Origin of the sequence: Pseudomonas sp. SH10-3B, from assembly GCF_019891415.1 — a bacterium.
GTDB lineage: Bacteria > Pseudomonadota > Gammaproteobacteria > Pseudomonadales > Pseudomonadaceae > Aquipseudomonas.
The window spans coordinates 1-56984 of record NZ_JAFLXD010000036.1 but is presented as its reverse complement, the minus strand read 5'-3'; the positions used below and the strand labels follow the sequence as shown (position 1 = coordinate 56984).

The following is a 56984-nucleotide window of genomic DNA, read 5'->3' as shown; positions in this document are numbered from 1 at the left end:
CGAACAAACCGGTGTAGGTCGCCAGGTTGGAGCGCGGGGTGCGGCCGATGGGTTTCTGGTCCACCTGCACCAGACGACGGATATGTTCCAGCCCGGCACTGATGCGTCCGCCGCTGGTTTGCGGGGTGTCGTCTTCCAGGCTCGGTTCTTCGTCGTTTTCCAGCACCCGACCGAGGCCGCTGCCGACCAGCTCCAGCAGCGCCTGGCTGACCAGGCTGGACTTGCCCGAGCCGGAAATACCGGTAACCGCCGTAAAGCAGCCCAGCGGAAAATCCACGCCCAGGTCCTTGAGGTTATTGCGCGTAACACCTTCCAGGCTCAGCCAGCCGGTGGGTTCACGGCGCGCCTGATTCGCAGGGCGCTTTTCGGCAAACAGATATTCCCGGGTCTGCGACGCTGTAACGTCCGCGAGACCGGCAGGCGGCCCGCTGTACAGCACTTGCCCACCGTGCTCGCCAGCAGCCGGGCCCACATCGATCAGCCAGTCGGCGCGGCGCATGGTTTCCAGGTCATGTTCCACCACAAACAACGAATTGCCCGCCGCTTTCAAGCGTTCGAGCGCAGTGAACAACGCTTCGCCATCTGCCGGATGCAAGCCTGCCGAGGGTTCATCCAGCACATAGATCACGCCGAACAACTGCGAGCCCAATTGCGTAGCCAACCGCAGGCGCTGCAACTCCCCGGACGACAGGGTCGGCGTGCTGCGCTCCAGGGACAGATAGCCCAACCCCAATTCGATCAAGGTACTGACCCGCTCCAGCAGATCCGCGGCGATGCGCTGCGCCGCCAGGCGTTTTTCCACCGACAGCTTCATCTTGTCCTGCCCCGCCGCCACCGGCCGCAACAATGCGGCCAGTTGCGTCAATGACAGTTGCGACAACTCACCAATGTCCACTCCGGCAAACTTCACCGACAGCGCGGCCTTGGTCAACCGCTTGCCCTCGCACAACGGGCAGGCGCTGCCCTGCATGAACTGCGACACACGCTTTTTCATCAGCGCGCTTTGGGTGTGGGTGAAGGTGTGCAGGATGTAGCGCCGCGCACCGCTGAAGGTGCCCTGATAGCTAGGCTCCAATTTGCGCTTCAGCGCTTCGCGGGTCTGCTCGGGGGTGAAACCGGCATACACCGGCACGGTGGGGGTTTCTTCAGTGAACAGGATCCAGTCGCGCTGCTTTTTCGGCAGTTCGCGCCAGGGGATATCCACGTCATAGCCCAGGGTCACGAGGATGTCGCGCAGGTTCTGGCCCTGCCACGCCAGCGGCCAGGACGCCACCGCGCGCTGGCGAATGGTCAATGACGGATCGGGCACCATCAGCGCCTCGGTCACTTCATACACGCGCCCCAGGCCATGGCACTGCGGGCACGCGCCCTGGGGCAGGTTCGGCGAAAAGTCCTCGGCATACAGCATCGGCTGCCCCGCCGGGTAGCTGCCGGCGCGCGAGTACAGCATGCGGATCAGGCTCGACAAGGTGGTCACACTGCCCACCGACGAGCGCGCACTCGGCGTACCGCGCTGCTGTTGCAACGCCACGGCGGGTGGCAGGCCCTCGATGCTGTCCACATCGGGCACGCCCACCTGGTCGATCAGGCGTCGCGCATAGGGCGCCACCGATTCGAAATAGCGACGCTGGGCTTCGGCATACACCGTGGAAAACGCCAGGGACGACTTGCCTGAACCCGAGACACCGGTAAACACCACCAAAGCATCCCGGGGAATATCCACGTCGACGTTCTTCAGGTTGTGTTCGCGGGCGCCGCGCACCCGTACATAGCCAAGGTGCTGGGCAGTGATCGGGGGGATGGTGCGCTGTGAAGTCATGAACAACCTTGTCTGGCGGTGAGCACGCTGCGCAGCCGTTGCGTCAGGGCCTCGGGACTGTAGGGTTTGCTCAGCAGATGAATATCGGTGCTGAGCAGATGATTGCTGGAAAGAATGTCGCGGGTGTGCCCGGAGGTGAACAGCACCGCCACCGGCGGCGACTGAGCGCGGGCCCACTCGGCCAGGTCGGTACTTTTGATCCGGCCGGGCATCACTACATCGGTGAAGATCAGGTCGGGCCGCACCCCGCCCTGCAACGCTTGCATCGCGCGGTCGCCGTCCTCGGCGGTAAACACCGTGTAGCCGGCCTGCTCGAGCAGCTCCACCACGGTTACGCGCACGTCTTCATTGTCTTCAACCACCAGGATCGTCTCATCCGCACTGGTGTACAGGACCGGCTCAACGTGGCTCTCCTGGCTCTCTTCACCCAGGTCGCGAGGGAAATACATCTGCACCACGGTGCCCTTGCCCTCCTCGCTCCACACCTCCACGTGCCCGCCGCTTTGCCGGACGAAACCAAACACCATGCTCAAGCCAAGGCCGGTGCCGTGGCCGTTGCGCTTGGTGGTGAAAAACGGCTCGAACACCCGCGCCAGGATGGCCGGCGGCATGCCCACACCGATGTCCGTGACGGCCAGGCGCACGTACTCGCCCGGCTTGATGCTTTTGCCGATGCAATCCTTGGGATTGAGGATGATATTTTCGCCGGTGATGCGAATCACACCCTCGCCTTTCATGGCATCGCGGGCGTTGATCGCCAGGTTGAGCAACGCATTTTCCAGCTGGTTGCGGTCGACGTTGATGCACCAGGAATCCTGCGGCAGTTGCACGTCGATATGAATGGTTTCACCGAGTGCGCGCTGCAGCAGTTCGCCCAGCCCGGCATAGATGCGCTGCGGGTTATATACGGCCGGTGACAACGGTTGGCGACGGGCAAAAGCCAACAGTTGCGACGACAGTTTGGCGCCACGCTCCACCGCCGCGATGGCCGCCGTGACGCGCCGCTGTACCTGGGCATTCTCCGGTTCATGGCGGGCCAGCAAATGCAGGTTGCCGGCGATGACTTGCAGCAGGTTATTGAAGTCGTGGGCCACCCCACCGGTCAGGCCACCAATGGCTTCGAGCTTTTGCGACTGGCGCAATTGCTCTTCAGCGGCGGAACGTGCCTGGACTTCAGCGGCCACGCGTTGCTCCAGGTTATGGGTCAGTTCCTGGCGCAAGCGCTCGGAGTGCACATGGGCGGTGGTTTCCACCACAATCGCCAGCACACCGGCCGGCTGCTGGTCATCCCCGGCGACGGGGCTGTAGTAGAGATCCAGCCACACCGTTTCCGGCTGGCCGTTGCGCAGCAGCACCAGGTCTTTATTGTTGAACGATAGGGTGCCGCCGGCCAGGCAGGTGTCCACCACATGGCGGTTGAAGTCGGCCACTTCCGGCCAACCCAGCTCCACCGGCGTGCCCAGCAAATACGGATGGCGGCCACCGGCAAACACCGAATAGCTGTCGTTGTAGATCATGTACCCCGCGGGCCCCCAAAGCATCACCATGGGCACAGGGGACGCCAGCATCATCTGCACGGTACAGGCGAGGCTGGTGGACCAGCGGTCAAGCGGTCCCAGGTCGGTGGTTGACCAGTCAAATGCGCGAATTCGCTGGGCCATTTCGCCGGCCCAACCTTCACAGCCGTGGGGGTCGGATAAGAATTGCATCGTTCGGCTCTGCGCAGAGAAAGGACAGTCGCAATTTTTTGAGCGTATCAAGGGAAGATGGTTTCATTTTGTATAAATTAGGGGTTAATCACGCCAAACGCTACCGGCCTCAGTGAAAATCCCGGCTGCGCACCGTGATGCCTTCCAGCAGCGGCGTCAGGTCGGTCAGGCGCCCGGCGATCAGGTGCCGCACCTCGCCCACCGCCTCCCAGCGCCCGTCCACCTTGAGCAGGCGCGACCCCACCAGGGCCTGGCGCTGACGTTCGGCGAGGTCGCGCCAGACCACCACGTTGAGGTTACCGAACTCATCTTCGAGGGTGACAAAGGTCACGCCACTCGCGGTGCCCGGACGCTGCCGACCGGTGACCAACCCCGCGACACTGACATTACGCCCATGCTCCACCGCCATCAGCTCGCGGGAACTGCGGCAGCGCCGCTTGCGCAGCTCATCGCGCAGCAATGCCAGCGGATGCGGACCAAGGGTGGTGCCGAGCATCGCGTAGTCCGCGTGCAAGTCCTCGCCCACCGTGGGCGCAGGCAGCGCCACCACCGCCTCGTCAGGGCTGGGCAGGCCGGCGAACAGTCCAAGTTGCCTGTGCACCCCCGCCACATCCCAGCGCGCCTGGTGGCGGTTGCCGGCCAGGGCGCGCAGGGCACCGGCATCTGCCAGCAATGCCTGGGCACGCGCCTCCAGCCCGGCGCGTTCGTCCAGATCGGCAATATCGCTGAAGGCCCTGTGCTGACGTGCCGCTTCAATACGCCGCCCATCCTCTTCGCGAAACCCGGCGATCATGCGCAAGCCCATGCGAATCGCCGGTTGCTGGCCGTCGATGGGTTCCAGGCTGCAATCCCAGTCGCTGGCCTGCACATCCACCGGGCGGATCTGCAGGCGATGGCGCCGCGCATCCTGCAGGATCTGGTCCGGGCTGTAGAAACCCATGGGCCAGCTGTTGATCAGCGCACAGGCGAAGGCCGCCGGCTCATGGCATTTGAGCCAGCAACTGGCGTAGGTCAGCAAGGCAAAACTGGCGGCGTGGGACTCGGGGAAACCGTAGCTGCCAAAGCCCTTGATCTGCTCGAAGATCTGCGCGGCAAAGGCCTCGGTGTAGCCATTCTTCAGCATGCCGGTGCGCAGGCGTTCTTGATGCGGTTCGAGGCCACCGTGGCGTTTCCAGGCGGCCATGGAACGGCGCAACTGGTCGGCCTCGCCGGGGCTGTAGTCGGCGGCGACCATGGCGATCTGCATCACCTGTTCCTGGAACAGCGGGATGCCCAGGGTGCGTTTGAGCACCGTCTTCAGCTCCGGCGACGGATAGGTAGCAGGTTCCTCTTTGTTACGCCGGCGCAGATAGGGATGCACCATGCCACCCTGGATCGGCCCGGGGCGCACGATGGCCACCTCGATCACCAGGTCGTAGAATTTTTGCGGCCGCAATCTGGGCAACATCGACATCTGCGCCCGCGACTCGATCTGGAACACGCCAATGGTGTCGGCCTTACTGATCATCGCGTAGGTGGCCGGATCTTCCTTGGGGATCGTCGCTAGCGACAGGTCACGGCCACGATGGCGGCGCAGCAGATCGAAACAGCGGCGGATCGCGCTGAGCATGCCCAGGGCGAGGATATCCACCTTGAGCAGGCCCACGGCATCGAGGTCGTCCTTGTCCCACTGGATGATGGTGCGCTCGGCCATGGCGGCGTTTTCCACCGGCACCAGGGTGTCCAGCGGGTACTCGGAAATCACGAAGCCACCGGGGTGCTGGGACAGGTGCCGGGGAAAACCGATCAGTTGCTGGGTGAGTGTGAGCACGCGGCGCAGGATCGGGCTGTCGGGGTCGAAGCCGCCTTCGCGCAAGCGTTCCAGGGGCGGCGCATCGTCACTCCAGCGCCCGCAACATTCAGCCAGCGCGTTGATCTGGTCCGGCGGTAAGCCCAGGGCCTTGGCCACATCGCGCACCGCACCGGCCGCGTGGTAACTGCTGACCACCGCCGTCAGCGCCGCGCGGGTGCGGCCATAGCGTTGGAACACGTACTGCAGCACTTCTTCGCGGCGTTCGTGTTCGAAGTCGACGTCGATGTCCGGCGGCTCGTTGCGCTCCTTGGACAGGAAACGTTCGAACAGCGTGTTCATCAGGCTCGGGTTGATCTCGGTGATCCCCAGGGCAAAACACACCGCTGAGTTGGCCGCCGAGCCACGCCCCTGGCACAGGATCGAACGGCTGCGGGCGAAGCGCACGATGTCGTGCACGGTGAGAAAGTAGCTTTCGTAGCCCAGCTCGCTGATCAGTTCCAGCTCGTAATTGATCTGCTGCAAGGTCTTGGCATCGACCCCTTGCGGCCAGCGCTGGGCGATGCCTTCTTCGGTGACGGTGCGCAACCAGGATTTGGCGTCATGCCCCTCGGGCACCAATTCGCGCGGGTAGTGGTAGCGCAACTGGCTAAGGTCGAAGCTGCAACGCTGGGTGATGGCCAGGGTTTCGTCGAGCAGCGCTTGCGGGTACAGCGTGGCCAGGGCGTCGAGGCTGCGCAAATGCCGCTCGCCATTGGGGTGCAGGCGCGTGCCGGCTTCGGCTACCGGTACGTGATGACGGATCGCGGTCATGGTGTCTTGCAGGGCGCGGCGGCCGCGCGCATGCATATGCACATCGCCGCAGGCCACCGCCGGAATCTGCAGGCTGGCGGCCAGGTGCAGGCGTTGCTCCAGATGCCGCGCATCGTCCTGGCCGCAGTGCAGGTGCACCGCCAGCCACAGGCGTTCGGCGAAGGTACGGCGCAGCCACTGGATCGAGGCCTGGGTGTCGCTGTCTTCGGCAATCCATAGCGCCAGGAGGCCGTTGAGGGGTCGGTCGAAGTCTTCTTGCAGCAGGCGATAACGGCCCTTTTCAGCGCGGCGGCGGGCCAGGGTAATCAGACGGCACAGGTGCTGGTAGCCGCTGAGGTCCTGCACCAGCAGCACCAGTTTCGGGCCATTCTCGATGCGCACTTCGCTGCCGATAATCAGCGGCAAATCCACCGCCTTCGCGGCCTGCCAGGCCCGCACAATGCCGGACAACGTGCATTCATCGGTGATCGCCAGGGCGCTGTAGCCCTGGCGCTTGGCCCGCTCGAACAACTCCAGGGCGCTGGACGCACCGCGCTGGAAGCTGAAGTTGGACAGGCAGTGCAGCTCGGCGTAACTCATGGCCACCGCCGCCTGTAGGCGCGAGCTTGCTCGCGAAGCGCGTTAACGATGACGCGGGAGCCCTGGGTCATCGCGGTGCCCTTGCGTTTTTCGCGAGCAAGCTCGCTCCTACAGAGGCCGGTTGCAGCCTCATGCGAACCAGCCTTGCAGCCATAGCCCGTCGTTTTGCCCCACGCTGCGGTAGGCCCAGCCTTGCTGGCCGGCGCGGGTCTGGATCAGGTAGTAGTCGCGGCGAATATCGGCGCCGTCCCACCAGCCGGACTCGATGCGCTCCGGGCCCATGAGGATCTGCACGCCCTGCTCGGCCAGCAAGGTCGGTTCGTTCAGCAACCAACCGGGACGCTGGACCTTGTTCAAGGAGACGCACGGACTTTTATCCGCCGCCATTTGCCAGGCACATTCGGGGCGATGGTCGGCATGAAAGCGCAGGCCTTGCACCGCTTCATCCCCCAGGCGGGCACGCAGGCGTTCGCGCAGTTGCTCCCAGGGCAGGGTCTGTTGCGGGCGATCGTCGAACAGGTCCTGGCGTTGTGGCACGAACACCGGCAGGTCCTGGGCCACCAGGCGAAAGCCGCGCACCGGAGAACTGACCTGGACTTGCTCCAGGCGCCCACGGGCCAGTTCGAACAGCATCGCCGGTTCGCGCTCGGCACTGAGCAGGCCGACCGTGATTACGCTGTCCGGCGCCTGGGCATGTTCCAGGTGCAGGTCGAAGCGTTGCACGCCACTGTCGCGGCCGCAGAGGAAGGCCGAGAGGTCGGCGGTCAAACGGCGCAGGGGGAATAGCAACGCCTGGTGGGATTGCACATCGAAATTCAGCTCGATGCGCACATCGAACTGGTCCGGCGGCTGATAGAAGGCCAGGGCCAACGGCCGTTGCCCGCTCAACGCATCCAGGTGCTTGAGCAGGCCGGCGTCAAAGCGCCGCGCCAGGGTGTGCCGGGGCAACGCCTGCACCTGGGCCAGGGTGCGCAGGCCCATGCGCGATAACGCGGTGGCGGTCTGCGGGTCGAGACCGGTGCGGTCGATGGGCAGCGGCGCCAGGGCCTGACGCAACGCGTCATCATCGGCCACGGCCAAGCCATCGTAAAGATTGGCCAGCACCCGCGCCGCCGCCGGGTTGGGCGCAGCGACGATACGGTGACGAAAACCCAGCTCGGTGAGTTCCTCGCGCAAGCGTGCCTCGAACTGCGGCCAAGGTCCGAACAGGCCCAGGCTTGATTCAATCTCGAACAGCAACGCACGTGGGTAATACACACTGACCTGGGAACTGAAGCGGTAGGCCCAGGCAGCGAGAAACTGCTGCCAGCGTTCGATCTCCACAGGGTCGTACTCGGCGCTGGCAAATGTCTTGGCCAGGGCATGGGCCGCCGTCAGCGATTGACCGGGGCGCAAGCCCAATGCACGGGCGGCGTCATTGACGGTTTGCAGCACACGTCGCTGCGGGGTGCCGGCCAGCAATGCCAGGGGTTGATCCGGCTCGGGATGCACACGCTGCACCCCGTCCAGCGCCAATTGCGGGAAAACAATACAGACCCAGCGCATGGCAACCTCAGTGCCCCGCCAGTGCAATCGGCGCCGGATGAGCCAAGCCACCGCGGCACTTGAGCACCCGTACCTGCGCGGGTTTTGCCTCAACCGCCAAGCGTAAGGCGGCAGGCGATGGGTTGATCGCCTCACTCAAGGATCGCCAGGCAAACGCCAGGGTCTGGCCGGTTTCCGCCGCCACTTGCAAGCGCCGCAACGCCCGATCATCCGCCTTGCGCGGCCAGCACAGCACCGCGCCGCAACTGCCGGAGCGCAGGCACTGCTCCACTGCCCACAGCGCATCGCGGTCCTCGGCCTGGATCACCGAGAGCTGACGCAAATCCACCCCGGCGTTCTGCCAGGCGTGGGGATACGGCGTATAGGGCGGCGCCACCAGCACAATGCGCTCCCCCGCCGCCGACAACCGCGCCAGGGTCGGCAGCACCAGTTGCAGTTCGCCGATGCCTTCCTTGGCCATGAGGATTTCGCTCAAGGCCGACTCCGGCCAGCCACCCGTGGGCAACACCGCATCCAGCGCCGCCAGCCCCGTGGCGTGCACGCTGGCCGGGGGCGCGGCAGGCCGGCCTTTCCAGACGCGGCCGCCATTGAACAGCGTATCCAGCGCAACCACGGCGCCCATCAGCCTTGCCTCACCAGACCGCAGAACACCCCTTCGATGGCCAGGTCCTGGTCGGGGCCTACCACGATAGGTTCGTACGCGGGGTTGCGCGGCAGCAGGCGCACACGGTCGCCACTGCGTTCGAAACGCTTGATGGTGACTTCGCCGTCCAGGCGCGCCACCACAATCTGCCCGCTCAAGGCTTCGGCACTGCGGCGTACGCCCACCAGATCGCCGTCAAGGATGCCGTCTTCGATCATCGAATCGCCTTGCACCCGCAACAGGTAATCCGGGGTTTTCGCGAAAGTGGCAGGATCAAGTTGCAGGCGACTGTGCACTTCGGCATCCGCGCCGATAGGCCGGCCAGCCGCCACTCGGCCGAGCACCGGGACATCCAGCCACTCCGGGCGTACGGGCTGGTTGAGCAAACGAATACCACGCGCCTGGTTGGGGTTGACCTCGATGAAGCCGGCTTCGGTCAGCGCCACAACGTGTTTACGCGCGACGCTGCGGGACGCAAAGCCGAACGCCTCGGCGATCTCGGCGAGGCTGGGGGGTTGGCCTTGCTGCGCGATACGGTCGCGGATGAAGGTCAGGATGGCGGTGCGGCGGGGGGTCAGGGTTGTCATGGAGTACATTTGTACTCTTATAGGAAATTTCTTACAAGAACCGGTAGTCGGGGTTGGGTGTTATGCAGATTCAATGTGGGAGGGAGCTTGCCCCTCCCACATTGAACCGAGTACACCAGGCTCACAAACTCCGATCGGCCCAGAGGCCGCCAAGCTCAACCACCTCCCGCCATATGCTCCGCAATCCTGCCCCTCAACCACCGCTCCGCCGGGTCATTGTCATGCACCCCGCTCCACACCATCGACAACTCCGCCGCATCAATCGCAAACGGCGGGTCCTCTGCCCGTAGCGCCGTGCCCTCGGTCAACGCACATGCCGCATAATCCGGCACCGTCGCAATAATCTGCGTACCGGCCAGCAACGCCCGCAGCCCACTGAATTGCGGCACCGCCAGCACCACCCGCCGTGCACGGCCGATACGCGCCAGGTCCAGGTCGATGTTGCCGCTCAAGTCCCCGGAGAACGACACCATCGCATGGGGCCGCTCGCAGTACTCATCCAGGGTGAGCGGCGCCAACCCGTCATCACCGCGCAGTACCTTGCAGGGAATATCCCGCAGTTTCTTACGCTTGGCATTCGCCGGCAGTTCGGTGGTGTAGCTCACCCCCACCGAGATCTCGCCACTGGCCAGTAACGTGGACATCAGCAGGTAGTTGGCGCGGCGTACCACCACGATAATGCCGGGGGCTTCTTCGCGCAGTTGGCTGAGCAACGGCGGGAACAGGCCGAACTCGGCGTCGTCGGACAGGCCGATGCGGAACACCGCACAACTGGTGGAAGGGTCGAAGTCCTTGGCGCGGCTGACCGCGCCTGAAATGGTGTCCATGGCCGGTTGCAGTTCCTTGAGTATCGCCACGGCGCGCGGTGTGGGCTCCATGCCCCGGCCATTGCGCAGCAGCAACGGGTCGTCGAACAAATCTCGCAGCCGCCCCAGGGCCGCACTCACCGCCGGTTGGCCCATGAAGAGCTTTTCGGCAACCCGAGTCAGGTTCTTCTCGAACATCAGCGCTTCGAAAATCACCAACAGGTTCATGTCGACGCGGCGCAGGTCGTTGCGGTTCATGGCGGTATCCAAACGGTTAGCAGGCTGCCAGCTAAGCAGGCAAAACACTGTCTGGATTGCACGCCTGTGCTGTCTTTTTCGTGACCGCACCTGGCGAAATTAACAACGATTAACTCGCCAGCCAGACGGTCCGGCGCCAAAAATGAGCCGGTCTACACTGCATCCATTCACCGGGAACGCTCCCATCGACTGCGGATATTCGTCATGGCCCGACCTGCGTACTACTCTCCTCGCTTATCCGCTACCGGCGGCCTATGCCCACGGCGCGAGCGCATCGCCAAGCAATTGATCCTCGCCAACCTCGGCGAAAGCCTGGCGATTGCCGACCTGGCCCAAGCCTGCGCCCTGTCGCGCAGCCATTTCTCCCGCGCGTTCAAGTGCACCACCGGGCTGTCGCCCCAGGAATGGATACGCCAGCAACGCATCCAGCGGGCCAAGGAACTGATCACCGGATCCTCCTTGAGCCTCACGCAAATCAGCCTGGAGTGCGGGTTTTGCGACCAGGCGCATTTCTGCCATATGTTCACGCGCAGCGAGGGCGTCAACCCGATGACCTGGCGAAATCACCAACTGCGTCACAAGCCTCAAGAGATCGCCGCCTAGTGGTCTGCATGCGCCTGGAATATGCTGGCCGCTACTTTCCCCAGAACATGGCCACCCATGAGTGACCCACGCGACCAGGCCGTGCATTTCGGCCCCTACCGTATTCACCCGCACCAACGTCTGGTGCTGGAAGCCGGTCGCCCGTTGCGCTTGGGACGGCGGGCAGTGGATATCCTGCTGATCCTGCTGGAGCAGGCCGGCAATGTGGTGAGCAAGCAGGAACTGATCGCCCGGGTCTGGCCTAAAAGCGTGGTGGAAGACGGCAACCTGCGGGTGCATATGGCAGCGCTGCGCAAGGCCCTGGGCGATGGCCAGGCCGGGCAGCGCTATATCGTCACGGTGGCCCAGCGCGGCTACAGTTTTGTGGCACCACTGAGCATCGAGCCGATGAGCCTACCCACCGAAGGCGCGCCCCAACGCCCGAGCCACAACCTGCCGCTGCGACGCACGCGCATGCTCGGCCGCCAGGCCCTGATCGACAGTCTGGTGCAGCACCTGCCCGAGCAACGCTTTATCACCCTGACCGGCGCCGGCGGCATCGGCAAGACCACCGTCGCGTTGCGCGTGGCGGAATTGTTGATCGGGCATTACCCCGACGGGATTCGCCTGCTGGACCTGGCGCCTCTCAGCGCACCGTCGATGATCCTGCCCAACCTCGCCGCGCTGCTCGACCTCACCCACACCGAGCACGAGCCGCTGGCTGTGTTTGCACGCCGCCTGCAGGAGCGCCAGTTGCTGCTGGTGATCGACAACTGCGAGCACCTGCTGGACGACATCGCACTGATCAGCGAGACCCTGCTGCGCCACGCGCCCAAATTGCACATCCTCGCCACCAGCCGCGAGGCCTTGCGCGCCGAGGGCGAGTCGGTGCAACGCCTGGAGCCCCTGGCCTGCCCGCCCGCCACCGGCAACCGCGCCCAGGCCTTGGGCTATCCGGCCCTGCAACTGCTGATCGAGCGGGCCATGTCCCATCAGGACAGCTTCGAACTGAGCGACGCCGAACTGCCCCTGGCCATCGACATCTGCCAACGCCTGGACGGCATTCCCCTGGCAATCGAGTTGGTGGCCGCGCAGATCGAACGCTTCGGCCTGCCCGGCCTGCTGGTGCAAATGGAAGACAACTTCCGCCTGCTCACCCGTGGCCGACACAGCGCCCTGCCCCGCCATCAAACCCTGCGCGCCACCCTGGACTGGAGCTTCGAACTGCTCACCGGCTGCGAGCAAATCTGCCTGCGTCGCCTCGCGGTGTTCCGGGGTGGTTTCAGCCTGGCCAGTGCTGCGGCGGTGATCGCCGGGCAAGAGGTTGCGCCGGCCGAGGTGCTGGGTTCGATCACCCAACTGGTGGCGAAATCCTTGCTCAATGTGGAGGCCGGGGATGACGAGGTGGTCTATCGCCTGCTGGACATCACCCGCACCTATGCCCTGGAAAAACTCAGCGTCGCCAATGAACTCGACGCCACCCGTGAACGCCACGCCAACCGCTGCCTGGTGCTGATGAACCAGGCGCAGGACGATTGGGAGCAGACCGCCACCCAAGCCTGGATCGACCGCTATGCCCCGCTGCGCGAAGACATTCGTGCCGCCCTCGACTGGGGCCTGGGCGACCAGGGCGTCCACCTGCTGGGCATTCGTCTCACTGTCAGCGCCACGCCGCTGTGGCAGGAGTTGTCGCTGCTGCGCGAACACGGCCTGTACGTGGGCAAGGCCCTGACGCGGCTGGGGCAATCGAGTGCGCCGAGCCAGCGTTTGAACATGGCCTTGCAGTTGGCATTCGGCAGCTTTTCCTATCACGCCCAGGGCGGCACGCCGCAGACCATCGAAGCCTTTGCCTGTGCGCAGCGCCTGGCCGAAGCCGACAAGAACCTGGTCGGCCAACTGCGTGCGGTATCAGGACAAATGGCGGTCAGCCTGTGCGGCGGCAACTACCACGAGGCCTTGAAGCAAAGCCTGCATTTCGACCGATTGGGGCCTCAGGCCGAGCCGTTGCTGGCCCTCAGCGCCCAACGCCTGAGGGTGCTGGCGCAGCACTTCGCCGGCCACCAGACGCTGGCGCAGCAGAATGCCGAACAGGTGATCCAGAGCATGGCCCAGAGCGGCCATCTCAACCGATTTACCCACGGATTTGGCGTGCAGTACGACCAGAGCGTGGCCTCGTTGACCATCCTCGCACGCATCCTGTGGCTGCGCGGTTTTCCCGAACGTGCGTGGCGCACCGCAAGCCAGGCGCTGGAGTTGGCGTTGCAGATCAACCACGGCACGTCGATTTGCTACACCCTGGCCCTGGCGGGGGTGGTCATCGCCCATTACAACGGCGACAGCCTCGCAGCCCGCGACCAGTTGGACCTGCTGCTACAGCAGGCGCAAAAACATTCGGTGCAGTTGTTCCACACCTGGGCGCAATGCTACGAAGGCACGGCGCAGATCGCCGATAGGCAGGGGTTGGGGCTGGTCGAAGACATCCTGGTGACCTTCAACGCCCGTGCAGTGGATGAGGCCTTGTTCGAACGCGCCCGGAGCGGTGCCGCCGGCTGGTGCAGCCCGGAAATCCTGCGCGTGCGCGCCGAGGCCATGCCCGATGCCAACGGGGCTGAGGCGCTGCTGCTCGAAGCCCTGGGCCTGGCACACCAGCAAGGCGCGTTGGCCTGGGAGCTGCGCTGTGCGGACTCCTTGGCGCGGCTGTGGCAAAAACAGGGTCGTGTGCAGGCCGCCCGCGACCTGCTGGGTTCGGTCTACGCGCGATTTACCGAAGGCTTCGCCACCCACGACCTAGTCCGCGTACGCCGCCTGCTCGACGAGCTGCAGGACAAACGGCCGGCCTGAAAACGTCCCCAGGTAATGCCCATAGCCCTGCTGCAGACGCGCCACCTGCTGCGGGTTGCGCAGGAGTGCCAGGCCATAGCTGCGCACGCTGTTGAGCAGGCGATAGCGTGGATAACCCGGACCGGGTTCCACGCCCAGCAGCGAGGTGCCGACCAGGCGCCCGAGCAGGTACGACAAATCAGCGTGTTCCAGCTCGGTGCCGGCCACCAGCTTGCTCAGGGTGGGCAAGGTCACGGCCATCTTGAATAAGCTCAATTGCAGGAACAGCCAACGCTCCGGCAGGCTCAGGCGCTGGTATGTCCAGTCCAGGGCGGCGGTCAGGGATTGGTGGCGCTCCACCGCCGTGCGGCGGCCCCGGGTCAGTACCTGCAACCCACTGTGCAACTGCGCCTGTAAACCGCGTACGCCCAACGCGTCCACCTGGGCCGCCGCCAGTTCAAGGGCCAGGGGAATACCGTCGAGGCGCCGGCAGATGTCCCGCAACGGCGCCAGGTCCTGGTGGCGCAATACAAAGCCCTGTTGACCGGCACACGCCCGCGCGACGAACAGTTGCACGGCGGGGAACGCCATCGCCTGTTCAATACTGCCCACCGCCGACGGCGCCGGCACGGCCAGTGGGGGCACGCGCAGCACCCATTCGCCTGGGGCCTGCAACGCTTCGCGACTGCTGACCAGCACGCTGACCTGGGGCGCGTTTTCGCGCAGCGCCCGCAAAAGATGTCGACAGGCACCGAGCAGCAGGTCGGCGCCGTCGAGCACCAGCAGCAATTGCCGGGACACCAGTTGGCGGCACAACTCAGTGACACTGCCGCTGGGTTCCAGATGCAGGGCCGTGGCCAGGTGGCGCAGCATCAGCAGCGGTGTCTCCAGGGTGGCCAGGTCGACCCACCACACACCGTCGCGGTAGCGCGGCAACACGCGCTCGGCCAGCGCCAGGGCCAGGGTGCTCTTGCCCACGCCGGCGCAACCGGTGAGGGTTATCAGGTGCTTGCCGGACACCCGCCGCACCAGTACGCCCAGCAGCTCATCGCGACCGATCACCGGGCTGAGTCGGGTGGCGAGGTTATGCCGGGGCAGCACCGTGGCGGCCGCAACCTCCACAGGTGCAACAAAACAGTAACCGCGCTGGGGGTCATTGAGGATAAGGCGTTGCCCGTCGAGGGCACGGCGCAGTGCGGCGATGTGCACCCGCAGGTTGTTCTCTTCCACCACACTGCACGGCCAGACCCGCTCGATCAGGGTGGCCTTGCTGATAAATTGCCCTGGCGACTCCAACAGTACCGCCAGGATATCCAACGCCCGCCCGCCCAGCGACACCGGCCAACCCGCCTTGCTCACCAGTCGCTGCTGCCGGTGAAAGACATAGTCACCGAAACGCACCGTGCTATCCGCGTCAATCGCCAGAGGGATATTCATGTCTGCAATCGCGCTGGAACACCCGGTCTTGGGCTTCCGCGCATCCTTTTCCATGGGCTCGACGCTATCTTGCCAGCTACCCGTGACAGGACAATGCTGGCACGGGGAGCACGACGGACAATCGGGTGCGCGAGACGGACATCCTGTCGTTAACTGAACTGCTGTCGGTATTGGGTAGGGTTCAGGCCGAGTTTTTCACTGAATAGAAAGCGCATATGCCGCACGCTGCCGAAGCCTGCGTGGAACGCCACGGTCTTGAGCGGCAGGTCGGTGGTTTCCAGCAGTTGCCGGGCGCGGTCGATGCGCGCGCCTTGCAGGAAGGCCATGGGCGTCATCTGCACATCCTTGGCGAACAACCGGGCAAAGTGGCGTGCACTCATGCCCGCCAGCTCGGCCATGGACTCGATGCTGAAGGGCTGGTCCAGATGGGCGAGCACATGGTTCTGCACGCGGGTGATCGCGGTTTCCTGGGGTGCCACGGACGCGGTCATCGGACTGAACTGGGCCTGGCCGCCCTGGCGCTTCATCACCACCAGCAGCACCTTGGCCACATCCACCGCCACCTGCTTGCCATGGTCCTGGGCAACGATCGACAACGCCAGGTCGATACCGGCGGTGACCCCACCCGAGGTAATCAAGCGCCCGTCCTGCAGGTAGATGCGATCTGTCTCGACGATGGCCTTGGGGAAGGCCTTGATCAGCCGCTCGGTGTAGTGCCAGTGGGTGGTCACGCGGCGCTCGTCGAGCAGCCCGGCGTGGCCCAGCACAAAGGCTCCGGTGCAGATCGAACCGAAGCGTCGCGCCCGTGGCGCCGCCGCCTTGAGCCAGGGCAGCAGCGCCGGGTGGCATTCGTTATAGGCACCCGGGCCGCCGGGCACCAGCAGCAGGTCATAAGCCGCCTGGGCCTGGTCCAGCAGCAGGTCAGTCTGGACCAGCACCCCATTGGAAGCGCGCAACGGACCGGGTTCGGTACCCAGGGTGAGAATCTGGTAATGCTCCGCCGCCGGCAGGTAGCGGTTGGCAATGGAAAACACTTCGAGCGGCCCGGCCATGTCCAGCAGGAGGAAGTCCGGGAACAGCGCCATGGCCACGGTTTTCATACAGGAAGCATCCATCGAGGGGAAAGAAAGCGGCAGGCATTATGGCATGCCTTTAACTGTCAATCTGAGGGAGACAGTTATTCAGATTTCAGCTTCTTAATGAATATTTCAGTTACCAGTAACCTTCTTCTCAACGCAAGCGCTCTGCATCTCGCAGCCCGCGCTCACTTGAGGACACCACCATGCTGACCCTTCGCAAAGCTTCCGAACGCGGCGCCGCCAATCACGGTTGGTTGAAGTCGTTCCACACTTTCTCGTTCGCCAACTATTGGAACCCCGATGAACAGGGTTTTTCCGACCTGCTGGTGATCAACGACGACCGCGTCGCGGCCGGCAAAGGCTTCGGCCAGCACCCGCACCGCGACATGGAGATTTTCTCCTATGTGCTTGAAGGCGCCCTGGAACACAAGGACACCCTGGGCACCGGTTCGGTGATCCGCCCCGGCGATGTGCAACTGATGAGCGCCGGCAGCGGCGTGGCCCACAGCGAGTTCAACCACAGCCAACACCTGGGCGTGCACTTCCTGCAAATCTGGATCGTACCCGCCGTGGCCGGTGCCGAGCCGCGCTATCAACAGGAGCACTTCAGCGCGGCGCAGAAACAAGGGCGCCTGCAACTGATCATCTCGCCGGACGGCACCGACGGCTCCCTGACCGTGCGCCAGGACGCCAGGGTGTACGCCGGGCTGTTCAACGGCGACGAAGCCGCGACCCTCGACCTGCCGCCGGATCGCCACGTGTACATCCATGTGGCTCGGGGCAGCGTCGACATCAACGGCCAGCGCTTGCAGGAAGGCGACGGTGCCCGAGTGCGCGATGAGCGGCAGATTCGCCTGAGCCAGGGCCAGGATGCCGAGGTGCTGGTGTTCGACCTGCGCCCCCAGGAACGGCCACAGATGCCGTGACCGGCGCGGCGATGGCCCTTTCAAACGGGCCATCGCTGGCATCGATAGTCACCATCAGCGCAATGAAGTTCTCTTAAAAAATACAACGCGTAACATCAAACCCATACCAAGCAACACCCAACTAAAACACTCGGAGCACACCATCATGAAACGCCAAATCTTGCTTAGCCTCGCTTTCTCGGTACTCGCTGCAAACGCATTTGCCCACCCTGTTGTTGCTGAAGGCGGCGCGGATCGCCTGATCGAAAGTCGTGTTGCCGAAGGTGGCTCGGATCGCCTGCTGGAACGGCGTGTTGCCGAAGGTGGTGCTGATCGCTTGCAGCAACGCGGTATTGTTGAAGGTGGCGCTGACCGCCTGCAAGGCAACCGCGTTGCCGAAGATGGTGCCGACCGCCTGCAAGGCAACCGCGTTGCCGAAGGTGGCGCTGATCGCTTGCAGGAACGTGGCCTGGCCGAAGGCGGTGCTGACCGCTTGCAGCAACGCGGTCTGGTCGAAGGCGGTGCTGATCGCCTGCTGGACAACCACGCATAACCTGCCCTGCTTAAAGGGCACCCCAAACCGGCCTGATCAGCCGGTTTTTTTTCGCCTTCGATTAATGCAGGTCGCGATCTACCCACACCACGGCCTTGCCGATCTGTTGCCGCGCTTCGATGCGCTCATGCACCTGCTGCAGCGTTTCCAACGTGTAATGCCCTTCGATAGCCACGGTCAACGTGCCTTCAAGCATCGCCGCAAACACCGCGTTGGCGCGCCGTTGTACGGTCGCGCCGTCAGCCATATGGTCGGCCAGCCGAGGACGCGTCAAAAACAGCGAGCCCGCCTCCCCCAGTTCCATCGGGTCGAGGTCGGTCAGCGAACCCGAGACATTGCCATAGTTCACGATCAGGCCGCGCGTGCGGCAGGCGCGGAAGCTGTCACGCAGGGTGCTTTTGCCGAGCGAATCGAAGACCACATCCACCCCCTGCCCGCCCGTGGCCTCCAACACCCGCTCGGCAAATCGGCCGCCGTCATAGACCCAGGCCTGGTGAGCACCGCGTTCGTGGGCAATGGCACAGCGTTCAGCGGTGCTGCCGGTGGCGAACACCGTGGCGCCTGAGCGCCGGGCCATCTGCACCAACAACTGGCCGATGCTGCCGCACGCAGCGTGGACCAGGCAGGTGTTGCCGGTCTGCAACCTGGCGACATCCTCGATCAAGTAGTGGGCGGTACAGCCTTGAAACATCGCCGCAGCAGCCTGATCGAAGGCGATGGCACCGGGAATCTGCGCCACCCTGGCTGCGGGCACCAGGGCGTACTCGGCGAAGGCGCCCCAGGCGATGCACCACGCCACCCGATCGCCTACGGCCAAATGGCTGACGCCTGCGCCGACTCCCACCACGACGCCGGCGCCCTCCATACCCAAGGTGCAGGGCACACGCACCGGATAGGTCGACGACTGCGCATATTTGCCCTGGCGGGTATGGATATCCATGAAGTTGATCCCGGCGCACGCCACCTTGACCAGCACATGCCCGGCCAACAGCTGGGGTTTTGGGACGTCATGGCGCAATTGGGCGACTTCAGGGCCGCCGTAGGTTTGCAAGGTAATGGCTTTCATCGGGGACAACTCCGTGTGCACTGGGAAGCGGCCATGGTAAAAGGACACCCTCAGTAGGAAAATTCCCCAAACCCTCCCAGCCTCTGTGCGGAAATAACCCGATGTTCGATTGGCAGGATCTGTATTACTTCACGGTGTTGGCGCGTAGCCAGTCGTTGTCGGCGGCCGCCCGCGAGTTGCAGGTGGAGCACGCCACCGTCGGACGCCGCGTCGATGCCCTGGAAAAAGCCCTCGGCGTCAAGCTGGTGGACCGCCTGCCGCGCAGCCGCCCACTCACCGCGCAAGGCCTGGCATTGGCGGAGTTGGCGGCGGGCATGGACGAAATGGCGACGCAGGTGATGCGCCTGTCGCGGGTCGCGTCCATCGAAATGGCCGGCACGGTGCGGGTCAGTTGCCCGCCGTCCATCGCCCACTATTGCATCGCGCCCCATATAGCGCGCCTGCGCAGCCGATACCCGCAGTTGAACCTGGTGCTGATGCCGTCGACCGAACTGGCTGCGCTGGACAAAGGTGAAGCGGATATTGCCCTGCGCACGGTGCGTCCCGATGAGGAAGCCCTGGTGCGCAGGAAGGTCGGCGTGGTGCGTTTCGGGCTATATGGCCCGCCAACATTCCTGCAATTGCCGGCTGCGCAGTGGACTTTCATCGCCTACGACAGCAGCCGCGATCACCTGCCCCAGCAAGCCTGGATGCACCAACTGCGCGGCAGCCGTGAGATCGCGTTTGCCGCAAGCGACCTGGCCACCCAGCAAATGGCGGCCAGGGCCCAGGTGGGCGCGGTGGTCTTGCCGACCGTGGTGGGCGATCACGACCCGTTGCTGGTCAGGCTGCCCACGGCGGTCGAAGGCCCTTTACGTGATATTTGGCTTACGGTGTACCCCGACATGCGCCGCTCGCCGTCCGTGAAGGTGGTCATGGAGTTTTTGGTGGCGTGCATCGAGGCCGAGGTGCAGCTACGTCGTTGACGTCGAGCCGAGGCGGTGTCCGCCAACCTTGGGGTCGCCCTGCCGGCGTTTTTCCGGCCTGAGCAGGCAATGCTTAAACCTGCGCCGGTGAAAAAAAATCGTTGGAACTAAAATACTTATCGCACATTAAGAGTTTGCACTAGCATATGTCTAAGTCCGTACACCCCCCCGTGCACTATCCCCCTATTACCCGGCTGCGCTCGTAAAAGCCAAGTGGCGAATGTTAAAATTTGTCACGTTTTAGCCTAATCAATTCGATTAGTATCTAAACGCTAGCAGCGATTGAACTGACGGCCTTGCATGCCGGAAAAGGGAGTAGGTGATGCATTTTTCCAACGTCCTCGCTATTGCACGGACTCAATCGAAATCGGAGGACTTTCGGGCGCTTTTAGTTCGCACTGTAGCGAATAATTTAAAAGTCGATACACGTTGCTACGGGCAACTAATTGACACCCAGGAAAGTCACATGCATTACCGTGCCATCATCCTGGAAATTGATACACCCTCCGCCAGCAATCTAAGCCTGGACATAATAAGAAAGGCGCGAACTGAAAATCCCGACTGCACGATATTCGTCGTCGTCACCTTTGCCTCCACCCTGAGCAAAACAAAATACTACCTGGCCGGCGCCGATTACTGCATCAAGGTGATCGAAACTTCCCCGGAAAAAAAGTTGCACCTGTTTGATGCGTTCCTCAGCGAAAGTGCTCGTTTCAATCAGTGCGACCTGATACTCGACCAGGACCGCATGTGCCTGTATGGCGACGGCAAGAAGTTGGAAATTTCCTTCGTCGAAATGAAAGTACTGGAAGCGCTTATTCAGAACCGACTGCTCAGTCATAATGAGATCGCCAGTGTCATGGGACTTAATACCAAGTACTACGACTCCCGCGCACTGGAAAAATCCATCAGCCGTTTGCGCAGTAAAATCAAGGCGCACTACGGTGAAAACATCATCCAGAATATTCGCGGTTATGGTTACAAACTCAGCCGGGGTCTTATTTGCGCCAGCCATTTCCACCCTGCTCAGGAGGGGCCGAACCGTGAATAGCGAAAAAACGCCCTCTTTACAGCCCCCTCACTTCAAGATCATCAGGCAAGCCATCGTTGATCGCGGTCATGCCTGGTGGGGCAGTGAAATCAGCGTGGCGGGGGGCGTTAATCTCGAACAACTTGAAAGTGCCTGCACTGAGGCCTTGCGCCATATCCACCCACCGCGCAAAACGCTTAATGCACTCCACCCGGCGAAGAGTCATACGCTTCTGCGCATCGGGCAATCAGCCTTGATGAACGACGATATTCTCAGGGCGATCATTCAAGCCGCGCGGGCATTGGAATACCACAAACACCCCTTCACCCTGAGTCTCGACAACCCACTGGACGCCCTGCCCGGTCCGGTAGAACGCCGGGCGATGGTGCGCCAGTTGTATAAGTTGAAAGACCACAGCATCACATTGGCCTACAACAATTACAGACTCGATACAAAGCCGGCAGACCTGCTGATCGACCTTGAGCTCTACGACTACATAAAAATGCCGTTTCCGGATTCTGCCCTGCGGCTCAGCCTTAATACCCGTTCGGACCTGTTCGACCGGCTCTATGACCGCATGCTGGAGCTGATCAGTGTGAGCAAAGTGTGCTTTATCGCCGATCAGGTCGAATTTGCCGACAGCGCAATGCTGGCTAAAAACTTACCGTTCGAATACTTTCAGGGCGGTTATTACTCCCCCGCTGACTGCCTCTAACAACTGCATCTTCCTGATATGGGTGGACCTTATGAGCTCCTTCAAGAAACACGCCTTCGCTCCGACACTTGCATCTATCGCACTGCAGGACTTCACGCCCAACGCAGAGTTCTTCCATTACGATGTAAACGCGGCGGCCAAAACGGACCCCGCCGATACAAACCCGGCGTTTTCTCAACCACAGATCACCCCGCGCTTTAATGCCTACATCATTACCCACACCCTCAACTTGCCCTCACAACCGTTTAACGCCAAGTGGCAAGAATCTAGAATGCCAACCGCCAAGGACCCTGACAGCGCGCCGAATAACCACACACGCACCCAGGATATAAGCGCTGAACGAACGCCACCGCATCCACAGGATTTCTGGCTGCTCACCCAACATGACCGAACACTGGTCAAAGGTGGCCTGCGCATCTCATTGACCACCATTGAATCGGCATTGATTAAAAAGATGCTGCACCATGAAGAGCGTGTGGTCAGCAAAGAAGAGTTGATCCGTAATATAGGGCGTGAACCTGATTTATACCGCGGACTGGAAATGTGCCTGAGTCGCCTGCAGGAAAAATTCAAACGGGTCAACGACGGTGAACGTCTGTTTCGTGCAGTAAGAAACCGTGGTTATTGCCTGACGCAAAAAATTAAAAAGCCGCTAGAGCTTAGTCAGCCACGCCGTTAACAAAAATAAAAACAACCCAGACTTTTTAATTCACCCTGCCTATTAACAAACTCTTCTACCTGCCCTTTTATAACACCCCCTTCGCTAGCACGCTCCTGACCTTGTTATAACTCGTCAGCCACTGCCCCCTGCCGTTCATTACTATCAATGGGTACGCGCCTGCGCGTGCCTGTCGTTTATAACAGCTAACCCCTTAACGCCTGCCACCACGTGCGCGGTCATCACCGGGAGCAGAACTATGCTTACTAACACTAGACTGCATCGAAACCTGACCCCCAGGGGTTTAACGTTCTGGGGACAATGGACACTTGCATCGGGCTTGGTGGTTGCACTGTTATTTACGTTGGTTATCCTAAAGACCGGCCAACTGGAGTATTACTACCGCGTCTTGGCCGCCTTTACGATATTAGCCTCTCTCCCGGCGTATACATTGTGCGACGTCTACAGCAAGAAAGATGACTATGCCGTGGGCCTTGGACGTTTATTCATGGGCTGGCTGTTAACCATGGCTATATTATTTGCCGTGGGCATAGCGTGTAATGCCAGCGCCCTGTTTCCGCTGGAAACCTTATTACTCTGGGCGGCCGTCAGTTACCCGTTATTGGCACTGTGTTATATACCGCTGCACAGCCTGTCCCGGTATTACCATCGCCAACTTCACGAGCGCCACAAGTCGTTGATCGTAGGCACTGGCAAGCTTGCCGTGGACCTGGCCAGAACCCTCTCGCGGCAAAAACGCTCGCCCCTGGTGGGCCTGGTCGGCAGCCGTGCCGAGGCCGCAGAGGCTGCGCAAGCGCAGATACTCGGCGAGCTGCCGCAATTACCCCAATTGATCCGCCAACACGGCATCCGCCGGCTCTACATCACCCATTCATTGCAGGAAGCCACCCACATTGAGGCGTTGTACCTCAACCTGCTGGAGATCAGCGTGGATGTGATCTGGGTGCCCGACCTCAATAACATGCTGCTGCTCAACCATTGCGTGGCCGAGGTGGATGGGCTGCCAGCGATCTTCCTCAATGAAAGCCCGCTGACCAGCCGTCCCACTGCGGCACTGAGCAAATCGCTGCTGGACAAGAGCCTGGCGCTGCTGGCGATCATCGTGCTGAGCCCACTGCTGTTGCTGTTCGCGGTGCTGATCAAGCTCACCTCCCCTGGCCCGGTGATCTTCAAGCAAGACCGCCACGGCTGGAACGGTGAGGTGATCAAGGTGTGGAAATTCCGCTCCATGCGCGTGCATGACGACCATGAGGTACGCCAGGCCAGTCGCAACGATTCGCGCATTACCCCGGTGGGCCGGTTTATCCGGCGAACGTCCATCGATGAATTGCCGCAGTTGTTCAACGTGCTGCAAGGCCACATGGCACTGGTCGGCCCGCGCCCCCATGCGATTGCGCACAACGACTACTACTCGGGGAAAATCCGCGCCTACATGGCCCGCCACCGGATCAAACCCGGTATCACCGGCCTGGCCCAGGTCAATGGCTGCCGGGGCGAGACCGAGACCCTGGAGAAGATGCAACAGCGCGTCGACATCGACCTGCGCTACATCAACACCTGGTCGCTGTGGCTGGACATCAAGATCCTGTTGAAGACGCCGTTTACGCTGCTGTCCAAGGACATCTACTGATAGCCGGCAATCAATACAGTTCAAATGTGGGAGGGGCTGCGCGGCAGCCCCAAAACCAGGCCCAGAGGAGTGCCTGATACACCGCATTCGCCTTCGTCAGGGGCGCTTCGCACCCCAACGCGGGACAAGCCCGCTCGCCACAGAGGTTCCCGTTTGCTGCGCGACAGCGCTACGTCGAAGAGATAGTGGGATCTATTCGGTGATCTTGCCGATGTTCTTATAGAACAACTCACTGTCGCGCCCATCGGTCATCGAATGCAGTGAGTAGGCGCGGTTCAAGCGTGCGCCGCCATCGCGGGTCAGCGGTGCCCATACCAGGTTGGCGCGACGCATCGTCGACAGGCTCATCAACTCATCGAACGGAATGGACAGGTACAGGCCTTTGTCGAAGCTGCCCTCACCGTACTGTTCACTGGACACGGTGGTACGGGTGATCCACGCGCCAATCCGCACGCCATTGTTGAATTCCCGCGACAGGTCCAGGGTCGCGCCCCAGTCCCTGGCCAGGTAGCGGCCCACACTCAAGGCGCCCTGAATGTTGAACGGCAGATCGGTATAGCCGGTGATATGTCCGGTGACGGTGCGGTAATCGCGCAAGCTGAAATCCTGCTCGAAACCACGCTGACGCACGTAGTTCAGGTCGGCACCCAATGCCCAGCGTTGGCCCATCGGGCGGTACAGCACTTCACTGCCGACACCGGCATACATCGATTCCAGCAAGCCACCGTAGACCATCCCGTAGAGGTCCTGGTCCAACTGCACCGCATGGTTGAGCTGGAAGGTCGGCAGGGTCACATCGGACGTGGTCATGTAGCGGCGCAGGTCGGTCCGCACCCGTGGCAGACCACTGGGGGCATCGTAGGTAAAGCCGTCGTAATTATTCAGCAGGTTGACGCTGAGCAGGCCGCTCCACCAGGTATTGCGAGTGAATCGGTACTCGGCGTCGAGGTCGGCGGAGACCTGGTAGAGCAAGCCATCCGGCCCGCCGACGTTCTGCTTGTAGCCCAGCCCCACACCATAGGTGAAGGGTTTCGGTGGCTGGGTATACAGCACTGTCTGGCTGCGGTTGCTGGCGCGATTGACCTCGACCTGGCGATGCAGGTCCTGCAGGTCTTCACGCTGGTTGACCACCTCGCGAAAGGTCTCGCGCGGCACGCTGGTTTCTTCGATCGGCAGCGCATAACGCTCGCTCACCAGGGTGAACCAATCGATCTGGTCATTCACGCTGTTATCCAGAATCCGACTGGCGCGGCCCACCGCCTTGGCACTGTAGAAATAGCGCTGCTGTTCCCCGTACACCAACAACTCGGGCCCGCGCTGGGTAATGCGCTGTACGTTGTAGCCGGCATTGTCGTGCAGGCGCTGAGAGACGGCAGCCCAATCCACCTGGTCCATCGGCGTGGTCGGTGCCTTGGCAGGCAACTTGGGTGCCGGTGGGTCGTAGGTTTTTACCGGGGCTTTGCGGCTGACGAAATTGGTGTGCAGGGTAATACCGAACATGGCGGTGTTGCCACGTTCCCAGGCGGCACTCACATCGATCGCGTCGGCCAGCTTGTAGACCAGGCCCAGGTTGATGGGCGAGTCCTGGCGCTGGTTGTTGTCGCGGGGCTCGTTCTGATAGTCGTTGCCTTCGTATTCCAGCTTGAGGCTCAGCGGCGCCCAGGGTGTCTGATAGGCGATCCCCCCAAACAACGCGGGTCGGCCGCGAAAGTAGCCGTTGGAAAAACTGCCGGACCCTTCGGCGGTGGGTCGCTCGTTGAAACGATCATCCAAGGCGCCCAACGGATTGTCGAAATCACCGCGACTGCCCAGGTACCCCCAGGCGATGCCGGCACTGAAATCCACATCACCGTAACGCTTGTTGGCCACCAGGTACTCGCTGGAAAACAACCCGGTGCCACCCAGGTCCATGAATCCCAGCGCCACCTCGGGCAGCCAGTGGCTTTCCTGATACAGGCGCACTTTGGCGTCGACGGCCTTGTCCTTATAGCTCTGGCCGCCGCTGAACGACTCGGCACCGTAGGGGCGGTTGGTGATCGCGGTGTAGCGAAAGGTACCTTCCAGCCAGTCCAGGGGTTGCGCCGAAAAGCTGTAGCGGCTGTAGGGTTCGGTGCGGTTGGCATTCACGCTGAGCTCGCCGGCGGGCGCCATGCGTGCGGTGGGGGTTTGCAGCAGCCCGACGCCGCCAAAATCGCTTTGGGTGTAACGGGGATCGCCATGTGCGACGCCACAGGGCACCAGCAGCACGGCCGCAATACATAATTTCAAGGCGTGACCTCGGCCAGGGGTTGGGTGGCAAGAAACTCGGCCAGTTGCTGATTGAGCTCAGGGGTGGGCGGGTCCAGGTCGTCATTGCGGATCGGCACCAGCAACGTGCTGCCCGGTGCGGGCGGCATGCCGTCTTCGCGGTTCCATGGGGCAATGCCCAGGCGCGTGACGTGGCCATCGGGCTGGATCAGCCACAGGTAATCGCGGTCCGCTTCCGCCAGGGCCGGACAGGCGTGGAGGTAATCGAGGGGCCGCTGCATCGGCTGGAATGCCAACGTGCAGGCCACGGCGACGGCCCCCACGACGCGCACGCTGTGGGGTCTCGGCGGATAGACCAGGCGGTCGCCCTCACTGACCCGCAGGTTCGGCGCAAAGCCGACTTCCACGGCCACCGGGTCCAGCATCGCCCGTTGGCGGCCGGTCACCGGCAAGGCCTGCACCTGCTGATACAACTGCGCCGCAACCTGCGCGCGACCTTCATGCCCGGCCGCCAACGCCGCCTGCTGCAGGGTGTGCAGGTCAAACAGCACACCGGCCTTGAGCCGTGCCTGCTGCGCCAGCAAGGGTTGGCGCAGCCAGGCCGCACCGAGCCAATAGCCCTGGGCATCCGGTTGCGACGCGGTGATGACATCCAGCAAGCGAGCTTCGGGCGCCAGGGGGATCGACCCCGGATGGCGCACCTCGCCGCTGACTGTCATCGCGGCCTGAGACACACTGGCGCAACCGTACAACAGCAGCAGTGCACCGAGTCTTCGAACCATCATGGGGCGTCCTTGCGGGTCGGTTGCAGTTGGGTGATGGTCAGGGTCAGGTCGGGCGTCAGGTGCTGCTCGCTCTGCACGATAAAACCGTCGGAGGGGTCGACCCAGTACCGGTTACGCGCCTGAAAGCCGGCGGCCTCGATGTCTTCGTCCACCCGCAGCAAGGCGTAGGGTTTGTCGAGAATCTCGACGGTCTCCAGGCCCTGACGCGTCATGCGGCTGTTGACCGTAACGCCCAGGCGATAGCCGTCCACCAGGTCGATCTGGCGCGTGCTGCGATAACCATCCGGCACCCGGTGCAGCCCCTGCTGGAACGGCGACCGGCCCTGCCAGCGCGTGCCATCCAGGTCAGTGCCCAGGCCCACCGTACGCACCACCAGACCGTCGCGCAGCAGCAGCACCTGCTTGCCGGACGCCACCCAGAACTGCAGGTCATCACGCTGGCGGATCAGCGCCATGACCCCTTCGCCGGACACCGTGGTGACCTTGATCTGCGGGAACGGCACCGCATCCACCTGGGCCTGGCTCAACACCAGCGGCGCCGGCCCGCCCACGGCAGCCTTGAAGGTATCCAGCGAGGCCTGCATCAGCGGATTGCAGCCCGCCAACAGCCACGCCAACCCTGCGTACGTACCGATTTTCAGACTGTTCACGCAGGTACCACCCTATCGGCTGCTGGCTTCGCTCAGGTTGTTCTGGGTGGATGCGCCAATGCCGATGATCGACGCGGACGGCACCAGCTGGCTGATAAAACGGTTCCAGCGCGTGATATTCGCCGGGCCGACAAACACCACGTCCTGGGGCTGCACATCGAAGCGCGTGGCGAGGGCCATGGCCGAGGGGGAGCCGGCTTCGAGTTGGAACACTTTGGCCGGTTCCACGTCGATGTTCTGTGCGCCGCGAATCACGTAGATGGCATCGGCGTTGGAGGTGTTCTGGTTGACCCCGCCCACCGAACCCAGCACGTCGGAGAGGTTCATGCTGCGGGTCTTGAAACTCAGCGCGCGAGGTTGCATCACCTCGCCCATCACGTAGATGCGCTTGCGGTCGTTGTAGGCCAGGTACAGCTGGTCGCCGTCCTTCAGGTAAATGTCATTCAAGCGCGACTGCTCAAGGTTGAGCGTGTCGAGGTCCAGGGTGTAGCGCTTGCCGCCACGGGTGAGGGTGAGGTTCGACAGGTCGGCGTTGATCGGGTCGATACCAGCCGCGCCAAGGGCTTCGCTCACGTTCATGGCAATGGTGGTGATGGGCATCGGACCGGCCTTGATCACCGCGCCGCTGATCACCACTTTCTGGCTGGCAAAGCGCAACACGCTGACATCCACCTGGGGGCTGTCGATGTACTGGCGCAGCTTGTCGGTGATCTCGCTGCGCAGCGCTTCAATGCTGCGCCCCTTGGCAACCACCTCGCCCACATAGGGGTAAAACAGATTGCCCTCGGGGCTGACCAACCGACCGTTGGCATCGATCTGCTGTTGCGGGCCGGACGGCGCGGTGAGTTCAGGGTGATCCCATACCGTGATATACAACGCATCATTGGCGCCGATCAAATACGGCCCGGGTTTATAACTCAAGAGTTCCGCAGGAATGGAATAAGGCACGTGGCTTGCCGCGTCCATGGCCAATAACTTTGGTGTAATCGGAATTAAATCCACGCGACTGTTTTCAGCCCCGCCCTCTTCGGTCAGGGCGGCCGTGTCCATATATTGGCCCGGGGCAAACATGCAGCCTTGCAATAATGCAGCGGCCACGGCTGCAATAGAAAAAATACGCATCATAGTGCTAGGACACTCGCGATAGACGACAAGAAAAAAAGACCACTTGGGCGGGGAATCCAAGCAGTCTTAAAAGCGGAGGGTGTACGACTAGTTGCTGGTACCCGTGGTGCCGGTGGTGCCGGTAGTACCCGTGGTGGTGCCGCCATTGGAGCTGCCGCCGCTGTTTGAAACAGCGGCAACACCCGCAATCAGGGCAGCGCCGACCAACAACGTTTGCCCCACCGTAACGGTTCCGACCACTTCGGTATCAAGCCCCAACGGTAACTCGTCGGCCATCGCCGAAGTACTCAAGACACCGAGTACCAGAATAGCCAATGATTTTCTCATGTCAGACTCCTTATCATCAGTGAGCAGGCAAACCGATAGTGCCATTCAACTAAACAGCACACCAGACAGATATATTTAACCGGCTTAGTTGAAAATAACGTTTTTTCGGCAAGCCCCCGGTCTGCACTGCATTGCGCCCGGCGAAGTTATTTAAAACGTTATTAATTGTCGGAAAACATCAGGCCCTGCCGTACTTGTCTTCAAAGCGCACAATATCGTCCTCGCCCAGATAAGAGCCCGACTGCACCTCGATCAACTCCAGCGGGATCACCCCTGGATTTTCCAGGGCGTGCACCTGGCCGATGGGGATATAGGTCGACTGGTTTTCCGCCACCAGATAAGTCTGTTCGCCATTGGTCACCCGCGCCGTACCACTGACCACGATCCAGTGCTCGGCGCGGTGGTGATGCATCTGCACCGACAGCTTGGCCCCCGGTTTCACCGTGATGCGCTTGACCTGGTAACGCTGGCCGTTGTCCACCGAGTCGTACATGCCCCATGGCCGATACACTTCGCGGTGGTTGAGATGCTCATGGCGCCCGGCCTGCTTGAGCAGGTCGACGATGCCCTTGACCTGCTGCACCTGGTCCTTGTGGGCCACCAGCACCGCGTCCTTGGTCTCGACAATGATCAAGTCCTGCACCCCCACCGTGGCCACCAGCCGACTGTCGGCGTGGACGTAGGTGTCGCGGGTGTCCAGGCTCAGCCCATCGCCGCGGATCACATTGCCGCTGGAATCTTTTTCGCTGGCCTCCCACAACGCCGACCACGAGCCGATATCACTCCAGCCAGCCTGCAACGGCACCATCACCGCGTCGCTGGTGTTTTCCATCACCGCGTAGTCGATGGAATCGTCCGGGCACGCGGCAAAGGTCGCGGCATGCACGCGGGTGAAGGGTTGATCCTGGCTGCCTCCTTCCAGCGCCACGCGACACGCCTCAAGGATGGCCGGCTGGAAGCGTTCCAGTTCCTCCAGGTAACGGCTGGCGCGGAACATGAACATGCCGCTGTTCCAGTAATACGCACCGCTGGCCACATACGCCGCCGCGGTGGCGGCATCGGGCTTCTCGACGAAGCGCTTGACCCGATAACCGCCCTCGCCTACCCCCGCGCCCTGCTCGATATAACCGTAGCCGGTGTGGGCGCTGGTGGGGGTGATACCGAAGGTCACCAGTTTGCCGTCACGGGCAAGCGGCAGCGCCACTTCCAGGCTGGCATGAAACGCCGGGATGTCTTCGATCAAATGGTCCGCCGCCAGCACCAGCAGGATCGGGTCCTGGGCGTCAGCCACCGCCTTGCACGCCGCCAGCGCGATAGCCGGCGCCGTATTGCGCCCCACCGGTTCCAACAGGATGCTGGCCTGCTCCATGCCCAACTGGCGCAACTGCTCGGCCACCAGGAAGCGATGTTGTTCATTGCAGATCAACTGCGGCAGCGCAACGTTGGCGCCTTCCAGCCGCGTGATGGTCTGCTGCAGCATCGACAGGTGCGCGTCGGTCAAGCGCAGGAACTGCTTGGGGTTCAGTTGCCGCGACAGCGGCCACAGGCGCGACCCCGAACCGCCTGCCATGATCACGGGTAACAACATGAGAGCGTCCTCGGGAAAGAGAGTCAGAAATAGGCGCGAGCGTGTTCATGCACCCGCAGGCTGATGCGCAGTTCATCCTGGGGCCACCAGCGGTAATGCTGGTGTTGCTCCGTAGGCGGCTGCAGGGTCTGGCCTTCCGGCAGGTCCAGGCAATAGCTGAGCACCACGTAATGGGTGTCCGGCCCGGCCCCGGCGTTGGCAAACACGCTGTCGTCGTAGAAGTGCTCGAACACCCCCAGCAGCCGCGCCTCGGCGCGCTCAAAGGTATGCCCCAGTTCGTCGCGGGTGATGCGCCGGAAGGCGCTGTCGAGGCGTTCGTTTTTCTGGATACGCCCACCGGGCACGAACCAGAAGCCGTAGGCCGGCCGGTTGACGCGCAAGCCCAGCAAGGCCTCGCCACGGCTGTTTCTCACCACCAGATCGATCGCCACCAGCGGCGTCGACGCCACGACCGTATTGAAGGTCGGTAAATCAAGCCACATACCCATCAGACCTGTGCCAGAAAGCGTTGCAGAATGCGTTCCTTGTCGAGGAACTCCTTGGCGTAGTTCAACGCCACCTCATTGCGTGCGGGCAATGCCAGTGCCCGCTCGATCCCTGTGTTCAGCGCCGCGACGGACTCCGGTTCAGCCAACAGCGCAATGCCGGGGTGTTCCTCGCACAGGCGGCCGAGGGTAGTGCCGGGGTCGGCGGTGATGATGGCGTGGCCGCCCACCGCCAGGATATTGGTCAACTTGGAAGGCAGCACCGCGTCCGCCACCCCGCGCTTCTGGATCACCAGGTGCACGTCGGCCGAGGCCAGCAGCGCCGGCAAATCCTCGTAGGGCTGCAACGGCGCAAACAGCACATTGCGCAGGCCGTCGCGCTCTACACGCTCAAGCAAACGCGCCTTGCCGGTGCCCTGGCCGACGATCAGGAACACCAGCTCCGGGCGATCGGCATGGGCCTGGGCGGCGTCGAGGATCAGCTCCAAGCCCTGCTTCTCGCCGATATTGCCGGAGTACAACAACACCTTTTGGCCCGGCGCCACACCCAGGCGTTGCAGCAGTCCACGACTGCGGGGCACCTGGCGAAAGCGCGCGGTTTCCGACCAATTGGGAAAGAACAGCAGGCGCTTGCTGCTCACGCCCTTGCCCTTTGCTTTGTCGAGCATGCCGCTGGAAATCGTCGAGACCCGGTCAAAGCGCCGCAACAGCCAGCGTTCAAGCCCAAACGCCAGGCGACGCATAACGGAGCCGCCACCGATACCGAGGCCGAACATCGCATCCACTTCGTAGTCCTGGATATGCAGCACCGAACGCGCGCCACTGAGCTTGGCCAGCAACAACGCCTGGGGCGCACAAAACAGCGTGGGCACCACCAGGATCACCAGGTCCGGTTTCCAGCGCAGTTGCCCCAGCACCGCCAGACAGGAGCTGGCGGAAAAGCTCATCAGGTGCAGCAGCCGCGTGAGCGCGCGGGGCTGGCGTGGCACATACAGTGGGCAGCGAATCACCGTCACACCGTGGTCCTGCTCGGTGCGAAAGCGCCACGGCGAATAGCCCTCGCCCACCTGCCACTGCGGGTAATACGGCGGCGCCGTCACCACCCGCACCTCATGCCCCTGGCCCGCCAGCCAGCGTGCCTGTTCGCCGCTGTACTTGCCGATGCCGGTGAGCTCCGGGCTGTAGTTGATGCCGTACAGGAGGATCTTCATCACTGGCCCCGAGGCTGTTCGAGGGCGGCGAGGTAGGCGTTGTAGGCGTCGCGCAGGCCTTCCTCCAGCGGCACATAGGCTTCCCAGCCGAGGGCGTTGATTCGGCTCACATCCAGCAGCTTGCGCGGCGCGCCGTCGGGCTTGCTGGCGTCAAAGCGCAACTGCCCCTTGAAGCCGGTGACCCGTACCAGTGCCTGGGCCAGTTCGGCGATGGTGCAATCCACCCCGGTGCCGACGTTCAAGTGCGAACGCATCGGCTGGGTCTGCTCGCGGTAGCGTTCCTGGCTGAGTTCCATCACATGCACGCTGGCCGCCGCCATGTCATCCACATGCAGGAACTCGCGCCGCGGCGTGCCACTGCCCCAGATCACCACTTCCTCATCGCCGCGCTGGGTCGCCTCGTGGAAGCGCCGCAGCAAGGCGGCGATCACATGGCTGTTCTGCGGGTGGTAGTTGTCGCCCGGGCCGTACAGGTTGGTGGGCATCACGCTGCGGTAATCGCGGCCATGCTGGCGGTTGTAGCTTTCGCACAGCTTGATGCCGGCGATCTTGGCCACCGCGTAGGGTTCGTTAGTGGGCTCCAGCGCACCGTCGAGCAACACCGCTTCGATCATCGGTTGCGGTGCATGCACCGGGTAGATGCAGGACGAGCCGAGGAACAACAGTTTCTCCACGCCATGGCTATGGGCGGCGTGGATCACGTTGGCCTGGATCATCAGGTTCTGGTAGATGAAATCGGCCGGGTACGTCGCGTTGGCGTGAATCCCGCCAACCTTGGCGGCCGCCAGGTACACCTGGTCCACACGGTGCCTGGCGAAGTACGCCTGCACTGCCGCCGGGTCGAGCAGGTCCAGCTCATCACGGCCGGCCGTGAGCAACTGCGTGTAGCCCAAGGCCCACAGGCGCCGCACGATGGCCGAGCCGACCATGCCGCGATGACCGGCCACGAAGATTCGCGCATCAAAATCTCGTGCCATGTTCAGTTCTCCACGGCAATCGGTGCATCGTGACCATGGGAGCGCAACAAGGCGTGGCGCTGGGCGATTTTGAGGTCTTCGCGGACCATCTCGGCGCACATTTCCTGGGCGCTGATCTCCGGCACCCAGCCGAGCAGACGCTTGGCCTTGGACGGGTCGCCCAACAGCGTCTCGACTTCCGCCGGACGGAAGTAACGCGGGTCGACGCGCACAATCACATCGCCCACCAGGATCCCCGGCGCCAGGTCGCCATCAATCCGCTCGACCACCGCCACCTCCTCCACGCCCTTGCCGACAAAGCGCAAGTGCAGGCCCAGTTCCGCCGCCGACCAACGAATAAAGTCGCGCACCGAATACTGCACGCCGGTGGCGATGACAAAATCCTCGGGGCTCTCCTGTTGCAGCATCATCCACTGCATGCGCACGTAGTCCTTGGCGTGGCCCCAGTCGCGCAATGCATCCATGTTGCCCATGTACAGGCACTGCTCCAGGCCCAGGGCGATGTTGGTCAGGGCGCGGGTGATCTTGCGGGTCACGAAGGTTTCACCGCGACGCGGCGATTCGTGATTGAACAGGATGCCGTTGCACGCATACAGCCCATAGGCTTCGCGGAAGTTCACGGTGATCCAGTAGGCGTACAGCTTGGCCACCGCATAGGGCGAGCGCGGGTAGAACGGCGTGGTTTCCTTCTGCGGGGTTTCCTGCACCAGCCCGTACAGCTCGGAGGTCGAGGCCTGGTAGAAACGGGTCTTCTTTTCCAGGCCCAGCAGGCGGATCGCTTCAAGGATACGCAAGGTGCCGAGGGCATCCACATCGGCGGTGTATTCCGGCGAATCGAAGCTCACCGCCACATGGGATTGGGCGCCAAGGTTGTAGATTTCATCGGGCTGGATCTGCTGGATGATGCGCGTCAGGTTCGACGAATCCGCCAGGTCGCCATAGTGCAGGATCAGGTTTTTATGCAGGGCCTGGGGGTCCTGGTAAATATGATCGATGCGCTGGGTATTGAACGACGAAGAACGGCGCTTGAGGCCGTGCACGGTATAGCCTTTTTCCAGCAACAGTTCCGCCAGGTACGAGCCATCCTGACCGGTAATCCCGGTGATAAGCGCAACTTTGTTCATGTCTGTCTCCCAATTGATAGGCGAGCGAAGGCCGACACCCAAACTTGGGTGTTTGTTAAAAACGCTCAGTTACTTCGGTGTGGGCAGGTTCAAGTTATGTCCGGTCAACTTCGAGAGTTCCCGGACAATGGCTTCCTTATCGTTTAAGTGCGCAATCGCGGTTTCCAGTTCGAGCACTTTGGCGCCCACCAGAAAGCGGTACCAATAGCCCTGGAGCAGGTGATAGACCAGGCCACTGCGGCCATCGAGAAACCCCAGCTGGATGATGTAGCGCCACAGGAAATACGCGGTGGAACTGAGGGTGAACGGCACGCGGTTGTACACGCGGTTCTTGACCAGGCGCTTGGCCTTGGCCTGGAACGAACTCTGCCCGGCATGCAGTTCATCGCGTATCGCAAACAGCCCCAGCCGCGCGTTAAGCACTTCAATCGCTTCGCGGGTGGCGTACTGGTTGTGCTTGTGGGTGAAGAAGGTCAAGTCATGCAGGTTATGGTCGGCAAACCCGCCTTCGAGGGTGATGGTGCGGCCCTCGGCGACCGAGATGTGCTCGTCCATCCAACGGTCCTCCATGCGCCCCTGCCCGGTGCGCCACAGCCGCAGCATCTTCAGGGGGTAGCGGCCGCCATGGCGCACCCAGCGCCCCATGAAAATATGCTTGCGCTTGAAGTTGATGCCGGTGATGTCGCGGGCCAGGGTCGGCAGCCGGTTATTGATCGCCGCAGCGAGGTCGGCCTCGATGATTTCGTCGGCGTCCAGGCGCATCGTCCAGTTGCCGGTAATCGGCAGGTGATCCAGCGCCCACTGGAACTGCTTGGCCTGGTTGACGAAGGCGTGCTGCACCACCAACGCACCATGGCGCCGGGCGATGTCGCAGGTGTCGTCGGTGGAGAACGAATCGACCACCATCACCTCGTCGCTGAAGGCACGCACCGAATCGATGGCCCGGGCGATATGCAGGCTTTCGTTGTAGGTGAGGATGATCACGCTGACGGTTTCACGCTTCATATCAGCCACCGTGCAACTGCAGGACTTCGGTGGTGAGCCGGCGCGGTGAACGCGCGGCCCGGAAGTGGCTTTCCAGGGGCAGCCCCACGGCGATCATCATGATCAACCGCTCGCTGGCCGGGATGGCGCCGATGCCACGGATTTTCTTTTCCACCGAATTGAGGATCGCCAGGTTCAGCGGGCACGCGCCCAGGCCATTGGCGTGGCAGGCCAGCAGCAGGCCCATGGAAAACAACGCACCGTCGACGTAAAGCTGGTTGCGCTGCCCGGCGCCGCCCCAGGCGGTGACTTCGGACGTGACCACAAACAGGTTGTCCACCGACTGCGCAAACCCGCGCGAGCCGCCTTGCAGTTCCAGCAGTTGCGCGATCACTGCGCGGTCCTGATACACATGCACCCGCGACGACTGGCGGTTGCATTGCGAAGGTGACGACTGCGCCAATTCCACCAGGGACGTCAGCAGGCCACTGTCGATCTTGCCGGCCTGGAACATGCGGCAACTGGAACGCGATTGCAGGAACGCCTTGGCATCCAGCCCGCCGTTGCCCAGCCACGGCGCCGCACGTTTGATGCCGCCGCTGCCAGCGGTGCCGTCGCGCTTGAGGTGCTCCACATAGGCATCCAGGTAGAACACGAAATCGTCGCTGATGCCGAGGGTGCGGTGCAGATCGAGGTAGCCCTGGAACGCGCCGAGGGCCATCTCCACCGGCAGCGCCGAATACGTGCGGTCGTATTCGTTGAGCATGTGGATGATGCCGTTGATCTTGTCCTTGCCGAACAGCGGCTTGGGTTCCTTGAGGGACAGGCCCTTTTCCACCGTGTGGGTTTCGATGAGGATCTTGTAGAACAGCTTCTTGTTGCGGCTTTCCAGCGGCGAGTAGCCGTTGTGGCGAATAAACGTGAGCATGTCGCGAAAGAACTCGCTGACGAAATACATCAACTTCCATGCCTTATCCATCATGGGTTTCACCTGTTTCATAGTGCGATGTCTCTCGTTTTGAGGGGGCGGCACGGCGCACCGACGCAAATCATCCAGGCCGGCAGGCTGGCCGTGACCACCGAGCGCGCGCCGACCACGCAGCCCTCCTCCAACACACAACCGGGGTGGATAAACGCCTCGGCGGCGACCCACACGTGGTCCTTGATCACGATCTCGCGGGTCACCAAAGGCCGCAGCAGGCTGCGGGTGTCGTGGGTGCCGGTGCACAGGAAGCTGCGCTGGCTGATGGCGACCTTCGAACCCAGGGTGATCCTGGCCATGGCGTACACATCGACCCCATCGGCGATGGCGGTGTAGTCGCCGATCTCCAGGTTCCATGGCGCCCAGATGCTGCACGTGGGCGCGATGCGACAGCCCACGCCGACCTTGGCGCCAAAGCAGCGCAGCAACCAACTGCGCCACTCGTGCAGCATCCAGCGTGGCGTAGGGCGGAACAGCAGCTGGTAGACGATGCCCCACAACAGACGCCGCGCCTTGTTGCTGCGCGGCAACGTATCGACGTACTTGAGTTGCGCGAAATCGCTCATGGCCGCAGCGCCGCCAGTTGTTCCAACAGGTAGCGCTCGCCCACCTGTTGCAGGGCCTGGCGCCGGTCCCGCACTGCCACCCAGTCGATGGGCGCCGCGATCAAGGCCTGCACCTGGTCGGCATCGTCTGCGGGCAGGAAGCGTTGCGACAGCTCCAGCTTCTCCAGCAGGTTACGCACGCGGGCGTTCAGCGAGGCCTTGTTGCCCGGCAACCCCACGGCGATAAACGGCTTCTCGAAAATGATTGCGAACACCGTGGCATGGAAGGAGTTGGTCACCACGTAGGCGCTTTCCTTGAGCAACTTGAGCCAATCCTGCGGACCCACCTGCACGGTCTCGCCGATCTGCCGCCAGCGCCGGTGCGCGTTATAGGGCGAGACAATCGGTCCGGCCACATGCTGCGACAGCGCCTGGGCCACTTCGCGCACGCCCACGCCGGTGCGCAGCGCATAGCAGAACACATGGCCGGTGCGGGTCTGGGTGGACGTGGCGAGCAGCGCCGAATAATCGCGGTGCAACAGCGTCGGATCCGGCACGCACTGGGCGGCCAACCCCGAGACCTGGTGCACGATGCTCACCCCGCTCTCCTCGCGCACACTGATCGCCGACAGTTGCTTGAGCAGGCCCTCGGCTTCGGCGTGGTACTGCGGCTCCAGGTATTCCTTGCCGAAACTTGCGGCGTAGGAGATGCGCCGGATCGCCTTGTCGCAATCGAAGGCCAGGAAGTACGCCGGGTCGAGGCCGGTCTGGCCCGAGGGGTTCCAGATCTGGTCGCTGCCGGCCACCAGCAACTGCTGGCCGGCCACCGCCTGGTTGAGCTGGTCGGCATGGGCGTAGCGCGGCTCCTGGATATTCAGGAAACGCGCCTTGAACGCCTGGAACTGTCGCGACTGGGCATTCGGTCCCAGCACCTGGGCTTTCAACGCCAGGGCCTTGAGGTACAGGGCCTTGAGGTTGGCCTTGAGCTGGCTTGGGTTGAACAGCTGACGGATCTCGCTGCCATCCTCCACGTAGGCCGGGTGGTAGTTGATCAGGCTCACCTGCAAGCCCTGCTGCTGCAGCCAGCGCTGCAAGGCATAGGCTTGCAGCACTGCGCCGAAGTTTTCGCTGAAGTGGTACGTCAGTATCCCGGCCCTGATGGGGCTTGCAGGTGCGTTCATGATCCAGCCCGTTTCAGTAAGTAATTTGGGTAAACAGCCTGGCGTGCAGGCGCAACCTTGTTGAGCAGGCCGATGAACATCGACCACACCAGCAAGTAGCTGCCATCGAAGGTGGTGAAGAACTGGTAGCTGGTCTTGAACGAGAAAATCAGCAGAATCGCCACCACGGCCAGGGATACCGGACTGCGCGGCAAACCGCTGAACAACAGGCAAAACAGCGCCACCCCGACCACCCCCAGCTTGGCGGTCACGCCCCAGTAGCCGTTCTCGATATCGAACTTGGAGTTCTCGAACCAGCGCTCGTCATTGGTGGGCACGCCGGGGGTCAATTGCTTGGCCAGGCCATTGCCCAGGAACACCGTGGCGGGGTTGTCGAGAAACGACTCCTTGGCATGCGCGATCTCGAACGCGCGGGTCACGTCCTCGCCCTTCTCTTCGAACAAGTACGTGGCAAAGCGCGACACCGCCAAGGGGCTGGCATAGAAGGTCAGCGTGCCCAGCGCAGCGATGGCCACCACCAGCACTCCCAATGACTTGAGCTTGCGCTGGGTAATCGCCGACAACAGGATCATCACCGCCATCGCCGCAAGGATGGTCTTGGAACCGGCCGCCAGCAGCGTGACCGCGAGGATCAGCATCAAGCCGATCTTGCGCTGGCAACAGGCATAGAAAAACAGCAGCACCGCCGAGCTGGTGGGGAACAACATGATCCGCCCGACTTCGTCGCTGGACTTGGACGCGGCGTTGGTCAGGTCGATGCCCACGCCATACAGGCTGACCTGCAGCAACTGGCCAAGGGCGAAGATGTAGATGATGCGTTCGAGGATGCGCCGGTAGTTGACGCTGTGGGCCCGCGCGATTTTTTCCACATTGGCCAACACATAGCTGTACCCGGCCAACAGCAGCACAAAATAGAAAAACGGAATGCCGGAGCGCAGGAACTGGTACAGCGAGATCTTCGCCCCACTGCTCAGCAATACCTGCAACACGCTGGACGCCACCACCAACGCCAGCAATGGCAGCGCCCGGGTAAAACCACGCGCCGCGTACACCACGAACGGCAGCAGCAGCAACAGCGCCAACGGTTGCGAGAGGTTGTTGCTCAGCGCCAGGGGCAAGGCGAAGAACGTCAGCGGCAAGTAGAGGGTCAGGCGCGCCTGGGACAGCATCATGGGCCGACCTCCCCGCCACGGAGCACCCGCAGGTATACCAACACCACCAGTTCCGGCAGCGACAGCAACAGCGACGCGCCCAGCAGCGGATCAATACGCTCCTTGCATGCGAGCCACAGCAGCAGGGCCGCGACGCTGCTCAAGGCGTAGATCACCGAAGTGCGGGTGTGGCGGTTGGTGGAAATCAGCATCGCCGCGAGGATGAACCACGCCACATTCAAAATCGTATGGGAGCCGATCAGCGCCAATGACAGGCGATCGACCTGCACCAGGCCATGGCTCCACAGCAGGATAATCTGCGGCCCGGCCCAGATCCCGGCGGCATACACCAGCACGCACAGGCCCAGCACCAGGGAGCTGGCGCGCTGGGTAAACCGTCGCGCCTGTTCGAACTCGCCGCGCCCGGCCAGGCGCGAGATCTCCGGGGTCAGGGCGTTGCTGCAGGTAATACCCAACTGGATGATCAGGCGCATCAAGGTGCGCGCCATGGTGTAACCCACCACCACCGCCGGGCCGGCGATCTGGTTGAGCACTTGCAGGCCGCCTTGCAGGGTGATCGCTTGGGCCAGCGGGATCGCCGCGCTGCCCAGCGCCGGTTTCCAGATACCGCGAAACTCGGCCCAGGATGCCGATGCCAGCCCCAGCAACGGCCAGGGTGAAATACGCCGCACAAACAGGGTCACCAACACCAGGAACAGCACCTGGCTGACGAACATGCCCTGTGCCAATTGCAGTTCGGAGCCGCCGAGCAGCAGCACGACGATGGACAACACAATGTCCAGGGTCCTGCGGTTGGCCATGATGAAGACGCCGCCGACGGTTCTGTCGATGGTGCGAAACCAGGCGTCGATCGGCCCACCCAGCAAGCGCGTGCACAGGTAGCCGGACATGCACAGCACCACCAGGCTGGCCTGCTCTGGGGTCAGTGTCTTGAGCCCGAGCATTGATACCCAGTCGAGCCACTGGCCCAAGGTCAGGGCGAATACCAGCACCAGCGCAACTACCGCCAGGGTAAAGGCCAGCGCGGTCTGCACACTGCGCCGCGCCCCCGGCACATCGCCTTGGCTGGCGCGCAAGGTGGCGCTGGTGGCCGACGCCTGGGCCACCCCCAGGTCCAGCAGGCTGAGCATCGACGGGATACCGGTGAGCACCAGCCAATCGGCATAGCGCCCCGTGCCCCAGGCGTGCAGGAAGAACGGCACCAGCACCAGTTGCGCTGCCAGCGTCACCAATTGGGTGTAGCCATAGCTCAGCACGTTGAGGCGAAACCGTCGCGACAACGAACGCGGCATTTCAAGCACTTTGCTCATGGTCATCAGGCCTTGTCGGACTGATAGGCGTAGCTGTAGTAGCCGTAGTCGCCATAGCCGTAGCTGGCGGACCGGCGTTTTTCCACACCATTGAAGATCGCGCCCTTGAGCTCGATGCCGTTCTGATGGAAGCGGCGCAGGGTCAACTCGATTTCCTTCACCGAGTTCACCCCAAAACGCGTGACCATCAGGCTGGTGCCGGCCTGGCGCCCGATAATCGCGGCGTCGGTCACCGCCAGCAAGGGCGGCGTGTCGATGATCACCAGGTCATAGCGCTCGCTGACTTCGGCCAGCAACGCAGCAAAGTTGGGGTGCATCAACAGTTCCGACGGGTTGGGCGGGATCTGCCCACGGCCGATAAAGTCGAAGCGCTCCACAGCCGTCGGGTGAATCGCTTCCTGCAGATCACAGCGCTTGGCGAGCAGGTCGGACAACCCCGCCTCTACCGCCTTGCCAAGCGTCTTGTGCAAGTACCCCTTGCGCATGTCCGCATCGATCAGCAGCACGCGCTGGCCCGACTGCGCGACAATCGCCGCCAGGTTGGCCGAGACAAACGTCTTGCCCACCTCGGGACTCGGGCCGGTGATCATCAGGCGGTTGTTCTTGGCTTCGAGCATGGCGAAGTGCAGGCTGGTGCGCAGGCTGCGCATGGCTTCCATCACCAGGTCATGGGGGTGGTTGACCGCCAGCAGCGAAGGTACGCCTGAACGGCCCTTGGCGGCATTGGTTTCCTCGGCCTTTTGCAACAGGCTGAAGGGGATCGAGGCGTACACCGGCAAGCCGAGTTTCTCGATCTCATCCGGGCTTTCCAGGCCACGGTTGAGCAGGCTGCGCACCAGCACGATGCCCACCGAAAGCATGCCGCCGAGCAACATCGCCAGCAGCACCACGATGACTTTGCGCGGCTCCACTGGCTTGGCCAGGTTGACATCGGCAGTGTCGATCAAGCGCACGTTACCCACGGTGCCGGCGCGCATCACGTCCAGCTCCTGGGAGCGGTTGAGCAACTGGGTGTAGATCTCGGTGCCCACTTGCACGTCGCGGGTCAGGCTGAGCAATTCCTGCTGCGTGCTCGGCAAGCCTTCGACGCGCTTGGTCATCTGCGCCTGCTTGGCGTTGAGTTCCGCCAGCTTGGCGATCAAGGCACGATAAGCCGGGTGCTGGGGGGTGAACTTGCGGTCCATCTCGGCCTGTTGCAGCTTGAGTTCGGAGATCCCGGTATCCAGGGCCACCACTTGGTCGAGCACCGCCTTGGCTTCGAGGCTGATGTCGATGGATTTGCTGCGGGTCTGGAAGCGGTTCAAGGCGTTCTCGGCTTTCTCCAGGTCGCGACGTACCTGGGGCAACTGGTCATTGAGGAACGACAGGCTCTGCGCCGCCTCGGCCGAGGTGCGGTCGACGTTCTGCTTCACATACAGGTTGGAGATTTCATTCAGCGTACGCACCGCCAGGGCCGGGCGCGTGCTCTCCAGGGACAGGCTGATGATCCCCGACTCCTTGCCGCGCTCGATCACGGTGAGCAGGTCCTGGTAGTCGGCCACCGCGTCCAGGCGCGACTTGCGCACGATCTTGAAATGCGCGCCCGGATTGGCCCGCAGCTCCTTGACCAGCACCTCGACACCCTCGGCGGCAAACGGCACGCCGACGCGCCCCGCAGCGATCTCGACGCCGTCCTCATCAAATAATGTGTAGGCCTGGGCCTCGCCGGCCACCAGTACCAGCTTGGTTCCGAGCAATGCTGTGGGCAGGTTCAACGTACTCAGCGCCAGGGCCTCGCCACCCGCCGACCAGCGGCTGAAACCGAACAGCGGCGGTGCGATGTCGCCCTTGTGTTCAGGCGCATAACGCCGCGCGAGGAAGCCACCGATCAACGGAAAATGCTGCGGCGTGATAGTGATGTCCAACGCCAGGGTATCGACGGTCTTGCCAATGATGGTGCGCGACTTGATCAGCTCGATCTCGGTCACCGCCGGCGATTCCTTGCCCAGCAGGCTGCTGACGTCGGAGAAACCGAGCATGTCGTTCTTCTTCGGTTCCACCTGGATCAACGCATTCGCCTGGAACACCGGCGCCGACAGAATGGCGTAGGCCGCACCGATCAGCATGCAGGTGCCGGTGATCCCGGCGATCAGCCATTTGTGATCGATCAGGTTGCCGAGCATGCCGAGCACATCGATCTCGTCACGGTGAGGGCTTTCAGGGGAAGCGTTCTGGGGTGAATACATAAATCGCGTCTTCGTCCTTGCAATCGTTTAAAGAGGGAGCGTCAGCGCGCCAGGCGCTTGGCCCAGGCCTGTGCGGCCTGTTCGATCAAGGCATAGGCCTGCACAAAGGCCGGCTTGCCCTGGCGATAGGGGTCGGCGATCTCGCGATCGTGCTGCCACTTGCCCAACAGGAACACCTTGCCCCGCGCCTCGGGGGCGAGGTTGAGCACGCCGTCGATGTGCCGTTGTTCCATCACCAGGATCAGGTCGGCCTCACTCACGGCGCCGGCGTCAAGCTGCCGGGCCCTGTGCGCTTGGGGCACATGCCCGTGCTCCTCCAGCACCTGCCCGGCCAGGGGTTCCAGCGGATGATCACGCAAGGCCGCCAGGCCCGCCGAACTCACTTGGATCCCGGAAGGTGCAAGCGCGGCCCCCAGCAAGTGTTCCGCGGTGGGGCTGCGGCAGATGTTGCCGATGCACACGATCAATATCTTTTTGAACAAGGCAACCTCCCACGCACCGCACACTTATTCTTCGGCAAAAGGGATGACCTTATTGAATAACCCACAACTAACGACCGAGTAATTATGACCACAGCCGATAAACCGCGACCATCTATCGCCTAAGACAAAAAATAACATTCGGGTATTAACCGACTAAAAATAACATTCCGGTATTTTTCCACCCCCGCATAATAAAGTGCCGTTTGAATGCAGCAGATAGGGGACGGCCATGAACACTTCAAAGTTATTGGTAGAGCGTATTGGCCTATTTCCTTCTTCGGGAAATATTCATGTGGAAGTGCATAATTCAACCCATGTCGTCGAACGCATACAGGTGCTGTATGCCGACAACTCACTGGACAGCGACGCGTCCGGCGCCGGGTTTTCCATGGTCTTTGCCGACTGGCGCTTCAAGTTACAGGTCAGTGATGCGCTGTCGGTGTGCCTGTGCGTGGAAAGTCGCGGCGACAGCCAGTTCATGCAGGTCAAGACGGCCGAACTGCTGGCCAATATCTGCGGCACCGAGGAGCGGCCATGAGCCTGTGGGCGGGCTTGAGACGCGGCTATGCGCTGCGCCGGCTGACGGGGATATTCGAGGGGTTTGCCGAGCCGGTGCTGGGCGCGCAGTACCAGCGCAACACCCGGGCCATCGGCCGCTGGCTGGACCAGTTGCGAGGCAGCTCCCGCAAGCAGATCACCCATGCGCTGTTCCAACAGATGAAGCGCGCGCGGCGCCGTGGCAATGCGCGACGCTTCAACGCACAGACGACCTTGCTGGCGCTGATGGTGGAAAGCAATCTGGCCTTGGACCTGGTGACTTACTCGGCCTTTCTCTGCGCCGTTTCCAGTCGCCAGGCGGGCTCTTGATGGGCTTGGTCGGCGCCTGACAGGGCCACCGCAACGCGGTTGAGCAGCAACTCCGCGTTGTACTTGGGCAGCAGCGCACAGAGCAGCAAAAACACCAGCCCGCCGCCCATGAACCTGGGGGACAGCCTGATAGGCGCGGCGTCGATGCGCCACAGAAAGGCAATGGCGGCTGTCGCCCCCAGTACGGCACCGGCCAGGGCTTCATTCAGTGGATGTATGTAAGGCGCAACACAATAAGCACTGAACCCGAGACTTATCGTTAACCCCAGCAACGCCGCTGGCCAACGCCAGGCCAAGTTGAACTGGCGGGCCAACAAACTTATTGCCACTGTAACCATTAAACAGGTGTTCATGGCGTGGCCACTGATCACCGCAATATCCAGCGGCTGGGACGATAATCCCCAGCCTTTAAACAGCAACTTGCTGGCCGCCACCATCGAATAAGTAATACCCACCGTTAGTACCCAGGCCCGCAATGCGGACGGGCTGGAATACCTTAACCAGACAGCAATCATGAGTGCGGCCGGAATCATGACGGTAATGCCGCCATATTGCGCAAGTTCTGCCCGCATCACTGCTTAACCTTCGAGGTGCCGTTTTCGGCGCTCATCAGACCTCAGGCCCGAAAAAAACACAACGTTATCTCGCGTCAGCAACGCAGTCAAAATGCAATTTACTGATTACTTAACACGAACATGATTCTCTATTTTAATAATTAGGTTAGAACCAAACGGCATTTTACACCGGCTGTCGCGGCCCCTACCGTGGACGAGCATGACCGACCCCCTGCCCGGCGGAGGTACTCACCCCCTACTCGACAAGGACAGACCATGAGCATTGAATTCATCGGCTATATCGGCGGTCACCACGCTTCCGAGATCCACCCGCGCAGCGGCCCTACCCTGCAACCGGACTACGTGGAAACCGTGGCCCGCGCCCACGAAGAAGCCGGTTTTGACCGCGCGCTGGTGGCGTTCCATTCCAACAGCCCGGACAGCACGCTGATCGCCTCCCATGCCGCCAGCGTGACAAAAAAACTGCAGTTCCTGATCGCCCACCGTCCGGGCTTCGCCCAACCCACCCTGGCCGCCCGCCAGTTCGCCACCCTTGATGTGTTCAATGGCGGGCGCACCGCCGTGCACATCATCACCGGCGGCGACGACCGTGAACTGCGCGCCGATGGCAGCCATATCGGCAAGGACGAACGCTACGCGCGCACCGATGAATACCTGAGCGTGGTACGCCAGGAATGGACCAGCGATCAGCCCTTCGACTTTGCCGGCACCTACTACCAGGTCGAAGGCGCGCACTCCGCGGTGAAGTCGCCGCAGCAGCCGCATATCCCGCTGTACTTTGGCGGCTCTTCCAAGGCCGCGATTGAAGTGGCAGGCAAGCATGCCGATGTGTATGCGCTGTGGGGCGAAACCTATGAGCAGGTACGCGAGATCGTGACCCAGGTGCGCGCCGAGGCTGCCAAGCATGGGCGCACGATTCGCTTCAGCCTGTCGCTGCGACCGATCCTCGCCGCAACCGAAGAACAGGCGTGGGCGCGTGCCGACAGCATCCTGCAACAGGCCACCGAATTGGCAGAGAAGAATGGCTTTGTGCGGCGTGAACCGCCGAATGAAGGCTCGCGCCGGTTGCTGGCGGCGGCGGCGCAGGGCTCGCGGCTGGACAAGCGTCTGTGGACGGGGATTGCGGGGTTGCTGGGGGCGCAGGGGAACTCCACCTCGTTGGTGGGTACCGCCGAACAGGTGGCTGAGGCATTGCTCGATTATTACGACCTCGGCATCACCACCTTCCTGATCCGTGGGTTTGATCCGCTCAATGATGCGATCGACTATGGCAAGCGGTTGATCCCCCTCACCCGCCAGCTGATTGCTGAACGCGAGCAGGCCAAACAGGTCGCGTAAGCCAGAACACTAAAAAACCAATATGGGAGGGGCTTGCCCCTCCCACATTTTGATCTTCACCTGGCTAGAGATCAGTTCTTGTAGTCGGTATCAGTCCGCTCCAACTGCCGAATCAGCGCATTCCAATGCCGCGCCACCCCCGGTCCTTCGCCACTGGCGTGTGCCTTGGCCTGCTGCTCGACCTTTTCCACCACTTCGGCCGGTGGGAAGATCAGCTCCGCATTCCCCGCCGCCTGCGCCGCGACCTGGATATTGCACGCGCGCTCCAGCTGTTGCAGCTGCGCAAATGCATGTTCAACACTGACACCGGCAGTCAACAAGCCATGGTTGCGCAGGATCATCACGCTCTTGTCACCCAGGTCCGCGACCAGGCGCTCACGCTCGTCCAGGTCGAGGGCAATGCCTTCATAGCCGTGGTACGCCACACGCCCGGAAAAACCAATGGAATGCTGGGAGATCGGCAGCAGCCCGTCCTTTTGCGCCGACACCGCAATGCCGTCGCGGGTATGGGTGTGCAGCACTGCTTGCAGGTCATGGCGTGCGCCGTGGATCGCGCTGTGGATCACATAACCGGCGTAGTTGATGCCCAGGCCGGTAGGGTCGTCGACGATAGTGCCGTCGAGGTCGACCTTGACCAGGTTGGACGCGCTGATTTCATCAAACAACAGCCCGAAGGCGTTGATCAGAAAATGCTCCTCCGGCCCCGGTACACGGGCCGAGAAGTGGGTATAGATGTGATCGGTCCACTTGTACAAAGCGGCCAGGCGATAAGCGGCAGCCAGTTTGACGCGCACCTCCCACTCTTGCGGGGTAACGCGCTGGCGAACATTGCTGGTGAGATTGGTGATCGAGGTGACGCTGCTCATGGCAAAACTTCCTGGATGGCCTTAAGGACTTCCAGGCAAGCCTAGGGGATGGCCAAAAATAATAAAAATCACATTTTAATCTAAGCTAATTATTATTTTTTTTCATATAACCCTTACCAATAATTCAGGGCAAATGTGGTAGATCCCACGACCTCTTCGACGCAGCGCTGTCGCGCAGCAAACTGTGGCGAGCGGGCTTGCCAAAAGAATGCGGTCGCCTGAAATTGTTCAGGCAAGACTCAAGACTTCAGGGTGAAATTTTAACCCCCTAAAATCATTCAGTTATTTTAAGTTTGATAAGAGGGGCTTGCCCCCGATGGCCATGAGTATCTCCCGCAACGCTAACACCGATGCGAAGCGAGCCGCCCTTGATCTTGCTTTTGATCTTGATCTTGATCTTGATCTCAGGCGCCCCGTTAACCACGCTGGCCGGAATCCGACAGTGATTTGGGGGGTAAACCGGCAGGGATGCCGGTTTAGCCGCCCCGCGCCATGGATGGCGCGTGGCGGCGGCCCCCCAAATCACTGTCGGATTCCGGGCACACCGAGCCTAGGCGAGGTGCCGAGTGGTGGGGCAAGAGCCCTTTGCTTACTTTGGGGCTTTTCCAAAGTGAGCCGCCGTCAGGGCGGAACCCTAAGCCGCCGTTACCGCAGCAACGGATATGTACCCGGTCCAATCCAAAAAAATGGTCGGCCCAGAGGCCGTCATCGGGGGCAAGCCCCCTCCCACAGGGTTACGCGGCGTTGCGGACTTTATGCAGCGACGCCGCCACTCGCTTGCCAAACGCATCCACCGGCCCCTGCAGGTTGCCCAGGAAGTGCGGATAGATCAGCCACAAATCCATCACCGGCTTGAAATCCTTGAGCGGCATCACTGCCAGTTGCTCGCGGTGTGCACTGCGCTCCAGCAACGGCCGGGGCACCAGGCCCAAGCCCAGGCCGTCCGCCACCAGGCCCAGTTGCAGCTCGGTGCCGAAGGTCTCCAGGTTGACCCGCAGGGCCAGGCCCTGATCGGACAAGGTGCGCTGCAAGCCGGCACGGAAGCCGCAGCCGTCCGGGTTGAGGACCCAGCCGTTCTGGTACACATCGGCCAGCTTGCACGGTTTCTTCGGCAACTGGGCCTTGGCGCAGACCACCACCAGTTCCATCTTGCCGATGGACTCGCCGACGATGTTGTCCGGGAAGATCTTGCCTGCCGGGAACAGCGCCGCCGCCGCGTCCAGTTCGCCGCGTTCGATCTTGCCCACCAACTGGCTGCCCCAGCCGGTGGCGACCTGGGCACGCAAGTCAGGGTATTCGCTGCGCAGGTGCTTGAGCGCATCCAGCAGCACCACATCGCCGATGGTCTGCGGCACACCCAGGCGCAGCAGGCCGGTGGGCGGTGCGTCGGTGGCCACCAGCTCGCGCAGGGCATCCATCTCGCGCAGGATCAATCGGCACTGCTCATAGACGCGGGTGCCGATCAACGTCGGTTTGAGGGGTTTGGTGTTGCGGTCGAACAGCTCCACGCCCAGCGCCTGCTCGAAGTTCTGCACGCGGCGGGTAATGGCCGGCTGGGTCAATTGCAACGACTCGGCGGCATGGCTGATGGACTGGCAACGAATCACTTCGACAAAGGCATCGATATCGTCAATTTTCATTTGGGCCGCACATAGAGAACAGTCATTAAGATGTGTGTGAAGCATAGTTGCAGGAACGTGGCGTGAATAGCCCGTGCTGCAATCGATAACGTCTAACGCTATTCAGACCGGTTCTAAATTACCTTCAGCTATAAGCTAATCATTAAAAAATAGCATATTAACTATAAACATTATGCTTAGATAAACCCATCCCTGCGACCACACGATGGAAGTGCCATGACCCAGGCCCGACACCCCGCGAGACTCAGAGCCTTCATAGGCGCCCTGGCGGAATTGATCGACGGCAATCCACGCGAAGGCGACCTGTTGCACCGTGGCGGCAAGCTGCTGGCGCAACTGGTCAGCCATGACGACTGGCTCCCCGATGAATTTGCCCAACCCGATCCCGAGCGCTACCAGCAGTTCTTGCTGCATGCCGATTCGCGCCAGCGTTTCAGCATCGTCAGCTTTGTCTGGGGGCCGGGGCAAAGCACGCCGATCCACGACCATCGGGTCTGGGGTCTGATCGGCATGTTGCGCGGTGCAGAGTTTTCCCAAGGCTTCCAACGCGCGCCCGACGGCAGCCTGGTCGCCGAAGGCCAGCCGATTCAACTGGTGCCGGGCCAGGTCGAGGCGGTGTCGCCCAAGGTCGGCGACATCCATCAGGTGAGCAACGCCCACAGCGACCAGGTGTCGATCAGCATTCATGTGTACGGCGCCAATATCGGCGCGGTGCGCCGTGCGGTGTACCAGCCCGACGGCAGCGAGAAACTGTTTATCTCCGGTTATTCCAACGCCTTCCTCCCGAATATCTGGGACTTGTCCAAAGAAAAGAGCCCTGCCCTATGACCACCGTATCGACCCGTAGCTTCGCGCAGATTCGTCAGGCCCTGTTGGACCACGAAGAACTCGCCCTGGTGGACGTGCGCGAAGAAGCGCCGTTTGCCGAATCCCACCCGCTGTTCGCGGCGAATATCCCGCTGTCCAAGCTGGAACTGGAGGTGTATTCGCGCATTCCACGCCGCGATACCCAGGTCACCGTCTACGACAACGGTGAAGGCCTGGCCGCCCGTGCCGCCGAACGCCTGGTTGCGCTGGGCTACACCCAGGTCAGCCTGCTGGAAGGCGGCCTGGACGGTTGGCGCCGGGCCGGTGGCGAGCTGTTTATCGATGTGAACGTACCGAGCAAGGCCTTTGGCGAGCTGGTGGAGAGCGAGCGCCACACGCCGTCCCTCGCCGCTGAAGAAGTGCAGGCGCTGCTCGACAGCCAGGCCGATGTGGTAGTGCTCGACGCCCGCCGTTTCGACGAATATCAAACCATGAGCATCCCCACCGGCATCAGCGTGCCCGGTGCCGAGCTGGTGTTGCGCGCCCGGGAACTGGCGCCCGACCCGGCCACCCGCATCATCGTCAACTGCGCCGGGCGCACCCGCAGCATTATCGGCACCCAGTCGCTGATCAATGCCGGCGTGGCCAACCCGGTGTCTGCACTGCGCAACGGCACCATCGGCTGGACCCTGGCCGGGCAGAAACTTGCCCACGGTCAGTCGCGGCGCTTTGCTCCGACTTCGGAAGAACACCGTCAGATCGCTGCCGTCGATGCACGCCGCGTCGCCGACAAGGCCCGCGTCGGCCGCGCCACCCTCACCGACCTGCACGCCTGGCAGCAGGACACCACCCGCACCACCTACCTGTTCGATGTGCGCACCCCGGAAGAATTCGAAGCCGGCCACCTGCCCGGCGCGCGCTCCACCCCCGGCGGTCAACTGGTGCAGGAAACCGACCATGTCGCCAGCGTGCGCGGGGCCCGCCTGGTACTGGCGGATGACGATGGCGTGCGGGCGAACATGTCCGCGTCCTGGCTGGCCCAACTGGGCTGGGACGTGCATGTGCTGGATGACCTGCAGGCAGCACATTTCAGCGAAAAAGGCGCCTGGGTCGCGCCGGTCCCCGCGCCGCCCCAGGCCGAACTGATCAGCCCGCACACCCTCGCCGAATGGCTCACCCATGGCGACACCGTGGTGCTGGATTTCACCGCCAGCGCCAACTACGTGAAGCGCCACATCCCCGGCGCCTGGTGGGTGTTGCGCGCCCAACTGCCCCAGGCCCTGGCCAAGGTGCCCGCCGCCCAGCGTTATGTACTGACCTGCGGCAGCAGCCAACTGGCGCGCCTGGCGGTGGCTGAAGTCGAAGCGATCACCGGCAAGCAAGTGTTCCTGCTGCAAGACGGCACCGCCGCCTGGATCAACACGCAACTGCCACTGGAAGAAGGCGAAACCCACCTGGCCTCGCCGCGCATCGACCGCTACCGCCGGCCGTACGAAGGCACCGACAACCCCAAGGAAGCCATGCAGGCTTATCTGGATTGGGAGTTCGGTTTGGTCGACCAGTTGGCCCGTGATGGGACACATGGGTTTTACGTCATTTGACCCCAGGCACGCCTGCCCCCATTGCGGGAGCAGGCGCTGCCCCAGACTGATGGGGCGGGGGGTACTGCGTTACTTTCTTTCTTCTGTTTCGGTGCAAGAAACCGTCCCCGAGCTACCGCTCAATTGAGACTGCATGGCGTGGACACCCGCCTCCATTTGCGAGGCCACGCTGAACTGGGCGCCGAACAGCAGGCTGAACATGACGCATATGGTTGCCAATAATTTGAACATGACGAATCCTCACTGGTTCGCTGAGAGGGTAAAAATACCCCCATCGTTTATTCGCAGCTGACTTGGCTGCGTACTGCCATTTTCTGCCCGGCGCAACGCCTGGACACCTGTGAAGAATGACAGTGGCCTAGACAACTTCGCACTATGCAAACCTGCGCTGAGAGCGATTGGCGCCGCCCCCCTTGGACACCCAGGCACCCCAGCCGCAATTACACAGCTTAAAAATACATAAAATGCATATTAGATAACAAACTATCTTAATGTTTTTAATAATTAACATATAACCAAAAAGACTTTCACAGCAGGTTTTTATGGGAATAACGTGAACTCCTCACCGACCCCTTCTCCAGGCGGAGGTAGCCGAACCCTTTTTCGATCTGCCTGGAGCCTGCATCCCATGGTCTTTTCCACTCCGTTCAAACGCCTGCTCCTGGGCACCGCCCTGGCCCTTGGCTTCGCCACCAGCGCCCACGCCGCCGACCTGCAACCGCTGCGGGTGGCCAATCAGAAATCGACGATCAAGACGCTGCTGGAAGTCTCCGGCGAAACGAAAAACGTGCCCTATGAAATCCAGTGGTCGGAATTCCCGTCCGCCTCGCCCCTGGGCGAAGCCTTGAATGCCGGGGCCGTGGATATCGGTGCCCTGGGCGATGCGCCCTACGTGTTTGCCCTCGGCGCCGGCGCTTCGCTCAAGGTGGTCAGCATCATCCACGCCGAAGGGCGTAACACCACCGCCCTGCTGGTGCCCAAGGATTCGCCGATCAAGACGGTGGCCGACCTCAAGGGCAAGAAAATCGTCACCGGCCGCGGCTCCATCGGCCACTACCTGGCGATCAAGGCCCTGGCCACGGCCGGCCTGACCACCAAGGATGTGCAGTTCATTTTCCTGCTGCCCAGCGAGTCGCGCCTGGTGCTGGATAACGGCACTGTCGACGCCTGGTCGACCTGGGACCCCTACACTACCGTGGTTACCTCGCAAAGCCAGGCGCGGATCGTGGCCAGCGGCAACACGCTGTTGAGCAACCACCTGTACCTCGCCGCCACCAGCCAGGCCATCGCCGACAAGCGCACGCAGCTGGACGACTTTGTCGCCCGCGTCGACCGCGCCTACGCCTGGGCCAATACCCACCCCAACGAGTACGCCGCCGCCCAGACCAAAATCACCGGGCTGCCGCTGGCCGTGCATGTGGCCGTGGCCAAGGAAACCCGCCTGAGCCCGGTGCTGATCGACGACAGCGTGATCAGTGGCCTGCAAGCCACCGCCGACACCTACCAACAAGAAGGCCTGCTGACCAAACACATCGACGTGTCCCAGGGCTTCGACAAGAGCTTTAACGCCAAGCGTGCCCCCAACAACCAAGCATCACGCTGAAGGAGCAGAACATGAGCAAGCCACATCCATTGAAAGCGCGCCATTTGAAACTGGGCGCCATGGTCCACGGTGTCGGCCACGGCTGGGGCGAGTGGCGCCATCCGCAGGCGCAACCGAATGCCAGTACGAATTTCGGCTTCTACAAGCAGCAGACCGAACTCGCCGAAGCAGCCAAGTTCGACTTCGTGTTCATCGCCGACAGTCTGCACATCCACGCCAAGTCCAGCCCGCATTACCTCAACCGTTTCGAACCGCTGACCATCCTCTCGGCCCTGGCCGCGTTGACCACGCATATCGGCCTGGTGGCCACCGTGACCGTCAGCTACACCGAGCCCTACCAGGTGGCGCGCCAGTTCGCGTCCCTGGACCATATCAGCGGCGGTCGCGCCGGCTGGAACGTGGTGACCTCGTGGCTCAGCGGCACCGCCGACAACTTCGGTAAAGCCGAACACCCTCCCCACGCCGTGCGCTACCGCATCGCCAAGGAACACCTGAACACGGTCAAGGGCCTGTGGGACTCCTGGGAAGACGACGCCTTTGCCTACAACAAGCAAAGCGGCGAATTCTTCACCCCGGGCAAGCTGCATGCGCTGAACCACAAAGGCGAGTTTTTCTCGGTCAAAGGCCCGCTGAACATTGCGCGCTCGCGCCAGGGCCAACCGGTGATTTTCCAGGCGGGCACATCCGAAGACGGGCGTAACTTTGCGGCGCAGAACTCCGACGCCATCTTTGTGCATGTGGAGGGCATCGAAGAAGGCCTGGCGTATACCCAGGACCTCAAACGCCGCGCCAAAGGCTTTGGCCGTGACGCCGACAGCCTGTCGATCCTGCCGGGCATCCGCCCGATTGTCGGCCGCGACGCGGCCGAAGTGGAAAGCCGCTACCAGCAGGCCGTGGAGCTGGTCACCGTGGAAGACGCCATCGTCGCCCTCGGCCGCCCGTTCAACGACCATGACTTCAGCCAGTACCCGCTGGACGCGCCCTTCCCGGAACTCGGCGACCTGGGCGCCAACAGCCAGAAAGGCGGCTCCGACCGCATCAAGCAACTGGCCAGGGACGAAGGCCTGACCCTGCGCGAAGTGGCGCTGCGCTTCTCGCGGCCCAAGCGTGATTTTGTCGGCACCCCGGAGCAAGTCGCCGACGCGATCCAGACCTGGTTCGAGCGCGGCGCCAGCGATGGTTTCATCATCAACTCGGTGCTGCCGGACGGCTTGCAGTACTTCACCGAACTGGTGGTACCGGTGCTGCAACAGCGCGGCCTGTTCCGTACCGAGTACACGGGCCACACCCTGCGCGACAACCTCGGCCTGGCCGTGCCGGCCAATCGTTACAGCGTCGCCGCCGAGGTCGAAGCGCAACAGGAGGCGCTGGCATGAGCGAATCCCTCAACCGTCAGTTGGCGGCGCTGCACGCCGAGCGTGTAGCCACCTGGGCGCCCGCGGCGTTGCAGGTCAATATCGACCAGCGCCAGCGCCTGGTGGATGAAGCACGGGTAGACGACTACGTGCAGGTCGGCGATGAGCTGGACCCCTTCACCCTGCTCAATGTGGAAGGCGGCGAACTGACCCGCGAACGGCTGCTGGCCGACGGCCCGGCGGTGCTGATCTTCTTCCGCTTTGCCGGCTGCCCGGCGTGCAACATCGCCCTGCCCTACTACGAACGCCAACTCTACCCACGCCTGCGCGAACTGGGCGTGCCGCTGGTAGCGGTGAGCCCGCAGGTGCCTGAACGCCTGGTGCAGATCAAGAGCCGCCACGCCCTGCAATTGCTGGTGGCCAGCGACCCGGACAACCAACTCGGTCGCCGCCTGGGCATCCTCTACAGCTTCGACGAAGCCTCGCGCAATGCAGCCCTGGCCAAGGGCAATCACATCGGTGAAACCACCGGTACGGGGACCTGGGAGTTGCCGCAACCGACGGTGGTGGTGATTGCCCAGGACGGCACGGTGGCGTTCGTGGAAGTCAGCCCGGACTGGCTGGTGCGTACCGAAGCCGAGCCGGTGGTGCAGGTGGTGGAGCGATTGTTGGGCCAACAGCCTGTACGCATCGCCATCTAAGCCCACCGTCCCCTGTGGGAGGGGCAAGCTCTCTCCCACATTTTTGACCGAGTACACTCTTATGACCCAACCGTCTCTACGCTCCGTGGAAGTCGCCAACTTCGACGCCCTGCTCGAACGCCTCAGCACCGAACTGGCCGGCACTGCGCACCTGTATGACGAGAGCGGCGCCTTCCCCCATGCCAACTTCCAGCGGCTGCATGACCACGGCCTGGTCGCCCTCACCGTGCCCAAGTCCCTCGGCGGCGGCGGTGCCAGCCTACCCCAGGCGCGCAAGGCGATCAGTGCGATTGCCAAGGGCGAACCGTCCACCGCACTGATCCTGGTGATGCAATACCTGCAACATAACCGCCTGCAAGACAGCAAGACCTGGCCGCCCCACCTGCGTACACAAGTGGCCGAGGACGCGGTGCGTAACGGCGCACTGATCAACGCCCTGCGCGTCGAACCCGACCTCGGCACCCCGGCTCGTGGCGGGCTCCCGGCGACCACCGCCGTGCGCACCGCTGAGGGTTGGCGCATCAGCGGGCGCAAGATCTACTCCACCGGCAGCCACGGCCTGAGCTGGTTCAGCGTGTGGGCGCGCAGCGATGACGCCGACCCGCTGGTGGGCGCCTGGCTGGTGCCCAAGGACAGCCCCGGCGTGAGCATCATCGACACCTGGGACCACCTCGGCATGCGCGCCACCTGCAGCCATGAAGTGGTGCTCGACAACGTGCTGGTGCCGCTGGACCACGCCGTCAGCGTCAGCCCCTGGAGCGCGCCGCAACCGGAACTGGATGCCGAAGGTTTCCTGTGGATGTCGGTGCTGCTGTCCTCGGTGTATGACGCCGTGGCCCAGGCCGCGCGGGACTGGCTGGTGAACTGGCTGGAAGAACGCCAGCCGTCCAACCTCGGTGCGGCGTTGTCGACCTTGCCGCGCTTCCAGGAAACCGTCGGGCATATCGACACCCTGCTCTTCGCCAACCGCAGCCTGCTCGACGCCGCCGCCGACGGCCATACCCCGGCCGCCAACGCTGCGCAGTTGAAGTACCTGGTCACCCACAACGCTATTCGCGCGGTGGAACTGGCCATCGAGGCCTCCGGCAACCCTGGCCTGTCGCGCCATAGCCCGCTGCAACGCCACTACCGCGATGTGCTGTGCAGTCGCGTACACACCCCGCAGAACGATGCGGTACTGCAAGGCGTCGGCAAAGCCGTGTTCGCCAAACGCCAGAAGGAACGCACATGAGCCAGGTGATTATTGCCAGCCAACTGGGCGAAGACTACAACGAGGTGATCCGCGCGCGCGTCATCGCGATCCACCCAGGAGCACAGGTCATCGGCGTGCCAGAGGGCGTACCCAGCGACCTGCCGCCCCAGGCGAATATCCTGCTGGCGCGCCCGATCAACGTACGCGGCTACACCGCCCCGGACACCCCGCCACCGGGCTGGCCCTACGGCGCGCAATGGGTGCACCTGGTCTCATCGGGCATCGACTTCTACCCGCAATGGCTGTTCAACGGCCCGCCGGTGACCACCTCCAGGGGCAGCGCCGCCGACAATCTGGCCGAATTCGCCCTGGCCGCGATCTTTGCCGCGTCCAAGCATTTGCCGGACATCTGGGTTAAGGATTCGCACTGGAATTTCACCGCCCTGCGCCCGCTTAAGGGCACCACCCTGGGCATCCTTGGCTTTGGTGCGATTGGTGAAAGCCTGGCGCAAAAAGCCCTGGGCCTGGGTATCAAGGTGGTGGCGTTGCGCAAGAGCCAGACACCGTTCGGTACCGGCGTAGAAGCCGCCCAAGACATCCACGACCTGTTCGCCCGCGCCGACCACCTGGTGGTGGCCGCGCCACTGACCGACGCCACGCGGCATATCATCAACCGCGATGTGCTGGGCAGCGCCAAGCCGGGACTGCACCTGATCAACATCGCGCGCGGCGGCCTGCTCGATCAGGAGGCGTTGTTGGAGGCGCTGGATAACGGCCGGATCGGCCTGGCATCGCTCGACGTGACCGAGCCGGAGCCCTTGCCGGATGGGCACCCGCTGTACAGCCACCCACGGGTGCGGTTGTCGCCGCATACGTCGGCGATTTCGACCAATAGCCGCAATGAGATTGCCGATACGTTCTTGGCGAATCTGGAGCGCTACGTTTCAGGGATCGCACTGGCGAATCTGGCTAACGCCTGATGCCGTTCAAAAATGTGGGAGGGGCGGTGCGACGATTCGACTTGCTCCCG

The 56984-nt window shown here is 62.5% G+C and carries 51 protein-coding genes and 1 pseudogene (1 of these 52 running past the window's edge); 20 read left to right on the top strand and 32 right to left on the bottom strand.

Annotation, left to right across the window (positions count from 1 at the left end):
* The 3 genes from uvrA to J1G35_RS22960 form a co-directional block, all read right to left on the bottom strand.
* Window positions 1-1819: the 5' portion of an excinuclease ABC subunit UvrA gene (uvrA, locus tag J1G35_RS22970; RefSeq protein WP_223016096.1), read on the bottom strand. 701 nt of this gene lie to the left of the window's left edge; only the first 1819 of its 2520 coding nucleotides appear in the window; it begins with the start codon at window positions 1817-1819; its stop codon lies beyond the left edge, outside the window.
* Window positions 1816-3528, bottom strand: a complete 1713-nt coding sequence (locus J1G35_RS22965) for an ATP-binding protein (protein WP_223016095.1) — start codon at window positions 3526-3528, stop codon at window positions 1816-1818. Before J1G35_RS22965 ends, uvrA begins: the two co-directional genes overlap by 4 nt.
* Before the next feature lie 109 nt (window positions 3529-3637).
* Entirely contained in the window at window positions 3638-6709 is a 3072-nt protein-coding gene (locus J1G35_RS22960; RefSeq protein WP_223016094.1) for an error-prone DNA polymerase, read from the bottom strand.
* A gap of 26 nt (window positions 6710-6735) precedes the next feature.
* Here J1G35_RS22960 and J1G35_RS31035 point away from each other — a divergent pair.
* Window positions 6736-6822, top strand: a pseudogene (locus tag J1G35_RS31035) (outer membrane lipoprotein carrier protein LolA); the annotation flags it as partial.
* 16 nt (window positions 6823-6838) lie between these two features.
* Here J1G35_RS31035 and J1G35_RS22955 read toward each other — a convergent pair.
* The 4 genes from J1G35_RS22955 to J1G35_RS22940 form a co-directional block, all read right to left on the bottom strand.
* Window positions 6839-8254: a DNA polymerase Y family protein gene (locus tag J1G35_RS22955; RefSeq protein ID WP_223016093.1), complete on the bottom strand. Its 1416-nt coding sequence runs from the start codon at window positions 8252-8254 to the stop codon at window positions 6839-6841.
* A gap of 7 nt (window positions 8255-8261) precedes the next feature.
* Complete coding sequence (gene imuA / locus J1G35_RS22950) at window positions 8262-8876, bottom strand: translesion DNA synthesis-associated protein ImuA (protein ID WP_223016092.1); 615 nt, start codon at window positions 8874-8876, stop codon at window positions 8262-8264.
* On the bottom strand, window positions 8876-9493 hold the full coding sequence (gene lexA, locus J1G35_RS22945; protein ID WP_223016091.1) for a transcriptional repressor LexA: 618 nt from the start codon (window positions 9491-9493) through the stop codon (window positions 8876-8878). The genes imuA and lexA overlap by 1 nt, the downstream gene beginning before the upstream one ends.
* Before the next feature lie 146 nt (window positions 9494-9639).
* On the bottom strand, window positions 9640-10548 hold the full coding sequence (locus J1G35_RS22940; protein WP_053128246.1) for a LysR family transcriptional regulator: 909 nt from the start codon (window positions 10546-10548) through the stop codon (window positions 9640-9642).
* A gap of 204 nt (window positions 10549-10752) precedes the next feature.
* Here J1G35_RS22940 and J1G35_RS22935 point away from each other — a divergent pair, with 204 nt between their 5' ends.
* Window positions 10753-11151 carry an AraC family transcriptional regulator gene (locus J1G35_RS22935; protein ID WP_053128244.1) on the top strand — a complete coding sequence of 133 codons (399 nt, stop codon included), beginning with the start codon at window positions 10753-10755 and terminating at the stop codon, window positions 11149-11151.
* Window positions 11152-11208: 57 nt separating this feature from the next.
* A complete protein-coding gene (locus J1G35_RS22930) occupies window positions 11209-13971 on the top strand; it encodes a winged helix-turn-helix domain-containing protein (protein ID WP_223016090.1) in 2763 nt (920 codons plus the stop codon).
* On the opposite strand, the gene J1G35_RS22925 is transcribed toward J1G35_RS22930, so the two are convergent.
* Window positions 13918-15441, bottom strand: a complete 1524-nt coding sequence (locus tag J1G35_RS22925; RefSeq protein ID WP_223016089.1) for a winged helix-turn-helix domain-containing protein — start codon at window positions 15439-15441, stop codon at window positions 13918-13920. The genes J1G35_RS22930 and J1G35_RS22925 overlap by 54 nt on opposite strands.
* Window positions 15442-15536: 95 nt before the next feature.
* Window positions 15537-16487 carry a GlxA family transcriptional regulator gene (locus J1G35_RS22920; RefSeq protein ID WP_053128237.1) on the bottom strand — a complete coding sequence of 317 codons (951 nt, stop codon included), beginning with the start codon at window positions 16485-16487 and terminating at the stop codon, window positions 15537-15539.
* 182 nt (window positions 16488-16669) lie between these two features.
* On the opposite strand from J1G35_RS22920, the gene J1G35_RS22915 reads away from it, so the two are divergent.
* Window positions 16670-17392: a pirin family protein gene (locus J1G35_RS22915; protein ID WP_223016088.1), complete on the top strand. Its 723-nt coding sequence runs from the start codon at window positions 16670-16672 to the stop codon at window positions 17390-17392.
* Window positions 17393-17537: 145 nt separating this feature from the next.
* Window positions 17538-17924, top strand: coding sequence for a hypothetical protein (locus J1G35_RS22910; RefSeq protein ID WP_223016087.1), 387 nt, complete (start codon window positions 17538-17540; stop codon window positions 17922-17924).
* Between the two features lie 61 nt (window positions 17925-17985).
* Here J1G35_RS22910 and J1G35_RS22905 read toward each other — a convergent pair whose 3' ends face one another.
* A complete protein-coding gene (locus J1G35_RS22905; protein ID WP_223016086.1) occupies window positions 17986-18990 on the bottom strand; it encodes a quinone oxidoreductase in 1005 nt (334 codons plus the stop codon).
* A 101-nt stretch (window positions 18991-19091) separates the two neighbouring features.
* On the opposite strand from J1G35_RS22905, the gene J1G35_RS22900 reads away from it, so the two are divergent.
* From J1G35_RS22900 to J1G35_RS22880, 5 genes are all read left to right on the top strand, one after another.
* Window positions 19092-19955 (top strand): LysR family transcriptional regulator, encoded by an 864-nt coding sequence (locus J1G35_RS22900; RefSeq protein WP_223016085.1) that lies wholly within the window; start codon window positions 19092-19094, stop codon window positions 19953-19955.
* Window positions 19956-20277: 322 nt separating this feature from the next.
* Entirely contained in the window at window positions 20278-21006 is a 729-nt protein-coding gene (locus J1G35_RS22895) for a winged helix-turn-helix domain-containing protein (RefSeq protein WP_223016084.1), read from the top strand.
* Window positions 20999-21700 carry a hypothetical protein gene (locus J1G35_RS22890; RefSeq protein ID WP_053128227.1) on the top strand — a complete coding sequence of 234 codons (702 nt, stop codon included), beginning with the start codon at window positions 20999-21001 and terminating at the stop codon, window positions 21698-21700. Before J1G35_RS22895 ends, J1G35_RS22890 begins: the two co-directional genes overlap by 8 nt.
* 31 nt (window positions 21701-21731) lie before the next feature.
* Entirely contained in the window at window positions 21732-22379 is a 648-nt protein-coding gene (locus J1G35_RS22885; protein ID WP_223016083.1) for a winged helix-turn-helix domain-containing protein, read from the top strand.
* A gap of 238 nt (window positions 22380-22617) precedes the next feature.
* Window positions 22618-24009, top strand: a complete 1392-nt coding sequence (locus tag J1G35_RS22880) for an undecaprenyl-phosphate glucose phosphotransferase (RefSeq protein WP_053128223.1) — start codon at window positions 22618-22620, stop codon at window positions 24007-24009.
* Window positions 24010-24201: 192 nt separating this feature from the next.
* On the opposite strand, the gene J1G35_RS22875 is transcribed toward J1G35_RS22880, so the two are convergent.
* The 18 genes from J1G35_RS22875 to J1G35_RS22790 form a co-directional block, all read right to left on the bottom strand.
* On the bottom strand, window positions 24202-26277 hold the full coding sequence (locus J1G35_RS22875) for a YjbH domain-containing protein (RefSeq protein ID WP_223016082.1): 2076 nt from the start codon (window positions 26275-26277) through the stop codon (window positions 24202-24204).
* On the bottom strand, window positions 26274-27041 hold the full coding sequence (locus J1G35_RS22870; RefSeq protein WP_223016081.1) for a capsule biosynthesis GfcC family protein: 768 nt from the start codon (window positions 27039-27041) through the stop codon (window positions 26274-26276). The genes J1G35_RS22875 and J1G35_RS22870 overlap by 4 nt, the downstream gene beginning before the upstream one ends.
* Window positions 27038-27691, bottom strand: coding sequence for a YjbF family lipoprotein (locus J1G35_RS22865; RefSeq protein ID WP_347709467.1), 654 nt, complete (start codon window positions 27689-27691; stop codon window positions 27038-27040). The genes J1G35_RS22870 and J1G35_RS22865 overlap by 4 nt, the downstream gene beginning before the upstream one ends.
* Window positions 27692-27703: 12 nt before the next feature.
* The gene (locus tag J1G35_RS22860) at window positions 27704-28816 is read right to left on the bottom strand and encodes a polysaccharide biosynthesis/export family protein (RefSeq protein ID WP_223016080.1); all 1113 of its coding nucleotides are present in this window, start codon (window positions 28814-28816) and stop codon (window positions 27704-27706) included.
* Window positions 28817-28903: 87 nt separating this feature from the next.
* Entirely contained in the window at window positions 28904-29143 is a 240-nt protein-coding gene (locus tag J1G35_RS22855) for a hypothetical protein (RefSeq protein ID WP_053128215.1), read from the bottom strand.
* Window positions 29144-29321: 178 nt separating this feature from the next.
* Window positions 29322-30731 (bottom strand): mannose-1-phosphate guanylyltransferase/mannose-6-phosphate isomerase, encoded by a 1410-nt coding sequence (locus tag J1G35_RS22850; protein WP_223016079.1) that lies wholly within the window; start codon window positions 30729-30731, stop codon window positions 29322-29324.
* Window positions 30732-30754: 23 nt separating this feature from the next.
* Window positions 30755-31213: a GDP-mannose mannosyl hydrolase gene (locus J1G35_RS22845; RefSeq protein ID WP_053128353.1), complete on the bottom strand. Its 459-nt coding sequence runs from the start codon at window positions 31211-31213 to the stop codon at window positions 30755-30757.
* Between the two features lie 5 nt (window positions 31214-31218).
* Window positions 31219-32427, bottom strand: coding sequence for a glycosyltransferase WbuB (locus J1G35_RS22840; RefSeq protein WP_223016078.1), 1209 nt, complete (start codon window positions 32425-32427; stop codon window positions 31219-31221).
* On the bottom strand, window positions 32427-33404 hold the full coding sequence (locus J1G35_RS22835; RefSeq protein WP_053128210.1) for a GDP-L-fucose synthase: 978 nt from the start codon (window positions 33402-33404) through the stop codon (window positions 32427-32429). Before J1G35_RS22835 ends, J1G35_RS22840 begins: the two co-directional genes overlap by 1 nt.
* Window positions 33405-33406: 2 nt before the next feature.
* Entirely contained in the window at window positions 33407-34528 is a 1122-nt protein-coding gene (gene gmd / locus J1G35_RS22830; protein WP_053128209.1) for a GDP-mannose 4,6-dehydratase, read from the bottom strand.
* Between the two features lie 69 nt (window positions 34529-34597).
* A complete protein-coding gene (locus tag J1G35_RS22825; protein WP_053128208.1) occupies window positions 34598-35533 on the bottom strand; it encodes a glycosyltransferase family 2 protein in 936 nt (311 codons plus the stop codon).
* Window position 35534: 1 nt separating this feature from the next.
* Window positions 35535-36494: a nitroreductase family protein gene (locus J1G35_RS22820; protein ID WP_223016077.1), complete on the bottom strand. Its 960-nt coding sequence runs from the start codon at window positions 36492-36494 to the stop codon at window positions 35535-35537.
* A gap of 14 nt (window positions 36495-36508) precedes the next feature.
* Window positions 36509-37060, bottom strand: a complete 552-nt coding sequence (locus tag J1G35_RS22815) for an acetyltransferase (protein WP_053128206.1) — start codon at window positions 37058-37060, stop codon at window positions 36509-36511.
* Window positions 37057-38220, bottom strand: a complete 1164-nt coding sequence (locus J1G35_RS22810; protein ID WP_223016076.1) for a polysaccharide pyruvyl transferase family protein — start codon at window positions 38218-38220, stop codon at window positions 37057-37059. The genes J1G35_RS22815 and J1G35_RS22810 overlap by 4 nt, the downstream gene beginning before the upstream one ends.
* Window positions 38217-39392 (bottom strand): O-antigen ligase family protein, encoded by a 1176-nt coding sequence (locus J1G35_RS22805; protein ID WP_223016075.1) that lies wholly within the window; start codon window positions 39390-39392, stop codon window positions 38217-38219. The genes J1G35_RS22810 and J1G35_RS22805 overlap by 4 nt, the downstream gene beginning before the upstream one ends.
* Entirely contained in the window at window positions 39389-40702 is a 1314-nt protein-coding gene (locus J1G35_RS22800) for a hypothetical protein (RefSeq protein WP_053128200.1), read from the bottom strand. The genes J1G35_RS22805 and J1G35_RS22800 overlap by 4 nt, the downstream gene beginning before the upstream one ends.
* A 5-nt stretch (window positions 40703-40707) precedes the next feature.
* Window positions 40708-42927 carry a polysaccharide biosynthesis tyrosine autokinase gene (locus J1G35_RS22795; protein WP_223016074.1) on the bottom strand — a complete coding sequence of 740 codons (2220 nt, stop codon included), beginning with the start codon at window positions 42925-42927 and terminating at the stop codon, window positions 40708-40710.
* Between the two features lie 41 nt (window positions 42928-42968).
* Window positions 42969-43409, bottom strand: coding sequence for a low molecular weight protein-tyrosine-phosphatase (locus J1G35_RS22790; RefSeq protein WP_223016073.1), 441 nt, complete (start codon window positions 43407-43409; stop codon window positions 42969-42971).
* A gap of 229 nt (window positions 43410-43638) precedes the next feature.
* Between J1G35_RS22790 and J1G35_RS31030 the strand changes: the two genes are divergently transcribed.
* Together J1G35_RS31030 and J1G35_RS22780 are read left to right on the top strand one after the other, a co-directional pair.
* Window positions 43639-43947: a phosphomannomutase gene (locus J1G35_RS31030; RefSeq protein WP_240435298.1), complete on the top strand. Its 309-nt coding sequence runs from the start codon at window positions 43639-43641 to the stop codon at window positions 43945-43947.
* Window positions 43944-44276: a hypothetical protein gene (locus J1G35_RS22780; protein WP_223016072.1), complete on the top strand. Its 333-nt coding sequence runs from the start codon at window positions 43944-43946 to the stop codon at window positions 44274-44276. The genes J1G35_RS31030 and J1G35_RS22780 overlap by 4 nt, the downstream gene beginning before the upstream one ends.
* Here the strand turns inward: J1G35_RS22780 and J1G35_RS22775 are convergent.
* The gene (locus J1G35_RS22775; protein ID WP_053128195.1) at window positions 44228-44851 is read right to left on the bottom strand and encodes a hypothetical protein; all 624 of its coding nucleotides are present in this window, start codon (window positions 44849-44851) and stop codon (window positions 44228-44230) included. The two genes, J1G35_RS22780 and J1G35_RS22775, sit on opposite strands and share 49 nt — an antisense overlap.
* A gap of 255 nt (window positions 44852-45106) precedes the next feature.
* On the opposite strand from J1G35_RS22775, the gene J1G35_RS22770 reads away from it, so the two are divergent.
* On the top strand, window positions 45107-46189 hold the full coding sequence (locus J1G35_RS22770; protein WP_053128194.1) for an LLM class flavin-dependent oxidoreductase: 1083 nt from the start codon (window positions 45107-45109) through the stop codon (window positions 46187-46189).
* A gap of 71 nt (window positions 46190-46260) precedes the next feature.
* On the opposite strand, the gene J1G35_RS22765 is transcribed toward J1G35_RS22770, so the two are convergent.
* Both J1G35_RS22765 and J1G35_RS22760 read right to left on the bottom strand, forming a co-directional pair.
* On the bottom strand, window positions 46261-47055 hold the full coding sequence (locus J1G35_RS22765; RefSeq protein WP_053128192.1) for a class II aldolase/adducin family protein: 795 nt from the start codon (window positions 47053-47055) through the stop codon (window positions 46261-46263).
* Between the two features lie 734 nt (window positions 47056-47789).
* The gene (locus J1G35_RS22760) at window positions 47790-48695 is read right to left on the bottom strand and encodes a LysR family transcriptional regulator (protein ID WP_223016071.1); all 906 of its coding nucleotides are present in this window, start codon (window positions 48693-48695) and stop codon (window positions 47790-47792) included.
* A gap of 216 nt (window positions 48696-48911) precedes the next feature.
* Between J1G35_RS22760 and J1G35_RS22755 the strand changes: the two genes are divergently transcribed.
* Both J1G35_RS22755 and J1G35_RS22750 read left to right on the top strand, forming a co-directional pair.
* Complete coding sequence (locus J1G35_RS22755; RefSeq protein ID WP_223016070.1) at window positions 48912-49523, top strand: cysteine dioxygenase; 612 nt, start codon at window positions 48912-48914, stop codon at window positions 49521-49523.
* On the top strand, window positions 49520-51103 hold the full coding sequence (locus J1G35_RS22750; protein WP_223016069.1) for a rhodanese-related sulfurtransferase: 1584 nt from the start codon (window positions 49520-49522) through the stop codon (window positions 51101-51103). The genes J1G35_RS22755 and J1G35_RS22750 overlap by 4 nt, the downstream gene beginning before the upstream one ends.
* Before the next feature lie 69 nt (window positions 51104-51172).
* Here J1G35_RS22750 and J1G35_RS22745 read toward each other — a convergent pair whose 3' ends face one another.
* On the bottom strand, window positions 51173-51334 hold the full coding sequence (locus J1G35_RS22745) for a hypothetical protein (protein WP_223016068.1): 162 nt from the start codon (window positions 51332-51334) through the stop codon (window positions 51173-51175).
* A gap of 397 nt (window positions 51335-51731) precedes the next feature.
* On the opposite strand from J1G35_RS22745, the gene J1G35_RS22740 reads away from it, so the two are divergent.
* The 5 genes from J1G35_RS22740 (at window position 51732) to J1G35_RS22720 (ending at window position 56934) form a co-directional block, all read left to right on the top strand.
* Complete coding sequence (locus J1G35_RS22740; protein WP_053130495.1) at window positions 51732-52706, top strand: ABC transporter substrate-binding protein; 975 nt, start codon at window positions 51732-51734, stop codon at window positions 52704-52706.
* Between the two features lie 11 nt (window positions 52707-52717).
* Entirely contained in the window at window positions 52718-54082 is a 1365-nt protein-coding gene (locus J1G35_RS22735; protein ID WP_223016067.1) for an LLM class flavin-dependent oxidoreductase, read from the top strand.
* Complete coding sequence (locus J1G35_RS22730) at window positions 54079-54762, top strand: peroxiredoxin-like family protein (protein ID WP_223016066.1); 684 nt, start codon at window positions 54079-54081, stop codon at window positions 54760-54762. Before J1G35_RS22735 ends, J1G35_RS22730 begins: the two co-directional genes overlap by 4 nt.
* A gap of 61 nt (window positions 54763-54823) precedes the next feature.
* Window positions 54824-55993, top strand: coding sequence for an acyl-CoA dehydrogenase family protein (locus J1G35_RS22725; RefSeq protein ID WP_223016065.1), 1170 nt, complete (start codon window positions 54824-54826; stop codon window positions 55991-55993).
* On the top strand, window positions 55990-56934 hold the full coding sequence (locus J1G35_RS22720; RefSeq protein ID WP_223016064.1) for a D-isomer specific 2-hydroxyacid dehydrogenase family protein: 945 nt from the start codon (window positions 55990-55992) through the stop codon (window positions 56932-56934). The genes J1G35_RS22725 and J1G35_RS22720 overlap by 4 nt, the downstream gene beginning before the upstream one ends.
* Window positions 56935-56984: the final 50 nt, after the last annotated feature.

Excerpts from the sequence above, each read along its gene's own strand:
- J1G35_RS22965 (WP_223016095.1), bottom strand. The coding sequence starts at position 3,528 with ATGCAATTCTTATCCGACCCCCACGGCTGTGAAGGTTGGGCCGGCGAA.
- J1G35_RS22960 (WP_223016094.1), bottom strand. The coding sequence starts at position 6,709 with ATGAGTTACGCCGAGCTGCACTGCCTGTCCAACTTCAGCTTCCAGCGC.
- J1G35_RS22955 (WP_223016093.1), bottom strand. The coding sequence starts at position 8,254 with ATGCGCTGGGTCTGTATTGTTTTCCCGCAATTGGCGCTGGACGGGGTG.
- imuA (WP_223016092.1), bottom strand. The coding sequence starts at position 8,876 with ATGGGCGCCGTGGTTGCGCTGGATACGCTGTTCAATGGCGGCCGCGTC.
- lexA (WP_223016091.1), bottom strand. The coding sequence starts at position 9,493 with ATGTACTCCATGACAACCCTGACCCCCCGCCGCACCGCCATCCTGACC.
- J1G35_RS22940 (WP_053128246.1), bottom strand. The coding sequence starts at position 10,548 with ATGAACCGCAACGACCTGCGCCGCGTCGACATGAACCTGTTGGTGATT.
- J1G35_RS22935 (WP_053128244.1), top strand. The coding sequence starts at position 10,753 with ATGGCCCGACCTGCGTACTACTCTCCTCGCTTATCCGCTACCGGCGGC.
- J1G35_RS22930 (WP_223016090.1), top strand. The coding sequence starts at position 11,209 with ATGAGTGACCCACGCGACCAGGCCGTGCATTTCGGCCCCTACCGTATT.
- J1G35_RS22925 (WP_223016089.1), bottom strand. The coding sequence starts at position 15,441 with ATGGAAAAGGATGCGCGGAAGCCCAAGACCGGGTGTTCCAGCGCGATT.
- J1G35_RS22920 (WP_053128237.1), bottom strand. The coding sequence starts at position 16,487 with ATGAAAACCGTGGCCATGGCGCTGTTCCCGGACTTCCTCCTGCTGGAC.
- J1G35_RS22915 (WP_223016088.1), top strand. The coding sequence starts at position 16,670 with ATGCTGACCCTTCGCAAAGCTTCCGAACGCGGCGCCGCCAATCACGGT.
- J1G35_RS22910 (WP_223016087.1), top strand. The coding sequence starts at position 17,538 with ATGAAACGCCAAATCTTGCTTAGCCTCGCTTTCTCGGTACTCGCTGCA.
- J1G35_RS22905 (WP_223016086.1), bottom strand. The coding sequence starts at position 18,990 with ATGAAAGCCATTACCTTGCAAACCTACGGCGGCCCTGAAGTCGCCCAA.
- J1G35_RS22900 (WP_223016085.1), top strand. The coding sequence starts at position 19,092 with ATGTTCGATTGGCAGGATCTGTATTACTTCACGGTGTTGGCGCGTAGC.
- J1G35_RS22895 (WP_223016084.1), top strand. The coding sequence starts at position 20,278 with ATGCATTTTTCCAACGTCCTCGCTATTGCACGGACTCAATCGAAATCG.
- J1G35_RS22885 (WP_223016083.1), top strand. The coding sequence starts at position 21,732 with ATGAGCTCCTTCAAGAAACACGCCTTCGCTCCGACACTTGCATCTATC.
- J1G35_RS22880 (WP_053128223.1), top strand. The coding sequence starts at position 22,618 with ATGCTTACTAACACTAGACTGCATCGAAACCTGACCCCCAGGGGTTTA.
- J1G35_RS22870 (WP_223016081.1), bottom strand. The coding sequence starts at position 27,041 with ATGATGGTTCGAAGACTCGGTGCACTGCTGCTGTTGTACGGTTGCGCC.
- J1G35_RS22860 (WP_223016080.1), bottom strand. The coding sequence starts at position 28,816 with ATGATGCGTATTTTTTCTATTGCAGCCGTGGCCGCTGCATTATTGCAA.
- J1G35_RS22855 (WP_053128215.1), bottom strand. The coding sequence starts at position 29,143 with ATGAGAAAATCATTGGCTATTCTGGTACTCGGTGTCTTGAGTACTTCG.
- J1G35_RS22850 (WP_223016079.1), bottom strand. The coding sequence starts at position 30,731 with ATGTTGTTACCCGTGATCATGGCAGGCGGTTCGGGGTCGCGCCTGTGG.
- J1G35_RS22845 (WP_053128353.1), bottom strand. The coding sequence starts at position 31,213 with ATGTGGCTTGATTTACCGACCTTCAATACGGTCGTGGCGTCGACGCCG.
- J1G35_RS22840 (WP_223016078.1), bottom strand. The coding sequence starts at position 32,427 with ATGAAGATCCTCCTGTACGGCATCAACTACAGCCCGGAGCTCACCGGC.
- J1G35_RS22835 (WP_053128210.1), bottom strand. The coding sequence starts at position 33,404 with ATGGCACGAGATTTTGATGCGCGAATCTTCGTGGCCGGTCATCGCGGC.
- gmd (WP_053128209.1), bottom strand. The coding sequence starts at position 34,528 with ATGAACAAAGTTGCGCTTATCACCGGGATTACCGGTCAGGATGGCTCG.
- J1G35_RS22825 (WP_053128208.1), bottom strand. The coding sequence starts at position 35,533 with ATGAAGCGTGAAACCGTCAGCGTGATCATCCTCACCTACAACGAAAGC.
- J1G35_RS22820 (WP_223016077.1), bottom strand. The coding sequence starts at position 36,494 with ATGATGGATAAGGCATGGAAGTTGATGTATTTCGTCAGCGAGTTCTTT.
- J1G35_RS22815 (WP_053128206.1), bottom strand. The coding sequence starts at position 37,060 with ATGAGCGATTTCGCGCAACTCAAGTACGTCGATACGTTGCCGCGCAGC.
- J1G35_RS22810 (WP_223016076.1), bottom strand. The coding sequence starts at position 38,220 with ATGAACGCACCTGCAAGCCCCATCAGGGCCGGGATACTGACGTACCAC.
- J1G35_RS22805 (WP_223016075.1), bottom strand. The coding sequence starts at position 39,392 with ATGATGCTGTCCCAGGCGCGCCTGACCCTCTACTTGCCGCTGACGTTC.
- J1G35_RS22800 (WP_053128200.1), bottom strand. The coding sequence starts at position 40,702 with ATGAGCAAAGTGCTTGAAATGCCGCGTTCGTTGTCGCGACGGTTTCGC.
- J1G35_RS22795 (WP_223016074.1), bottom strand. The coding sequence starts at position 42,927 with ATGTATTCACCCCAGAACGCTTCCCCTGAAAGCCCTCACCGTGACGAG.
- J1G35_RS31030 (WP_240435298.1), top strand. The coding sequence starts at position 43,639 with ATGAACACTTCAAAGTTATTGGTAGAGCGTATTGGCCTATTTCCTTCT.
- J1G35_RS22780 (WP_223016072.1), top strand. The coding sequence starts at position 43,944 with ATGAGCCTGTGGGCGGGCTTGAGACGCGGCTATGCGCTGCGCCGGCTG.
- J1G35_RS22770 (WP_053128194.1), top strand. The coding sequence starts at position 45,107 with ATGAGCATTGAATTCATCGGCTATATCGGCGGTCACCACGCTTCCGAG.
- J1G35_RS22765 (WP_053128192.1), bottom strand. The coding sequence starts at position 47,055 with ATGAGCAGCGTCACCTCGATCACCAATCTCACCAGCAATGTTCGCCAG.
- J1G35_RS22760 (WP_223016071.1), bottom strand. The coding sequence starts at position 48,695 with ATGAAAATTGACGATATCGATGCCTTTGTCGAAGTGATTCGTTGCCAG.
- J1G35_RS22755 (WP_223016070.1), top strand. The coding sequence starts at position 48,912 with ATGACCCAGGCCCGACACCCCGCGAGACTCAGAGCCTTCATAGGCGCC.
- J1G35_RS22750 (WP_223016069.1), top strand. The coding sequence starts at position 49,520 with ATGACCACCGTATCGACCCGTAGCTTCGCGCAGATTCGTCAGGCCCTG.
- J1G35_RS22745 (WP_223016068.1), bottom strand. The coding sequence starts at position 51,334 with ATGTTCAAATTATTGGCAACCATATGCGTCATGTTCAGCCTGCTGTTC.
- J1G35_RS22740 (WP_053130495.1), top strand. The coding sequence starts at position 51,732 with ATGGTCTTTTCCACTCCGTTCAAACGCCTGCTCCTGGGCACCGCCCTG.
- J1G35_RS22735 (WP_223016067.1), top strand. The coding sequence starts at position 52,718 with ATGAGCAAGCCACATCCATTGAAAGCGCGCCATTTGAAACTGGGCGCC.
- J1G35_RS22730 (WP_223016066.1), top strand. The coding sequence starts at position 54,079 with ATGAGCGAATCCCTCAACCGTCAGTTGGCGGCGCTGCACGCCGAGCGT.
- J1G35_RS22725 (WP_223016065.1), top strand. The coding sequence starts at position 54,824 with ATGACCCAACCGTCTCTACGCTCCGTGGAAGTCGCCAACTTCGACGCC.
- J1G35_RS22720 (WP_223016064.1), top strand. The coding sequence starts at position 55,990 with ATGAGCCAGGTGATTATTGCCAGCCAACTGGGCGAAGACTACAACGAG.